Origin of the sequence: Acinetobacter sp. 8I-beige, from assembly GCF_902505955.1 — a bacterium.
In the GTDB taxonomy this organism is placed as follows: domain Bacteria; phylum Pseudomonadota; class Gammaproteobacteria; order Pseudomonadales; family Moraxellaceae; genus Acinetobacter; species Acinetobacter johnsonii.
Genome location: NZ_LR732791.1, coordinates 1 through 57671 on the forward strand (window position 1 = coordinate 1; position 57671 = coordinate 57671).

The window sequence follows — 57671 nt, forward strand, 5'->3', positions numbered from 1 at the left end:
TCCTAATACAAATAAATAAATGTATGAAATAATACAAAAACAAAAAAAATTAAATAAAATACAAGTACAATGCCACTTAAAGCCAAAAACAATTTAAAAAATATTATACTAATTGAGTATTCTGAAGAAATACTCAAATATATAGCAAAGACAATATTGATCAAAAAAACAATAATTATATTGTGAGCTATAATCTTTCTTTTGCTGGATGTAATCGATATCTTTCCAAGCATTAACTTAGAAAAACCCCAAACATAGGTTAATACCATTACAAACACAACAAATACAATCAAATAGGTTAAACCATCAGGTATTACTTGAGCATATGAAAAGTATTTAATAAACGGCAACCCAAGATTCGCTAATTGTAAAATTTGAGCCATACCACCTACAAGAGTCGGTAGTAACAACACAAGTGTAGGATGGCTTTTAAAAAAATCTAAATATTTCGAAAATGGAAGTTTTCTCTGCTTTAAATTTACATGTCGATATTTTAATTTGTTCATTATTCTTTAAAAATAATTATTTTCACATGCTTACATGGATTTTGATAATAAAAAACCACTTAGGATTAATACACCTAAGTGGTTGATATATATGGTGGGCCCACACAGACTTGAACTGTGGACCAACGGATTATGAGTCCGTTCACATTTAATCAAAATATCAACAAGATATTATAAAATAAAATATATATTATCATACACTTATTAATTTTACAAAGTTTACTATTCACTCTTTTTGTTGATTAATATATATTGATTTTTAGTACTATTTGCTTACCAGATGCTTACTAGAATGAAATTCACAAAACCAGCTATAGACAAAATTAATTGTACAGATAAGACTAAACCAACTTTTTTTTGGGATGAAAGAACACCTGGATTCGGCGTCAAAGTTACACCTAAAAATAATAAAAGCTACATTTTCCAGGGCCGTATTGGACTCCAAAATCGCCGTATCAAAATTGGCGATGTCGATACATGGAAATTAGATGACGCTCGTAAGTATGCACAAGAATTGGCTATTATGTGTCACAAAGGGATTGACCCATTGATCGAGCGTAAGAAAGCTTTAGCTAATAATAAAGAACTGCTAAAACAAGAAAAACGCAAGACGATTAAATTTAAAGATGTATGGTTTGAATATTTGAAAGCAAGACAACCTAATTGGCGACCAAGAAGTTATCAGGACCACATCGAATTATCTAGAGGCGGTTACGATCCTGAAAAAAATAGTGTTTATACCAGTCAACCCATTTTTCAACTGTTTGAGTACAAACTTTCTGAATTAACTGCAGATGTATTTTGCGATTGGCTTGATCACAATGACTTCCGTCCAACAACATCAGCTAAAGCATACAGACTTACACGAGCTTTCCTGAATTGGTGTGAGGAACACGAGGATTATGAAAACTTAGTGCCTCCAAAATCATATAACTCAAAAAAAGTTAAAGATAAAGTCCCTTCCCCCAAAGCCAAAAATGATTGTTTGATGAAACAGCATCTAAAACCCTGGTTTGAAGAGGTAAATAAGTTAACTAGTAGAAAAATAGCGATTTTTTTGATAGGTAGTTTAATCACTGGTTGCAGAAAGAATGAGCTGCTTTCATTAAAATGGACAGATGTCGATTTTCGTTGGAAAACAGCAAAAGTCAGAGATAAAATTGAAGATGAAGGTCGCCTAATCCCTCTGACTGCATATGTTGAAAGCTTATTATTAGAACTAAAGAAAAATTCTGATTCTAAATTCATATTTAGCAGTAAGGACGCTGCATGTGGACATATTGTTAATCCCTACGATAGCTTAGAGAAAATATGTAAAAAACTAAATATTGGACTTACTCCCCATGGATTGAGAAGGTCATATAAAACATTAGCTATATGGGCAAAAATCAATGAAGGATCTTTAGCACAGATATCAGGTCATAAACCAAGTGCATTAGTTGAAAGACACTATATCGTACGACCTATGGATATGCTACGAGAAACACTGCAAGAATATGAGGATTGGATTTTGCAACAAGTGCGAAATGGCATTAATTGAAATACCCCCATTTGAGAGCTTGACAATAATTTTGTGTAATTGCTTTTCATAAATTAAAGGTGATTGCTTAGGCGGTCACCGAATTCAATAATAAATCGGCTCATCTCATGGCTAAACGCCAGTTTAGAATCGGCACATTCCACAATGATATTCCATCTTAAACTTTACAATTAACATCATCAAATAATTTACAATTAATCCTCTGTTTATTTTTTAATTTTATCCCAGTTTTTAAAGCTATAAGTACTGTTGCATAATTGTTTTAACCCTTGCCCATTGCCACTAACTTGTACACCATGGAAACGAGCACCCTTTTCCGCAGAAGATTTTACAATCAGTTCAATATGAGAAGAAGCTGTCCATTCACCATCACTCACAATCATTACATCAGCTTTTTTCCATTGTTCTTGTTCTAATCGTTTAACAGCATACTCAACGGTTTCAATATCATTCCCACCACCAAAAGAATAGCCCAAAAACTCTAGTAATTTTGGAATACCATCTTGTGTAAATTTCAAATCATGCTCAATTCTTTGTCCTTGCCCACCAAATGCATATAAGTAACATGCTCTCTTTTCTGCATGTGCGGTTTTTGCAGCTTGTAATGTTAATGCTTTCGCAATAATTTCTGGTGTGCCACTCATCGAACCAGAAGTGTCAATCACAATAAGCATCGGTCCACGATCAAAACGAGGACGTGGTTTTTGCACTTCATTTTGTTCTGTAATGTCTGCCCATGTTTTTTCAATTTCTAACCCTTGTACTTTGTAACTTAGTAAAGTCTGCTCATATCGTTTAGCCTGCCAAAGAAACTTCAGTCTTGCATGTCCTAAAAATAAGGCTTCTTGAGGTAACATACGGCTAATTTCACCACTACGTTCAATGCCTGACATTTCTTCTGGAATATAATCAACGATTTTTTCTTGAACTTCCTCTACAACACGAGAAATGCTTTCGAAGAAACTTTCAAGCTCTTCATCATTATTTATACTTTCTTGCAAACGCCCTAAGGCATCTACAATTTTTTTAAACTCATCAATACACTTTAACAGTTCTTGTAATCGTTCAATATGACGCCAATTTTGATGTTTAAGAATACCTTTAGTGATATCCACATCACGCCCAAGCATTTGACTTAAATCACCAAATACACTGTTTAGCTGTTTCCATGCATCTAATCTCTCATGCCATGAGTTATGAATAACCAATTCACCTGAATATTTAAAGTCGAAATCTTGTTCTACTTCAAAAGACTCAAATGGTTGATTGCTTTGTTTCGCATTCGCAATTTTATCCTGCAGCCATTTTTGCATTTTTCCTTGATATTCAGATTGAATCACTTGCCATTGCAATATGACATGTTTTAAGAACTCAATCGTCAGCTCATGCTGATCTTTTAAAAAAGGTGCAATTCCTGACTGCACAATTTGCTGCTGTACGACATCAGAAATATGCTTTGGCAGCCACTCAGGTTTTGGAGGAATTTCACCCAAGATAAAATACTTATACCATCGCTGCATGGTATCACTGCGCTGTTCAAGCGTTCCCACAGTTGAACAAATGACTTCTTCTAAAAGATCGGAAGGACAATCATCCAAAAAGGCATATTGATCTTCTAAATAATCAGCAGCGACTGTATTTTCCATATATTAACCCTGATAATCCTGATAAGTCGCTTTTAAAACCAGCATACGATTTTCAATGTCCTGCACCTGAGCAAGACTGCCTTTTAATGTATCTAAAGCAGGATCAACAAATTCATGATCAATCCATAAATGGCCCTCGCCTTGGCTTTCAAGTTCTTTGAGGTTTTTAGTCAGTTGCAATTTAACTAGACTGATACGCTCAAGGTGTTTTTCGACTTGTTCAATCTTCTGTTTGAACCACTCTGTATTTTTCTGGTCTAGATTTTTATGAAATGAATCATGGCTCTTTTGATTAGTTTTATTCAAATATTGCATAGCAATATAAGTATCAAAATTCTCAGGATACTGACTATTTTTTGTGATGTATGCATGAACGATTGAATCAAAAATCTTTTCATCACTAGGTTTTAAGTCTTTATTAATTGCCTTGATAAAATCCTGAATTTCTTGTAAAACATTCTCACCTATCTGCGCAAACTGAAGATGATAGGTAAAATTATTGGTTTCAGTTTTATAATGATTTTCTAATTTTCTAGCTATTTCTTGTGTCTTATCTGAGTATTTAGAAAATACATCCTGATGCATAGTTTTACCAAAATTAGTATACCAGCCCATGTAAGATCCCCTTTATCTACAATTAACTTTCTTTGTTATTAAACCATTAGGATTGGTATAATTGCTCAAACAAAAATTCCAATTACATCATTAGCTTCTACTATCTGAGCTTCCAATTTACTTTTCTTAACTAAAGTTCCATCAAATGGCGCTTTGATTAACCGAGTATGAAAACCTGTAGTTTGTAATCCTATTCGTACTTCACATATAGGTTTGTCTTTTGAACAAAACTCATTTTCTTTCACCAACCAACGATTTATCACACCTTTTACTATACTTTCAGGAACACAGATATCTGTAGATTGACTCTGATAAGTTGGTGTTTTATTAATAGGAATATCTGAAATTTCCTTTTCCAATACATCAACGACTGTGAGTAAATTTTGTAGGTTTACCACCGATTTGCCACAATATTGCTCATACATTCCTGCAACCAATTCAATCTGCTCAGGCTTTTCCCAAATACAATGTTGAACCAACCAACAATCCCAAATCGTGACCTGACTTTGACCGTTGGTAAATGCTGAAACTTGTAGCATTCCAACAATTTTACGCCAACGACGATCAGATACCTGAATCTGATTTTCTGCACACCATCTACGTAGTTCCATTAAAAATTGTAATGCTTCAGCAGATAATTCAACTTTTTTGGCGTGTTGTTGAATGTATTTGATTTCGTCATAAGACAACTGCTCAACAGACAGCTCATCATCAATAGATTGCATCGTCAACAACAGTTTAAAACCTGATTTACTTACAGGTTCAACATACTGCCTAAATAAGAAACGGTCATATAATGCACTCAAGTTGCTATCTTCAGGCAGTTCATTGCTTGCTCCAATGACTGAAATCAATGGTACCTTTTCTCTGATCACACCATTATCGAATTCACGTTCATTCAATAGAGTTAAAAGTGCATTTAAAATCGCACTGTTGGCTTTGAAAATTTCATCCAAAAATGCAATTGATGCTTGAGGCAAATAGCCTTTGGTTAGACGGGTATATTGATCCTGCTCCAAAGCCTGAATCGATAACGGTCCAAAGAGCTCCTCAGGCACTGAGAATTTAGTCAGGAGCCGTTCAAAATATGGTGTATCCTGAAAAACCAAGTGAAGACGACGTGAAACTAAGCTCTTCCCTGTACCAGGTGGGCCGATTAGCAAAATATGTTCACCTGCTAGAGTTGCAAGCAGTGTCAACTTAATCGTTTGTTCTCGTTCAACCAAACCTTGGGTAAGCTGGCTTTGAATCCGCTGAATTTTTTTAAATAATTCTGATGTATTCATTCAATATACTATCCATCATGGAATTAAAAGGAAGAACAAGCAATGTTCTTCCTGAGTCAAATTAGGCAATTTTTTTTGTTAAGGCTTCATCAGATATAAGAGCTTTTAAGGCTTCATATTCTTGTATAGATTTCTGCTTCTCGGCAAAGTCTCTCTTAATCTGTGAGAGCTCATTTTCTAAGCCCTGTGTTAATTTTTGCGCCAACAGATTCTGTGTATCAGTTAAATTGAATTCAATTTGTTTTGCTGATGCTTTAAATTGATCGTTTAGTAATTTAAAAACTTCCTGCAAAGATTGGTTCAACGCTTGCTTCAACTTCTGCATATCATTGCTAGATTTGATTTGACCACTGAAGTTTTGGCTGATTTTACGGCTTGGATCACCAATTTCTAAATTAAGCTCTGGCAGATTCAACTGACGAATGACTGCATCCAATACATTTTTAAACTGAGTACCATCAAAATCTGCTTGCGCAGTATTTAATTCATTCACTAAAGCACGGCGTAAATTCAGTTTTAATTGATTTGGACGAATTAAATCATTGAAATGATATTGGATATCAACCTTGCAGTTTCTAGCATATTGTGCAATTTGCTCTACAGCGTCCGATGTGGATAAGTATTCATAATTCGTTGTATACGTACGATATCGCATTTCAGAACTTCCCCAGCTAAATGGGTTATACCATTTTGATGTGCTGACCTCATAAGCTTCTTCATGTGTTTCTGAACCTGTATGCGTGGTCAACTGAGTATATTGTTGTATTGATTTTTGCAAATCGCGAGAAATGTCATTGATTGCTTTTTGAATTGCAGTTAATTCTGTACCAATATGCTGTTCGAGTTTAGAAGAAATACCATGAATACGTTGTTCAAGCTGCTTTTCTAATTCCGTGAGCTTAGAGATATCCTGTGTGTTTAAACCAGTTATACGGCTTTCAACTGCTTCTTTTAAATAGCTTATCGCCTCATCAAGCTTTTCTTGTGCTTTAGGCAATAAACTTTGTTTTTTAGACGCCAAAATTTGATTTTTTTCTACTCTAGCAATCTGATATTTATCTCGCAGGGCATCAAAGTTGGCAATGCATTGCCAATCTTGCTGTGTAAATTGGTATTCATCCCAATCATTTTCAGCCATTTCTTTTAATTCAGTATGCACATGCTGCATCGTTGCATCCCACTTAGAAACATCCCACGTAGCAAAACCATGCGCAAAAGTACTCGAAACAATTGGCTTCACTAAATTTTCTAGGAGATCAGCTAAATGTTCATGACCCAATTTTCTCTTTTTATCAGCTAAATCACCTAATTCTTTTACTGCACGTTTGTTTAAACGATTTTGCAAATTTGTCTCACATTCACTTAAGCTCTCTCTATTAAAGCCATCATCCAAAATTGCAGAATCATATTGCCCTGCAATCAAATACAAACGTTCTACACCACCTTGAGGTAATTGATCTGTTAATAAATGAATATCAGATTGATCTAGGAACTGACTTGCTCGTGATAAAAAGAATACAACATCACAACGTGCAATCTCTTCTTTAGTTTTTTGGGTACGACTGATCACAGGATCATTCATTCCAGGTGTATCAATAATATCAAAACCTTTCAACTCATCATTTGGCAAATATAATCGGGTCATTTTTACTAAAGCTGTATATTGACCATTATTACCTGTGTATTGATTTAAAGTATTAACAAGGTCATCAATAAAGCTACTTTCAATCCTTTTCGTTTGTTGTTCTAAGACTTCTTGTACATTGATTTGAGCCGTACTCACCATTTCTACTAACTCTTTAGCCACTTTAACAGCTTCAGATTCATCTTTTTCTTGTGCTAGTTTTTCTATTTCATCCCATTCTTCTTTTGAATAATATTCAATCTCTAAAGCAGGAATTTCACCATAACTAATGCGTGTAAGATTTGCAGTTTTAGGAGTGGCCGCTGTAGGCAAAACAGGCTTTCCATCAAATAACAAAGCATTCAAAAAACTGCTTTTACCAGCTTTCACTTGCCCCATTATTGCAATATTAAGGGTTTGCTGTTCTTGTTCAAAGCGTTCAATATCAGCTTTAAGGGCTTCTTTTAACCGTAAAATATTTGAAATTTCCTTATTATCAAATCGTCTTTCCCAAATTTGAAGACTTTGGCATAAATTAGAAAGCTGTTCAAAATGCTGTTGAATTGACATACCCTGCTCTTTTTAATATCAAGTGTTTATAAGCAGAGTGTAGCTGATTTTTACTGAACAATGACCTAGACAAAAGGTGACTAGGTCATAGATTGACGTACTAAGGATTGATTTTTATCTCTCCATCATTTTTAGGGGGGAGATTAACACCCTTGTTGCTTAAATTCAGGACTAAAGCGTTTAGCCATTTTAATATATCCAAAGTTAACATGATGTTAGCTATAGAGGGACTGTGTGTCCATTATTTTGTCTAGGATCAGACTTGAGTTGTGAGTTTTGTGTGGTAACTCAACTGATGGCTCGAGTTCTCTTATTTTTCAATTCAATTTCTTATCCGCGATTTGCGGTTATGTTGAAATCGATACGATTCTACAAACACCAGAATTATCTACAACAAAAATATCCTTTAGATACGCATCATCTTTTTTAATGATCCCATTTATATTAAAGTTTTTAGATAAAGCAATTTTCACTGATACTTCAGAGTCTTTTAATAAAATATTTTTTATTCTTTCAGTTAAATATTTGTTTTCCGCAACATTAATCCTTACGAGCAGCTCAGAATCTTGAGCCAAAATAAGTAAAACTTCCTCATCTAAATAATTACCTAGACGACCAAAAATATTCCCCAAAAAACCATGCCCTGATTCATTTGACTTTTCATTATTATTTAGCAAAGCTAATTTAACATCTGTAGATCTATCATGTGCAAGAAGTATTTTTATTTCTTTATCACTTGTAACGGTGGCCAAATTTATTCTTGCTTTAACATCCATATTTTTAATAGAAGTATTAATTTTTATAAAAAACTTATTTTCCAGCTCTTTGAATAATTTAATACTATTTCTTAAAGACATTAAATCCGTCTCAGCAACTAGTCGTACTTCTTTCGCATCTTCCTGAATCTCAGTTAATTCAACTAAAGTTAAAATTCGATTTAAACGATTAAGTTTTATTAAAGAGATACTCTGTTTTTCCTCTATAAATTCTGCATACTCTCCAAACAGCCTTTGAAAATTTTGAACAAGACTAAAACTTTTTTTGTGCTCATTCCACTTCTCCAAATAATTCACTATAGGCTGCGATGGAAAGTCAATCTTCTTTCGTGCAGATACAGGAATCACATCCAGTACATTAATTCCTCGTTCAAATGTAATCTGCTTCACTAACTCTACAATCTTAATAATATCTTCAGGAGTCTTAGTATCTGCTCGACTAATTACAATCAGCTTAGGAATATCCACATTTAAAGTTGCCAAAAACTTTAAATCATCTTCAGAGATCGTACCTTGCATCGCAGATACCACCCAAATAATATAATTAGACAAATTGAGTTGTGAACGTGCCACAGATTCATCTGTTCGTTCACTCCATTGTTCACTATCAGGTTTGCTATATCCTGGAGTATCAAGTAAAGCGATATTTTTCCAAGTAAAATGAGGATCACTGACAAAAGCTGAACGTAATAAACCCGAAATCTGACTACCATACTTAATTTTTTCTTCGTGGGTCAAGCTAGCAAATTCAGCCTTGGATAAAATTACACGATGATGAAATAAATTGATTGCCGTAATTTGCTCTTGATCACCATGTAATAAATAAGTTGGTAATGAAGTCGTCGGATCAATCTCAACTACTAACTGCTTTTTCCCCAAAATCGTATTAATTAAACTGGATTTTCCTGCACTAAATGCGCCACCAAACCCCACAACAACTTTTTGAGCTAAGTCTGGAAATTCACAGAATGCTCTAAAATGTTCTAATTCAAGATTAAGAGCTTTTAGAATATCAGTGACGTGACTTGAGCTACCTGAATGAGCCAACTCAGGTAAATCATGATTAATTATTTTGTCTAAAACATCTAGATCGACTGCAAGTTGTAAACGCTGTCCACCTTGTTCCACATTTGACTGACTGGCACGACACAAAAAATCATAACGCTGTGCGATATCAAAGTCTTCTTGGTATGACATTCTCTATATCCTAAAACTTATAAGGGATTAGCCTTTGCGAGATTGAGCTAAAACTTAAAACTGTGTCCAATATTTATTGACCACTACACTTGAGCAAGTAATTGATAAATTTAAAATAAGTAAAAAATTGTAATTTTCTAATATCATGATTACTGCTCAATATATGTTTTCAAGGCAGTGACTAGATTCACCATAGCTGCTTTTAAATTATCCTGAGGAACAAACAATACTTCTTTACCATTAATACTGAGCTTAGAGTCACTTTTATCAAAACGAATACTTCGAATATCACTTAAACGAATCACAAAGCGTTTCGACAGCATATCTTTACAATACAATTCGGAATAAGTCAGATATAAGCCATTTTCTGCATTTTTAAACAATGTCGTTGTATCAACGAGTACCAAAGGATCATCATTGTATTTACCGTACTCACCATCCCCTTCATAAGCATACGCTTTTACGGCTTTATCTATTTTTTTACGTATACTATAAACATCATCAATGACATAAATACCAACACTCGGCCGACTAATCTCATCCTGGGCATCTTCTAAAATCTGCTCCAAACTGCGACGCTGAGTTTTTTGCACTTGCTGTTTGAGCTGTTCCGCCTTACCTATTAAGTCTTGGGCTTTTAGCATCTCTCTTTCATGTTCATACTTAGCTTGCTGCAAACGTTTTTCTTCTTCTATTTTTAACGCTTCACGCTCAAGTTCAGCCTGATATGCAACAAGCTTATCTTGTCTATCTTGCTCAATTTTTGCTTGTACAGCTAAATATTTTTGCCATTGTGCTTCAAGATCGATATTTGCATAAATCGCCAATTGATAAATTTTTTCAAATAATTTTCTTTGAAATCGCTCTATTTCTATTTCTCCCTCCTTATTGGTGAGGTGTTTCTTCATAGCCTCAAAATACTGGTTAAAATTTTCGATAATACGTGACTCTTGATGCTCTGAGCTCCATTGAACTAGAAACTGATCCAATCGATCTCGGTCAAAGTTTCTAGGCTGTCGAGCTGAAAATGCTAATACATCGATAACATCAATCTGATGCTGAGCTAGTGTATATTGAGTTAGCTTTTTGATTTCATTTAGATCATTCGGTGACTTTTTGTCAGCCCTGCTAATCACCACTAATTTAGGAATATCGAAACGAATTATTTTTAAAAATTCAATATCACTTTGAGAAATCACCCCTTGATCCGCAGAAATCAACCAAATCAAACACTGTGCATCATTCAACTGAACTTTGGCGATATGTGCATCACACATACCTTGCTCTATATCCTCATGATTACTGTATCCAGGCGTATCTAGAAATGCTAAATGAGACCATTGCTGTTCAGGCTGATTTAAAAGGATTAAATCTATATTTTCAGTCAATTTATACAGTTCTTGTTCTGCATGATGCGTTAAGCTTTTAAATTGCTCCAAGCTCAAATCTTGCTGCTGTGCATTTTTAAGCACAGCCTTGATTTTTTGATGTTCACCGTGAATTAAATAAGTTGGAATAGACGTTGTAGGATCAATTTCTACACTTAAAATTTTTCGACCAAGTATTCCATTTAAAAAACTGGACTTCCCGGCGCTGAATGCACCGCCAATTCCAACTATCACTTTGTCTGCAAGTTCAGGCAACATGCAAAACTTATAAAAGTTCTCCATTTCATATGCAAATTCCAGACTGAATTGACTATTGTTCAGCAACGAATTCTTTTTTAGAAGCCCTAAATTATCATTAAAATATTGCTTCAGATCCTCATACATTTGACTAATTTCTGTATGCCTATTCATTGCTATTCCTTAAGATTTTAATTTTTGTTGCATATCGTGAATAACTTTTAAATCCGCTTCATAAGTCTCATGTAACTCTGCTCTTTCTTGAGAATTTTTCTTAAGCTGCTCTTCGAGCATAGAAATCGAATGCTGGGATTGATTCACTTTTTCATTGATTTGATCTTCAACGTGCTGATTAACTGTGTAGAGCTGTTCCTGGAAAATTGAACCTAAGTTTATTTGAACTTGTTCAAGCACCTGCGGAATAATTTTTCCTCGAACATGATCACGTGCAGCTTCCTTTTGTTCTGCTCTTTGCTGATCACGATTATAATCCGACATAAATGCTTTAAAAATAGATGTAACTACAGGCAAAATCATGGCTGCTAATGGAAAACGCTTTAATACAAACGATAAAATGCCTATGATCCCTGTCAAACCAAAGTCAAATACAGCACTATCTGTATTTTCTTGATCAAAATGAAAGTTCTGATTGACCATCAAACTGGGTAAATCTGTTTCTATTCGATGAATATATTTATCAACTAAAGGTTTGAAATATCGTTCCATTCCTTCAGTTAAAGCCATTCGTACACTGTAACTCAAATCACTTTCAATACTGCTTTGTGATATCAAGGCAGCTGCATATTGATCTGTTTCACCTAATAGACGGTTACGAATATGATCTATTACTTTATTTAAAACAGATGGAATCTGTTCTTTCATCTTCTGATGTTCGATAGCCAATTTTTGTTTAAAGTTTTCAGTTTCATCAAGGAGTTGTTGTTTCCTTCCTTTCAGTTCATCCGCAGTTAAATCTTCCTGATTCAGCAAAATAGTCACATGAGCCGCTATATCATCAATGACTCGAGTAACTTGAGGCACGACAGTGTCTTTAAATCGCTTTTCGCTCAAATGTTCTAATTTTTGAAATGCCTCAATTGCTTCACCAACATTCTTCTTCTTAGCAGATACAGATACAACATCTTGATAATTATTTTCTGGCAATAGCGAATGCACTTGCTCACTGATTTGCTGTTTAATCGCCTCTATTTCATCCGGTGTTTTTTTATCACTTTTAGTAATGACCACAACAACAGGTGCTTTATGAAGTGCTAATTCCTGCAGAAATTTTTTGATACTGTCCTTTAAGGTGCCTTCTTCACTACTTACCGTGATCACATAAGCTAAACTGCGGCCTAAATAATGATGGATCGCCTGCATATGTGCATCAGATTTTGAGTCCAAACCTGGCAAGTCTGCTAAACATAAATGCGGAAGCGATGCTAAAAATGGTTGATTAAGCTGTACTTCAATATGCCCATCTGGCATCAAGTCTGAAAACTCTTGCTGTTTTAATTCTTGCGCTGTCAAATTTTTAACAAACTGATTTGCTTTATAACCTTTTATACTTTCTTCTTCCGCAAAACTGATCTCAGTCGCCAAATTGCTTGCAGGATCTATTTCAACACACAGTAGTTTTTTCTCAACCAAAGCATTAACTAAAGAAGATTTACCCGCACTGAATGCACCAATAAGTGGCACTCGAACTTTAAAATTGTCAACGTGTGGTTTTAGCTTATATAATTGTTCAACAGATAGTCCATATTTTTGAGATAAAATTTCAATTTCTGGAATATTTGTCTGTATATCTTGCTGTATCTGAAACATCTTTTTTTAACTCTCTTAAAATTAATTTTTTAAAGCATTTGCCAATTCTGGCATTTCATATGATTCAAGTATGGCGCCTAATGTTTTTAAGCTCTTTTTGAATTCTCTATCTTCATTATGAAAAATATCTTGATAAACTCGTGTGACTTTACCGCTAATACCTAAAGCAAATTCCTGCATCATAGAAGGTTGTACTAAACCAACACCTCTTCTCCTGTCTTTAGTCAAAATATCCAGCAGACTTGATTCATCATCTGAGTAAACAGCATTAGATGTGATCAATCTTGCTTTCTGAAATAATGGTAATAGTTCTTGCTGTGTATGCTTAGGCAAAATATCACTTAACTGATCATCTACAAGTCTTAAAATTAAAGCCTGAGATAGACTTAATCCTTTTACTGACTGTTCCACTTTTTTCCATCGCCAGTTATAAGGCATACAATCCCGGCGACATTCCAATGGAAATAATGTTTCCAATAAATTTAAATCTCTTTGAATTGTTCTTTGAGTTGTCGTAATCCCCTTAGCATGTAAATGCTTTTCGATTTCTGTTGTACTGACATATTTACTATTTAATAAAAACTGAATAATCATCCATTGACGGGTGATAACCTTCGATGACTCGTGGCTCATTCTAATCTCAGATCTTAAATTTATATCTTAAGTATATATTTTTTATTTATATTTTTGAGTAAAATTTTAATCAAGTGCGACACAGTTTGACTAGGATATATTGAGAATTACGCGAATTGATTACGCTCGTACAAAGATAAATGCTATCAACACAACTTGAGTCAGTTTTGTCTCAATGCATCACAATACGTGTGAAGTCCTTTAGGGCATATTGACATTTATTGTTCAAAAAATAGCGGAAAACTAAAATTCATTCATCAAACCAAATTCACTTCTAGCTATGCCTCGTACAATCTTGACTGATCAACACTGGTTAAAGCGGCACTACGAAAACTTGGTTGTCTTAATCTAAATAAAGACTTGATCATTAAACAACGTTAAGTAGAGCATCGAAATAAGTGTGATTTCTGCCATATCTACCTTTTGATTCCACATATCATTAAGTATTGTGGTCAAACCAAATCAAGAAATTTCATCGATTTATAAAATTATGATTTTAATAAGACCACTTAGTTATATACGACAGGCTTTAGATACAGGTTTATTCATTTCCGGATATATTGCAAGTTTTGCAACAAAGCCTATCGATTTCAACATTTACGAGTTTTATATTAAAAGATCAGCAGCTATTAATTTTTCCCTATCATTAGAATACAATTCATCTATTTGCCTTTTTAATAGAGAAATTTGACTCATAAATTTATCTGTCTCTTTACTCTTTAATTGGATGCTTTCAATACTATCTCTTAACATATCTAATTTTTTATTATAAACATCCGAAATAATAGTTTCCGCATAATCTGATAAATTCTGATTAAAGCTATCTAGAATCATTTGTATTAACTGATATCTTGCAATTTCAATCTCTTTCGCTTGCTGATTATTCTTGGATTGCTCTGTATGGGCATCATAAAGTTCATAACCTGCTATAAGAACTTGTACAGCAATCGCACCTTTACCAGCCCATTTACCTAGTGTCTTTTCCCAACGACCTTTTAGTCCTGGTATTTTTAATTTCCTTCCCTGTAATAAAATCTGTTTCAAATTCTCTTCCTTAGAAAGCAATTCCATACCATTTTTCAGTAAACCTTTAATCAATTGATTATCTTGACCATTACTATTTGGAAATCCGTCTAGCTTTTTTTGCCATTTCTTTAAAGCATTAAGGTTGTTATGTTCTAATTCATTTTTAAGCATATCAACCATTTTATCCTGTAAAGACAAAAAAAGTTGATTGATTTCTGCTTCTGCAATCTCTTGTGTTTGTGAATGATCAAGTACTGCTATTACTTTAGGCTTGGAGGATTGAACCAACGAATCAATTTTATGCTTGGTATCTAAACTTAGACTTATTTTCTCTTGTTCAATATATCTTTTTTCATCAAGCAGAGCATTATATTCAGATGCACCATCTTGCTCATCTGATATATGCTGCTCTAGCGCACTAAAAATATGCTCAGATAAATATAATTCTAAAGATTTTAAATATTCTTGATGGCTAGTATTAAAGTCCAACCAATATTGAAAAGCCTCTTTAAATTCATTGAACCCAGAATTGTTTAATATCGTAGTTTTACCTTCAATAATACCTTTACATGCAGAACGCAAACGAATTGGAAATATATTAATTGATGCAATAGCTTCATTACTAATTCGATAACCTGAACCTATATTTACCAAATTTTCTTGAATTCGTGTCACGACTTGATCTCGTTTTTCATTATCATCTTTTTTAAATTGATGATTAAAAATAATAAAAATATTTTTTCCTACACTTAACATTTCGAACATACGTTCATATAAGTTTATTGCATCAACATCAGTTTCCCTAATTATAAAAACTACAGCGTGAATATTTTTAAGATATTCTTCAGTGACTTGCTGATGCTCTATAGGTGCATTAATTCCTGGGGTATCACAGAGGATTATGCCATTCCAAGCATATTCATGAACTTCATCTGTCGTGGGAACATCATCAACTTGAGCAACCTCTTTAGCCAATACTGTATTAATAAAAGTGCTTTTGCCAGCATTATATGCACCGAACAACATTACTTTTAAACTGGTTGCATTTTTCAGTTTATTAAATTGTTCAACCTTTGCCTCAAAATCTTTTTTTTGTTCTAGAGTTAGAATATCTGATGTTGAAATGAAAGACTCTATTTTTTCAACAACTAACGATAGTTGATCTGTGTTAAGCGACATTTTTTATTCCTACAGAAGTCTTTTCAATATTTTTTTTAAAAGTATCAAGTACATCTAAAATTTGATTCATATTTTGAGAATACAAGTTCAGTTCCTCACGTATATCATTAAAACTTTGTTTGATCATAGAAGGAACTTGGGATTTTAAATATTGATTCAAGCTTTGATCTAAAGCGACACTGTTAACCCCAACAACTTCTTTGATGGTTTCTGTCTCAACGAATATCTGCTCACCTAGCGCATCTGCACCGATTCCACCAACAATTGCACCGAACAGACCACCAACTACTGTACCTACTGGGCCAGCACCAACGGTGCCAGCAAGTGCGCCCGTAGCTAATCCACTCACTATCCCCCCCGCAATACCTGTTGCTTTGCTTAAAACCTTACCTTTAACTTGTTCAATTTCAAGTGTTTCATCTTCAAAATCTTTAAATGTTTCAGATAAAAGTTCATGAGAGAGCTGTTTTATATTTGCCATCAACTGTCCCAATGATTCAGACAAAACTTTATTTACCAATCGATTTAATTGATTATTGAGCTCTTTTACTAACTGTTGTTTATCTTTATTTTTTGAATGCTTCTGAATCAATTTATCCACGACCAATTGCATTTCACTTTGTACAGTTAAAATAGTATGTCTTTCCTGCTGGTCAAGTTTATCCGTTGTCTGCATTAAAGAGATCATGACTTGATTCAAACGTTCAATAAATATCTCATCTATACTACGTACAATTTTACCCTTCAGAAAGTTTTGAGCTTGCTGCTGATTTTTAATCAGCTTATAAGCACTTGCCTCATGAATAAGTTTAGTCATTTCATTAAGTAATTGCTTGAGACCAGCTTCTTCAAAATCTTGTTCTAACTGCTTACTCTCCTGATATGCAAATAAAGAAATAGACAATGGAGTTCTTAGCAGTGAACGAATTGTTTCTTGATTTTTCTCGATATAACATTTTAAACGGTTATACACATCTTTTTCTTGTTTAGCCCTATTAGCAGCCGATTTGTTAACAAAATATTCATCCCCCGAATCTTCATCTTCTTCCAAGTAATCACTTCCAGTGATCAAAGGCAATAAAGGTTTTTCTTTAGAAAGTTCCGCTTGTAAATCTCTGAGTTCATCTATTTGACCTGGTGATCCTGAAGGCGTTAACCATAATACGGCATCAGTGCAATCTATAAAATCTTGAGTTACTTGACCATTTTCAGGTGTCACCGAATGCAGCCCTGGAGAGTCCAACAGCAGAAAATTCTCCCCTAGTGTGACGCCTTGGATACTGGCCGTCGTTTCTATACACCCTTCTTTAAATTTATCTTTAATTGGCTCAATTTGACCATTTCGAACAGTAAATCTCTCAATTTGGTCCGAATCAAAGATTGAAGCAATAAAATTACAGAATGAACTTTTTCCTGCATTGACCTTTCCATAAACCAAAAAGATAATTCTATTCTGGTACTTTTTTGCAAGATACTGTGCTTCGATGACTTTGTTCAGCTCAATATCCCATTTTTGGAAAATACTTTTAAATTCACTTTGCAATGCCTGAAATTCTTTAGCCAAAGGACTCTTAACTTGAAAGTTATAGGATTTATCTAATCTTTCAAATAAATCACGCTGCAAGTGTTGCTTGTGTTTTTGGATGATCTCATCAGCTTGCTGCACATATTGAGCATGATCATGACTAAACTTTTCAAGCTCTTTAAAAAATAGTTCCTTAGCCATTATTCTGCTCTTTTAAACTTTTAAGATGTGCTTCAATTTGTTTAGTTTCAAAATCTAAATCACGAATCGTTTTCGCTAATTGTTTTGCAACATCTGTTTTAGCCCAATGTTCTTCCACTCGTGTTCTGACTAAACGTATATTTTCTTTGGAAACCAATAAACCCTGTATGCTTGATTTAGCATGAGTATCAAATACATACTGAACTGCTAGACGACTAAATTCAGTATTGAATAATTCATTTCGTTTGTTCAACTGCTGCTTCTTGAGCTCCTGTTGCTGTGTATAAGCTGCCTTTTGTCTCTTTTTTTCATTGTCTTCTTCAATTCTTTTTTTTGCTTGCTCATCTGCAGCATTCTTACTACTTGAAGAACTATCATTACTTAAAGCAACAGCTGCTGCAGCTGCTACTACCCCCAAACCAATTAATAACGGTAATGGCATACTCTATTCCCCAAATTAAAAATTTTGCTGAATTTTATTCATCATTTGTTTGACATCATTTTGAAAATTCGTATGCATCTTACGAAGTTCCTGCTGTTTTTCAGCCCTCTTCTGTTCAATATACTTTTTTTGATTTTCCAAATAATGGATGATTTCCTTTATTAAATTATCAAATTCATCACGTTGTAATGTTGAGTGCTCATAATTTTCGTGTAACATCTGCTGAAGCTGCCTCATATTACTTCTGTCTTGTTGCCCTGAATTATTATTCGATAATCCTTTAAAATAACGTGTGGTAGAGATACAGATATTTCGAATTTTTACGTCCTGCACTTGTTGCTCAATACGTGCATAAACTATTTCAAACTGTTCAGCTCGAAGTTGATCTTGCTGTGTTAAAACCAGAATAATCTGTGATGCTGATTTCAAAGTCAGCAGCTCGTTCAAATAATCTATTTCTGCTTGATCTAATTCTCCAATTCTTAAACTATGGACAAAAAGAATCAGATTTGCCTCTCTGGTGATTGCATCTACTGCATGACTATCATCTTCGCCTTCTATATCTGCATTTAGACCAGGTGTATCGATCCATTGGATACCTGCAGATTCATCAATAAAAATATCATTTTTAATGGTGGTTCGGCAGTCTGCAACCTTAAAATGATTCTCAATACCAATCAGTGCATTTAAGAGTGAACTTTTTCCATGATTATATTTGCCATACACTGCGATATTAAATAAGTCATTTTCTTTTGCTGACAAATATTCTAATCGTGCAATCTTTTTATCTATCTCAGGAAATTTCTGTTTTAAGGCAGTAAAATTGATCTTATTCATGTTTTAACTTCACCCTATATGACTCTGAATAATGATGTTGTTGCTGTAGTTGATTACAAACTTCTGCATTTTTTTCATAAAAATCAATTTTCTTAAAATCTTTCTGAAAATAGGTTTGATACATTTCATCTATACGACATACCAATGGCCTACTGTGATAAATACTACAACCTTGGCTTTGGACATAATATATACACTTACCATCGCCATGATGAAAATCATGCAAGACTGGAATCTTATCAAGAGCTAAACAACATAGCCCACATTGAGTACAGGGAAATTGCTTCATGAACGATCCCACTTTTATTAACAAGTCATTTTAAAACTGATTACTTATCTAGGTAAATAGATCTTATTTAAATATAAAAATTAATTTAATAGTTGAAGTTTTGTTATATTCATTAGACCTCATTCATAAATCATTTTTTACTTAGTTCCAAGTTGTAGATTCCAGCGATTAAATTGAATCTCAAACCGAGTCTTTTACCTCTATTGCGATAACGCTCAGCAAGGATTTTGAATGTTTTCAGGCTACCAAATACATGCTCAATTCCGATTATTCTTTTATTGATTTCCTGATTATAGATTTTTAGTTCATGATCCAATTTACAGTGTCTTTTAACCCGAATCCTGCTTAAGGAAGTGAGATCGTTCATCTTGAGACTTATCCATCAGTTTGAGCATAAAAAACCTATGATTTGATCTGATAACACTAAAAACTGATTCAAATTAATCATAAAATTATAGTTATTTTATGATTTTAAAGAAAAAACCTTATCCGCGATTCGGGTTCTTTTAGCTTTTAATGGCAGTAGGCTATTCGGATACAGCGCATAAATTCTCTGATAGCCTTTATCTGCGAGGATAAAAGCCCTAGAAGGAATCTGGTTTAAAATGCGTTTGAATAACTCGAAATCATGCACCGTACCGCGATCAGTACATAAACTCAGAATTGGCTGAGTTTTATAATGAATGATGACCTGTATTTTAAAGGTATGCGTCTTTTTCTTGCCGCTATAACTTTTCTTCTGTTTTTTAGGCCTTTGAATTGGAATTTCTGTGACATCCACGATCACCACATTTCAGTCTATCCCTTCGCCTTCGGGCAAATTCTTCGGTACCCACTATAATTTTCTGAGAGATCAATCAATATGGAACTAAAGATTACTACTGTAATCTTTAATATCCAATTCCACATATATATTGACCTTATCGCATCACACCCTGTTGCAGGCTAGACGACTGGCTGAAATTCTATAATACTGAACGAACCCGTCAAGGAAAGATGTGCTGTGGTCGTACACCACTAGAAACTTTAATTGATGGAAAACAGATTTGGGCTGAGAAGAATTTAGCTCAAATTTAACCTGACAGACACAATAAAAAATGGGTAACTGTCAGATCAGGTTTGAGCTAGTACACATTATTATATTGAAACAGCTACAACTAAATCACCCTCTCTCTTTTTGACATAAATGTTCGTTGGATTCTGCTCACCATTTTTAACAACTAAAAACTTCTGTAAATCAGCAAGTCCATTAACAACACTTGTGAAGTCCTTTTGAGCATTAAAATAGACATTTCTCTGAGATAACTTATGACTCTCATATAATCTCCAATAGCCGAGACCTTGATCGAGCTGAATATCAAAAATAGTTCCAGCTTCAAAAGTTATCGTTAAATTTCGCTTATGATAAAGAGTTTTACTATTATCATAGATCATTAAATCTATTTCTTTTTTGGATAGATCTAAATTATCAGTCAATAGTTTTTCAAAAATCCTCTCAAATTGGTTAGCATTGTGGTAGTCATGATGAAGGTACATTGGTAAATCTTTTGTTTCATCATCAGAAATAATAGTTTTGATCTTCACGCGACCTAAAGAACTTACTTGCTCTTCAAGACCTTTTAACCAACTGACAATTAGCATCATATTGCTAGCTGATTTGATATAACGATCTGAATACTCAATGCTTGTTATTATTTCGCTCTTGCAAAGTTTCCCGAAATCCTTACTACTTTCAACCACCAATTCCCAGAATTTACGACCAAAACCATATAAATCAACATTCAATTGATCAAGAAGATCTAGCCCTACAATCGAGCTTTGATGTGTTGCCTCTTGAATTGGTAATGTTATGACATTCTCAGTCAGCAATTTATAACTTTCACTTACTCCAACTATTGCTCTCGTACTCAACCATTCTTCATTTGGAATACGACTATTCATATCTGGGTTAACAACAGTGACAACTCTATCTATCAAATGTAGTTGTGCAACAATAGATTGTTGAATGTCATCACCTTCAACAAATTGTATATTGAAATGTTTTTCTAAAAATTTAAGTTCAGCCACATGTTGATCAGAATCCATAATGGCTTTTGGTATAGCAATCTCAATACTCAATGTTGCATCATCTGCCCATCTAGCAATATTTTTTCTAACACTAGCGGATAATATTTCCCAATTATCAGATGTTCCACCCCAATTCAAAATTAGCTTATTAGCGCCTAATGACACATGATGTTCAATACATTCTTTTAAACTATATGGCCAATATTGTGCTCCAGAGAAAAATGATAGCTCCGCTGTAGAAATAAAGTTTTTATAGTTTTCACCTAACCACTCTTTAGCATCGTGACGATTCAATAAACTGTAATGATGTCGTGACTGTGAATCTAAAAGACAATGAGCACATACAGACTCACAATGATTTGGACATTCTAATTCATCAACCATACTGGATAATAACGACTCAATGTGGCGAGGAGCTGAACTTGAAAATCCCGCTCCACCACTAATAACGTCATAAACCTGAATCGCTGTAATTTGATGATGCCCATCTAATAATATTGGACGCTTGCCATACCCCAATTCACTGGTTGATATGCCTAGCTTCTTAGATAATACTTTTCTTAATGCGACTGCTAAAGTAAATGCCACACTTTCATTTTCTTTTATATCTGCAAGATATTCGTTACGTTCAGGATGATGCAATACCAATTCAAAGATATCTGTAGTCATGTAACTACCTAAATTTAAATCTTTGATTAAGCGTTCACTACCTTCACAGAACTTTCTTTGCCCATTTTCTCGATCATGTTTAGATGGTTTTAATGGATAATGTTTCTGCTCAGGTGATAGATACGAAGGAAATTTGTCCTTGTCTTTTTGAGATTCAGCACGCCCACATTCAAGACATACAGCATACCCATGCCCATACAAACCCGAACTATAGTTAAATACATGCCCTGATGTATCAGCAACCATAAATCCTAAGGCAGTATTCGGCAAACTTAATCTTGCACCCTTACCTGCTATCCAAGGCGTTTGAACAGGGATAAAGGTTTGAGTTGTTACATCGTTACTTGGTTCTTCATAAAAATCATGAACAAATCCCGTTGGTTGTAGTACTTTACGTTGCTCATTTAATCGTATTTTTTCACCACAACTTGGGTTGTCACAATAAACATTATTAATATCGACTGCACTGTCCGTATTAAAGCCATTTTGACCACAGTGTACACAGCGCCAAGCCAAATCGAATTTTTGTGCTTCTTTTGCATCGGAACTATGAATATTATGCCAAGCTAAAGAAATCCCTTTGGATTTAAATACCCGTCCATCTAATACAATTTCAGAACCTGGTGCATACTCTCGAATCGCGACTGCTAAATTTCGACTTGGCATATCTCTTAATAATGAAACATTATCTTCTCTAGACTTTCTTTGCTTTTGATCATCTCTATCTTTCTTTTGACGTATAAAGTCAATAACATTAGTCGTTTCAAATGATGCAATATCCGTTGGGAAGCCATATCCTGGTAGGAAACATTTAGCAGCAAGTTCTCTTAATAAATATTCCTCACAGAGTCTACGCATTTCAATACTTAATCTATAAGCGTAAGCAGTCCCTTTCTCTGCTTCACTCAACTGAGTATCAAGGCGTTTGTACTCTTTTAACCAGTGATCACGCATCTCCGTAATTCTTTGGATAGTATTAGCTAAAATGCTTTCAATAGAATCAAAAGATAAATCCGTGCCTTTGATTAATTTTTCCAAGGCATGTGCATAAGTATAAATATTTGCTTTTATCCAAGTAATAAATCGATTACATACTGATATATCTTCCGCACCATTTTCTAAATAAAACCACTTTAAGTTTAATTTGGTTTTCTCTGCATCCGTATTTCCAATCTCATTTTTCAAAAAGAAAGATAGACACATGGAGTTCACATGCCTTTGAATCAATCTCTTGGAATTTAAAGCCACATAAGGTGCTGGAATACTGGTCTCAAAAGCCCACTTTGGATTATTAAATACTTGTTGATCGTGTGGATTTGACTTACAGATCGTGTAAGAAAGTGCTCTTGACTCTTTACTACGACCAGCACGCCCAGCACGTTGAAGATAATTTGCAGGATGAGGTGGCACGTTATTCATCACAACTGCTGAAATACCACCGATATCAACACCCATTTCCATGGTTGTTGAACAGTTCATTACATTGACTTCACCTGATTTAAATCGTTTTTCGTAATCTTGTAGTCGCTCACTTGCTTGCTGTGCAGAATGTTCTGCAACACGATAATACATTCCTCCTTCAACAATACGATCACAGAGGTCATTCCATAAATTTAAAGAGCGCAGCTCCTTAATTACCTCATCTTTAGCAATTAATTCACGTATATATTGAATATTGGCATGATGGTCTTTATTAGAACTAAAGGCTTGCAAATTTGGCATTCTCGTCTTCTGACAAATGAAAGCCTCTTTACTCTTTGGAATACCCGTCGGTAGATACGGTGTAATACCTTTGAATGTTGTATCCATTAACCTATGCGTAATAGGGCAAATAAATACTTGTTCATTCAAAGAGAATTTAAATTTTTGTGGTCTTACGAAAAATTGACCGTTATCAGCCTCTAGGATTCCTGTGTCTTGAGTTAAAACTTTCCAAGTACTTGTTAGCCATTCATCAACGATATCTATATCAATAGGGGTATTTAAATCTAGTTGTGCACCCAACGCTAATAACTTTACCAATCTATTATTCTTGCGCTTAGATGCTAAAGGCCACTGTTTGCTGATTTTATCTTCTATTAATTTTGATTCAGGTCCGAATAGTCGTTTTGTAACAATTTTTCGGCCCATCCAGTTTGAAATACTTTTATCTATATGAATGTAATAATAATCACGCACATAGAAATCTAGAACGACTTTTAAAAAGTCCTTCCAATCTTGTAAATTAAGACCCTTAGATTCCCAATATAAAGGTACCCTATCAACCTTCTCTAAACCAATATAACCAACTTTTACCAATCCTAATGTTTCAGTACTATTCCGATTACGAGGGCGTCTACTAAATTCACTCAATAACAACATCGAAATTAATTTATATGGCCCTTCAGTCTGATTTCCAAAAACTTCTGGAGAGTAATATTTCATTGCATTCAGTATTGAAAAGTTAAAGTCAGATAAAGCCGTTAGCTTTTCAATCATTTCTGCCCAAGAAATATTATTCTCAGTGGGATTCTCTAACTCAAATAATTGTTTTTCCAAATATATTAAATAGTTCTTCATCGCAGGTTTCCCTCTTGCAAGTTCTATATCTTGTAAGAGTTCATCCTTACTCACTCCAGTACTTAACTCTGGTAATGGTAATGATTTTAACGCTTCTACCACGCCCCCCCTTAATCTTGAACGCTGTGCTTCCTGTTGCATCTGTACAGACACTCTCGCTGTACCTTGGCGACTATCCGTAAATGTAATTAAGCGGCGTCCAAAGGAAGGGAGACTTTGGGGTGAAATATTGGTGACATCATTTTCTTCTAATTCTTTAATCGTAATATCTGGGCAAAACTCTAAAACTGTCGGCACTGCTTTAGTCACATAAAACGGAGCACCAAGAATGCTTCTATTTACAGGTAAATAACCCTCTTGTGTTACTGATCCACAGTTATGACATTCATTTGATGTAGCAAAGAGATTAAAGTCTTCTTCCCCTGGAAATTTTTCAACGCCCTTCTGATCAAGGCTAAGCATTTCCCCATGACCGTTTATAGTAAGTAATAATGAATTGTAATCCAGTAATTGATCAGATTTATCCGTAAGATCAGCTTCATCAAGTTCATCTTCATCTGTAAGCAGAGAAAATTCATCAATTTTCGCCTCTCCAACTTGTTTCAACTGACGCCCATGAATGGAATCAACTAATTGTCCCAGTAAATGTGGTGAATTGCATTCTTTGCAGAAGGTAAGTTCTAGTATTGGCGATTCACATTTACATTTTTGCTCAAATGTTGCATATACATTACCGTATGGCCATTTTTTTAATGCTGTTCCTACCTTTTGATCACAATTAGGATTGATACAGCTCCACAAACCATGTGTGATTCTTTGGAGGAAGTGTGCTCTTACCTTTAAGAAAGCCTCCTCTTTTTCTTGGGCTTTTGTATTTGTCAGTAGGTCAATCCAACTAATAATCTCGACTTGATCCACTGAAATAGCATATTCAGCATTTAATTTATCTTTGATTTCTAACGATGTTAAAGGCTTATAGCTTTCTGCACCTTGTTGAACAATAATTTCCCTAATTGCACGTGCAGTTTTATTCGATTCTAAAGCCTGAAAACGTTTAGCACTGACTTCTAAATCACCTTCAATTTCAGATAATTCTTTTAAAGTTAATTTATTCTGATTCGATTCAAGTTTTAATTGTGGGACTGCGCGTTGACCACCTATCACTTCAATTTGGCTTTCATCTATACCAGCCAATTGAGATAAATAAGTCTTCAGCTGTTGCTCAGCATTGCTATCCGCAATTGTTGCAGAGGTTGCGACAAATCGAACATCTTTCGCTTCAACACCAAAAACTTCTAAAACGCGTCGCAACTGTAAAGCTAGTTCAGCAGCCTGGGATCCGACATAACTATGGGCTTCATCTAAAACAATCCAACGTAAACTTTTCTTTGCACGAGACTTCTCAATAATTGGCGCATCAATTTGACGAACCATAATATATTCCAACATCGTCCCGTTGGTTACCAAGATTGGAGCAGGACTTTTTCTCATCAATTCTCGTGATAAGACTTGATAAGGACGCTCCTTTTGCAACGTTCTTTTTGAACTTTCTGACTCAGGTGTATTACCGTTATACAGGCAATATCGTAACTTTCCACCAAAGTGTTGAGTCCAAGCACTCAAACGTTCCTCTTGAGAATTAATCAGTGCATTAAGAGGATATAAGAATAGAGCATGTACGCCTTCCAACGGCGCATTGATATTTTCGCTTAACTCATATAAATCATTCAGAATTGGCACCATAAAACATTCTGTTTTACCTGAACCAGTACCAGATGTGACAACAACAGATTTTTTATCAGCTAATAAATTTTTCCAACTTTTTAATTGATGTTCAAAAGGCTTGAATTCTTTCCCAAAGCGATAGCGACCATTACTCTCCGCATCTAAAGCGTTTACAACTGACTTTGCTAATAATTTTCCACTCAATTCTGACATCGTCACTTGTGCTTGCTTCCAAGCAAAAGTGTGCTCAAAAACAGGCGGAGCTAAAAATGAAAATTTACCTCCCGGAAGCTGAGACATCTGTTCAGCAAGGTGTTCTCTCAACTCAGGATCACTGATACCCAACACGCTTAAAGTTGATTCTTTTGTACGCTGACATGCTTGTTCTAATAAATCTGAATAATAGCGTTGCATATTAATGAGCCTGTGAATTTAATATATAAGATACTGTTATTTCGAAAATTGAATTAAACCAAGATTGGTCAAAGTCACGTAATTGACGAATTTTATGATTAGTTAAACTATTTGATTTATCTTCAAGTACAAAATTGGTTAGCCCTACATTTTTCATTGCAAGATAAATTGGCAACAGAATTACAGATGAATGCTGTGGCAAACTTACAATAGGTTTTAATGGAAGATGGTTATTTTCTTTTTCGAACCATGCTGAGAGTTCTTGCTGGAACCATGTTGGCCACATTTCACCCTCAGGCTGATATCTCAATAAATTCTGAAGATAATGACCGTTAACTATGCCATTCAACTGATTTTGCGTTAATCCATTCAGAATCGGCTCATCAAAATAATAAGCTTCTAAACTTTGATTTAGGGTAGAAATTTCTTGAGATAGTTTTACATACCTCGCCTTCAGTGTTTTATTAACAACAGCCTCAGGAATACCCTGACTCACATAAAGGTTAATAGTTTTAGAGATCGCATTCTTCCAAGCTTCTATCGGGACTAACTCCCAGACCAAATCAAACTCTCGCTCGAAGCGTTGATAAATATTATGTTCGAAATCAAGCAACCATATAGCCAATGCCAAACATGATGGATTTCGCACTAAATCCTTCCACACTTGAAATGTTACCAATGGTAGATGGTTGTACTTCGAATATAAGTGGTAAAGATACAACCACCCAGAGTTCTGCAAATCACTTGCCATAAGTTGTAAGTAATCCGCAATACTATTCGGGTTAAATGTTGGATGATAATCACGTACAGCAGTATGTAGAGTATCTGCAGGTTCAAAAGTAAAATGATCAACTTTTATCTGTTGCGGTATAAATTTAGGTCTAAATTTAATCGATGTATGATCTTTGGGAATAATCAAGCATGGACCAACATTACTCAATCTCGGCAATTTATATTTGCCAGTATCAACACCTTCTGTTGTAATCGATTCGAGTGGTAAAACAGCTTGTTCAGGTTGGTTTAAAACCATGATGACTGGATCAACCCCTTGTGAGCCTGAAAGATTCAAACCACTTAAAAAATAATGCCCTTGTTCATCTACCTCAAACTCGGTTTGATAATGCTTAATTTCATAGTTTAATGGTTGTGTGCCACCAGTAACTTCAAGAATAATTCGTGCATCTAAATCTTTCGTTAATGCCAATAATTCTTCTATTTCAGCTCTATAATGGATAAGCGATTCTTGATGTGGTTTTCCACTCACCAAAAACTTCCATTTATAGTATGGCGCCTCTACATCTCTAATGAATGCGCTTTTAAGCCTGATTGTCATCCGAAAAATGGTTGATTTGTTCTCCGGTGCATACAAACATAGTCTTGAGCCGAGCAAATCATCCACAGTCAATATTTTTTGTTTAATCGGTTGGTGATTTCCATTGTAGAGCGTTGCGCCATGAGATGGAAATGGTAGAGACACATCTACTTGCTCTCCCAAATTCAGCATCAAATTGAGTTTGATGTTTTCAGGCGGGTGCTCATTACAACTTAGGCGATACTCATAGCCATATTGCCCCTGTATGTCATTATGCAGTTTTCGCGACTTAAAACTTACTGCTTGATGATCATCACGAATCTCTAAACAAATGATATTACTCTTTGTTAAAAGGCGAATATTAGCTTCATTTGGAGTTTCTCCTGCTAACAGTTCTACTTTTAAGTCTTCAGGAAAAATAACAGCCTTTCGGCGCAACACTACATATTGCGAGGCATTTTTAACAATTAAAGTTTTAACACCATATCCAGCTGAACCCACATGGTGAGCCAAAAGCTTTTGTTCTGCATAAATAGCTAAACTATCACTTTTTGATTGCAAACCAGGTTCTATATAACACGCCTTCGGTTTTCCTAAAAAAGCCAATACTGGTACCGTAGACCAAGGAAACTTTTTACCAATGAAATCTACAAGCTCCGATTTATCATGATATTTAGAGCATTGGATCTGATATTGTTCTTGATTATCTCCAATAATCTCAATATCACCTTTTACCTTATAAACATGCTGACCAAAAGCATTTGATAAATGCCCTGTTACACACTCTTGAGAAGTAAATTGACACGATGGCGGTAAGAGTAAAATGATTTCTGATTCGGCTGTCTTGAATGAAGCCTGCCCAATAAATGGACAAAGTTCTCCTCCATCCTGTGCAAATGCGACAGGAACACTGCCTATTTCTAAACAAGTTTGGGGTAATTCTTTTTGATAAAGAATTTGATCTTTATTTTGTAGCGCCAAAATCAATCCATGTTGATAATTTTTTCTGGTAATAATTCGCGTTTGTGCACCTATACGTATACTCACTGACTTACCAGCCTCAGGCCTCGCCATAAACGTTGCTGTACCTAGTTTAGCTACGGGCTCATGTGCTTCATACAACACAATTTCTACTCGAGGAGGAATCCCCTTAACATCCTCTAAAGTAATTTCTAGTGAGTTTGGCAGGAAAATTTCAGTTAATATTTGATTAGAATTACGGTTAAAAAAACTAACACAGGATAAAGTATCCTGTTTGGTTTTCATTTGCTTCAATTCAGTACTAGAGGCAAGTAGCAACTGATTTAAAAATTGTTCCGCTACACTACTTTCTAATGGTAGAGGAAATACTTCCCTCCACTTAGGGAAATTTACAGATAAATAAGCTGCAGGATTATCTGTATTGTCTAATTGATGTGTTACTACTAAATGAACAAGATGTTCTGCCATATCCGAAATAAGTACTCGCGTTTCATGTTCCTTGAATGCTTGCGGCAGATAACGAGTGTAAGCTTGAATTACTTGGTCATTTATTTCGGGGTTATAATGTTTATAGTGACTAAACTGCGCCACAATACGTTTAAATACAGTCTGATAATGATTACCTTGCTCCATTAAAAGATTTGAAGGGAATCCCCCCTCTTTAAATGCAGAGCCTAAATAGTTGGTATGATTTGAACCTTCAAATTTAAGGATCGGACGTTTCCAAAAACCTTCTAAGCCTTGCTGAACCACATAGCGAATATCATCCAAAGGTTGAAAGCCAAGCACATCATATACGGGCCCCCAACTCCAACCGCTTTTATACTCACGACGAAACCACTCAGAAACAAATAAAGTAAAAACTGCACACCATTCACGACCAGGTTTATGGCTTTTTTGATCTTGTTGACTAGATCTCAACGTACGCTTTAGATCCTGGTATTCTTCTAAGGTAATATGATAGGTATATAGGGGATGACTTGTTGGCTCAGTAAGTTTACGCGATGCAAAAATTCGCTTTAGAATATGTCTAGCACTCGATTGTTCCCCTAATATATATGAAGCTAACAATTCCATAATGCCCCCATTACTATATTCTGCTTTAAAATAAATAATATAATCGATTCAATCATCTATATAAACCTAATGGCATCATAAAGTGTCGCTGAGTACCACTAAGGTCTATTCACAACAACAGAATATAATGATCCTAGACAAAATAATGGACATGCAGTCCCTCTAAAGATAACGTAACGTTAACTTTGGAGATAAACTTGGTGTTGCTCTGCCCTTTGGCTAGAATTTGCTACACGTAGAACAAAGCTTTAAGAACTGTACTTTTCCCCACACTGTTTGGACCAAAAAGTAAGGTCACAGGTGCAAACTCAATGGTTTGAGTCTGCTTAAATGCACGAAAGTTTGTTAGCGAAATTTTAGTAATTTTCATATTTATCGTTGGTAACTCTGTTTTTAAAATGGCAATGCTTTCTCTTCATCAGTAATTTGATGATTTCAGTGTACAGTAAACTGTTCAAACCACTGCAACCATGCATCTGAGTGATATTCATCTAAAGAAGTTTTACTATATACCTGCAAATCTACTTTTGGCTCCAAGACGTTAAAACTTGAATAGAGTGAACTACTCATACATGAGTGGATTAAAGAAATATAATATTCACGATCTTCATCCGGTATTTGTACTAAAAACTCATCATACAACGGGCAGACCAATTGCATCGTTTTCTTCATATCTGTTTGGAAAATTTTCACCAACGCCGATTTAAAAATGCCTGCCGCTGTACTTTGGATTGGGAAATTAAAGAACCAATTATTCTCCCACTGATCTAGATAAGCATTATTTGATCTATTTTTTACACTTGCACGATGTAGCCCAAACATATTGTTTATAAAACCATGTTGCTGACCGAATTCAATACACTGCTGTCTTAATTGATCAATTGCAGGATAACGCTGGTAAATTTGCTGACGAACCTGAGCAATTTGATAGCTTGGCATAGACATCATTTTGCTTAAATTGTCATCTTGAATACCGTAAATTAAACCAAGAAAGAATAGTTTTGCCTGATCTCGGCTAATCTCTATTTCATCAGCCAGCTCTTGATAAATATCAGATTGGTTATAGTCCTGAATCAGTTGCTGATCCCCAGATAAACCGGCCAAAACTCCAAATTCAATTTGCCCATAATCAAAGGAATACAACGTATACCCTGCTTGATTTGCAAAAATAGATCGAAAGGCTTTAGGGAAAGACAATATAGCAGGATCTTTTGCTGTACAACGCCCTGTGACTGTTCCCAAAATTTGGTACTTAGGATGTACTCGGTCTTGCGTAGTATTGGCAAATGCTTTGACTAAGCTAGACGCACGATTGAGTTTGTCAAATTGGTGATATAAATGTGCAACAGGATCTTGCTGAACTTTCTTTAAGAGATGATCCAGACTTTCATCGTGCTTCGATTGCATCAAGACGTCATATTGATATTTTTCTTTTAAATACTGCTTAATTGCGCCAGTATCTGAAGCAAATACGCCTGTTTGCTTTTGAATATCGAAACTAATGCCATTGCGTGCCTTTTCGATTTTTTCGGCAAATGCGCTCAGTTTGGCAGAAGGTAGATGCAGTCCTGATTTTGAATAGTGATATAAAGCAATGGTAAACGGTAATTCAATCGTTTTATAAAGATGATGGAAATATGGACGTTTCAGTGCTTTATCTGCAATCGCTTTAAGCGTTTCAAAAGTATCTAAATCTACATTACCAAAGTCATCTTCTTTTACATCTGGTATTTCATAAGATGCTACAAACGGCTGATAGTTTTTATGTTCTAAACCCATAAATGCCATTTTGGCTAAGATTTTGACGTCAACAATCACATCATAGTTTTTTAATTTTTCATACTTCACGCGTTGATGTACTAACGCCTGATAGAGATCATAAACGTAAAGCGTTCGGACGCCATTTTTAAACTCTGATAGAAGCGCTTCAGTTTCAAATTTTTCATTTTTCGCTGGTAATTGCTTACGTTTTACAAAGTTTTCAAAGGCATATTTTTCAATAGACACTATTTTTTTACAGCCTCTACATGCGGCATGTGTTCTCTCTTTTGCAGAGACATGAATATATGCATCCTCTAAACCACAATGTGGACAGGTGCCCTTAAAACCATGCGTTGAGCAACATGAAGCACAGTTACTGCATAAGTAGAGTTTTTTATAGGACAGCAATTCATATGGGTTACACGCATTTTTTGACTCCCGGCTATCAATCACGCCCATACACGACAAACAATGTGTCAGTTTAACGATGTGGGTATATTCATGACACGCCGTATTCGAACAATGCCAATACGTTGCTGAGTATGCCATTTTCCCCATCGAATTTTTATGATGTTCAGACACCATAAAAGGACTCTGACATTTTTGGCAACTTAGGCGATCTAGAATTTCATTCCAACGGTTTAAGCCTGCTATGGTACGCAGGACTTGGTTATTTTCTTTGAAACGTCCGTGTAATTGTGTCGTGTCAAACTGAACTTCTTTTAAAATACGATAGAAAATACTTGCTTCAATACTATGTTCGGAGTCTTTTTCACAATGATTACAGTCATGACGACGGCATAACACCTTGCGATCTAAACTCGTTTCAACAATTCTTTCTTTATCTTTAAGTTCTTCACGTTCGAATGATTCGATTGGTTTTTTTTCACCATTTACTTCAATGTATTCATTATTTATTTTTTTAAACCAGATTTTACCTTCACAGAAGGATAAAGGCTTTAAACCATTTGCTTTGTAGCTTGTTGGCCTAGGCTGAAAGGACGAACGCTGAATTTTTTCAATTTCTGCCTTGTAGCCACATTTGGCAAAAATCGTATATTGAATTTTCTGTAAATGATTGTTTTGGCTATGTTGATTACAGAGTGATTCACTATACGCATTAATAATTTTATTCAATTCATACAATGGTAATGGACGTTGTAATAGTTTGTATTCTAATATTTTAAGCATACACACCACATGATGGAAATGGTGTGCGATCGCATAGTGATAATACTCTGCAAAATGTGTCGAATCCTGTTGTTCGATACACTGCATAATATGATTAATATAACGTTGCTCATCAGAGATCAACTGATAGACATAAGCAAAGTGTTCTTCTGCCAATCTGTTGGCTAGACTATTACGAATATTTAACGGTAACTGATTTAAAGCATTGAGCCACTGCGTTTTGTCTTCTGGTAATTCATCAATAAATTTTTGTGCAATGTCATCACTGTATAGTGTGTCAGGATGTGCCAAAACCATTTCACGCCATAACGGATGTTTTGGAATATAGGCATTTAAAAAGTTGTATTGGTCGGTCAGCTGAATGTTACTAATGTCATTTACATCTAACGTAAGCCCTGCAACTAATTTGACAGCAAAACTGAGTTGATGAATGCCTTTGTGATCTGCGTACTGTAATAACGCATCTAGTTCTGCAGGTTGATGAATACTTTGTTTAAGCAGTCGTATTAAGAGTTGTTCAGGTAATTCTTCTGCATTTAATAAATAGCCACTGATATAGCGATTGCTTAAAGCATGATGCTCTAGCAGTAAGGTATTACCTAAACTTCGAACTGCAAAGACATTTTGATAAACCGCATGTTCATATTGTTGTTTAAGTAATAATTGGCATACTTTATCGTACAGTTTTTTGTACAGGTCAGATTTTAAAGTAATAGCATATATGACATAGAAAAATTCTAAGAAACTCATTATCAGTGATGAGTTTTGTGTATCAAAAAGCTCCTCGACACCAATGTGTGTAACGATGTCCAAACGATCTTCGCAACGCGTTGAATCTGCATAGCTAAACAGAATTAAATCGCCAATTTGATGTGTTGTTTGTTCTTTGCCTGTATGTAAGTAATAACGTTCTGAGCCTTTAACCGAGCGAATGTTATACCCTTGATCTGAGCGTGTACGTGAGTGAATCCAACCGACATTGATACGATAATCAGTGACATTAAAAAATTGCTGTAATTGCTGGCTTAAGTTTTTTACGGCTGTTTGATTGGTATCTTTGGGATGTATGAATTGGATTAACATATTTAGAACCTATTCCTTAAATATACGGAATAATGAGTGGTCTGATTAATTAGACCACAAAGAATTTACAAGCTGTTTTGGGAATGGTAGACCGTCGTCATGCTCTATTTCGTCTAAGTCGAGCAAAGCCTCCAGATCAAATAGCTGTACAGCTTGAATGTAGCTTGAACATCTAAACTGCGGATATTGACCATTTTGATTGGTTTTTAGCTGTCCCTGAAGCATCAAGGACTGTCCAAGCTGTAATTGTTTACATTGTTCCGAAAAGCTGTGATCAAACACAATATAGTGTTGTTCGGTTTGTGTTTTTGAGTTGCCGTATTTGTCCGTCCACCCTTCTTGTCTTTGCACAATAATGTGGTATTCGGAGGTTTGACCCGATGTAATTGGCTGTATGTGCTGAATCGTGCCTAGAATAAAGACACGATTCACTGATCGATTAAAAACTTGATGTACCGACATTTAATTATAACTTTCCATTAAATGCTTTTTGCTGCAAGGCATTAAATAAATCATCAAATTGAGATTCGGAATTTAGCAATACTTCCTTTTGTTTATGAATATTTGTATAAATTTTCATATATTCATTCTGAATCTCAATAGGTGGATACGGAAACTCCAGATTATCTAGGATGCCTGTATTCATATGTGTAAATGCACCATCTGCTCCCGTTTTTAAACGTGGTAGCCGAGTTTTACAAAAAGTCATTAATGACACAAAATAATCCGGTAAAAGTAGATTTCCGAATCTGAGGCGAATTAAATTTGTACTAATAATAGATTTTTCAAATCTAGAACGGGCAACACCCATTTTCCCCACTGTACCTGCTCGTGAAATTAAAATATCACCGTCGATTACAGCATAGGCTTCTAACTTTGAATATTTTTCGTCAGAAATCCATAGTGATGGTTGATCTTGAAATTCTCCTTTTAGAGAAAGGACATCCATACTCCAAACAGGGATACCTGAATCAGTATATTCCTCACGCTTCAATGCACTACCAAATGGTCCACATTTAGTACCATTTTTGGGATCAATATAAAATTCACTTAGCTTTTTAATAGGAAACTTTTTAGAGTTTTCTAAAGGATCTCCAAACATATCAATAAACGTAGCTTGCAACAGCTCATCTAACTTTTCAATGGCTTGCTGACGTTTTTGGCGAATGGCATCGGCTTTATCAAGAATTGAAGCAATTCGGCGTTGTTCTTCTAATGATGGAAGAGGAATTTCAACATCAGCTAGAGTTGATTTGGAAACTTCTTTAAAGGTAGCACCAACACCCAAGTTTTGAAGAAATTCTTTATTCGCTTTCAGCCAATAATATAAATAATCCGAGCAGAGTAAGTCAGATTTAGGAATAAAGCTTTTGAAGCCTTGATTGGTACAAAGTTCTATTTCAGCTATCGCAACATGGCCAATTGGGGCACGAGAGCTTAATAAGACACTACCAATTGGTAACATTTTAGTAGAACAACTTTTATAGCCTTCCTTAGTAATCTTTTTTTCTGATTCATTTACATATTTTGTTTGTAAATTACTTAAATCTCGAGGAGTAATCCAAACAATATTACCATCCCATAACTCAGGATTATTAGTGCTTGGAGTTGAGCCTGAATATATTTCAGTACATTCACTTAATTTATATACTTTCATCAAAGTAGGTCCTCAAGCTCATTCATCCCTTGAAGAATCTCATTTTCCAACTGCTTTAATTCAGCCAAAATCACTTTCGGGTCAGCATACTCAACCGTTTCATAGACCACTTCTTTATAACGATTAATCGAAAAATCAAATTTATTTGCAATAATATCTTGAGCATCGACTACGAAAGCTTTTTTCGATTTATCGCCAAATTGCGCTGTAATTTCTTCTGCTGCGGCATTATTCAACACAAGCTGACGGTAAGCTTTCCACTGCGCAACCACATCAGGTAAGTCGTTTGCACCCTCACCTTTTAATGGCGTACGCTTATCATCTAAAGAAAAACCATCCGCCTGAACGTCATAAAACCACACACGTTCAGTTGAGCCACCTTTAGTGAACAGCAAAATTGCAGTACTTACACCTGCATACGGCTTAAACACACCACTTGGTAAGCTAATGATGCCTTCAAGCTGATTGTTTTCAATTAAGTTTTTACGCAGTTGTTGGTGCGCTGTTGAAGAACCAAATAAAACACCATCTGGTACAATTACTGCCGCACGACCACCAAGTTTTAAAGTACGTAAAATATGCACCACAAATAACAATTCAGTTTTCTTGGTTTTCACCATTTTGAGTAAAGGCGGATTAATATTGGATTCATCCAAACTGCCTTTAAATGGTGGGTTTGCCAAAATCACATCAAAGAAGTTTTCTTCTTGTTGTGGATAATTAGCTTTAATCGATTTATTTAAACTGTCTTGGTACAAAATATTGGCATTGGTCACGCCATGTAACGCCATGTTCATACTCGAAACACGAAGCATGGTGCTGTCAAAATCGAAGCCCCAGAACATATCGTGGTTAATATGATCCATATATGGCGTCAGCAAATCACCAAGATAGTTTTTATTGTCGTCTTCATCGACAACAACACCAAACTCACTCGAATGCTGACGGTTTAAATACTCACGGGTACGTGCTAAAAAGCCTGCTGTACCACAAGCAGGGTCACAGACGTTTTCTGTCGGTTGAACATCCACAATCTCAATCATGGCATCAATGATATGGCGTGGTGTACGGAATTGACCATTAATGCCTGCGGTGGTCAGTTTACTCAGTAGATATTCATAGATATCCCCTTTCACATCACTTTGAATCAGTGGCAATGCATCAACCATATTCACTGCAGATACCAAGACTGATTCATTTTTAATTTCTAAATCAGCATCCTGCATATAGTCACCGATACTGCTAACACCGAGCGCATTTTGCTCAGATGCTTTGGAACCTAACTCTGCAAAAAACGGAAAAACTTTAGTTTTTAAATGCTGATGTAACTCTGAACCGCTGAGGTTTTTAAAGTTTTTCCAACGGAGCATTTGACCTTCGGGCGTTGGTGGAAACAAACGCCCTGTGACGGTGATGCCCTTAGCTGCTTTGTTGTCGGCAACGTCTTCGTGCATGTCCAACATACGCGCAAACATGAGGTAACTGATTTGCTCAATCACGGTTAATGGATTGGTAATGCCTCCTGTCCAAAATTTTTCCCAAAGTTTATCGATATCGTTGCGAATAGATCCAGTCAGCATAATAATTCCAATAACAGCAGAGTTTTCATCAGTTTACTTGAGCAAGGCAGTTTAATTAAGCAATGAGTTGCTCAGGTGGTTGTTTTTTAACGAAAGGCTTCATCACATGGATTAAATCTGTCACATCATCTGGTGTAAACAGACCATCCAAGCTATTTGGATGAATGCCTGTAAATGGGGCTTCATAAAGTTTATCAATCATGATGCCACCATTTTTAGAAATCTGATCTTGCAATAAATTTAAGAATTGCACTTGTTGCGCTGTCAGTTGCGGATGCTTGTGCAAAAATTCTTTAAAGTGCTTTTCAACAGCAAGCGGATCTAATCCAACAATATCTTGAATCGTGAGATGCAATTCAGCAGCCGTACGCCCATAAAATTTGTTGAGCACATCTATTTCAATATTTGGATGCGATGACAAAATAGTCGAGGTCAGCATCTGTAACTCACCTTCTTCAACCGGTTGTTGCTGGCGAATTTTTTGTAATACCGTATTGCTCTCGATCATTTGATCTAAAATTTCTTTGAGCTTTTTACGGTAAAGCATTGCTTCGTTATTGCTAAGCTTCACCTCTTTTTCAATGGTTTGAACATCTCCATCTTCAGTGCTGGTGGTTGGCGTTTCCCATGCACCACCTACGGTATTTCCAGCTTGTTTAAACTGCATTAATAGACGTAACTCAATACGTAGTTGCTCAAGTTTAGCTACAGTAATCTCAGACCAATATACCTGTGTTTGCACATCTTTAATCAAATCCGCTTTTTGACGGACTGCTTGAATATTGACGGCAAGTGATGATACTTCCGTAAGGACTTGTGACTTATAGGTTTCATAAGCACTTGATTTAAGAATTAAAGCAGCTTGAGTGAGTGCTATCAGTTTATCGAATGCTATAGCTTCTTTTTCTTTCAGTACGCGTGCATCCATTAAAGGTGCAATTTTATCCAATAAAACATGCTGTGTCGCAGCACTAAAATCTTTCACCAACTGGGTTTGTTGCAATTGATGCACCATGCGCAAATGCTTCTTTACCGTAACACTGTCATTTGGTAAATCATTAATATCCGCGATGATTAAATTGGTCGAAATTTCAAAACCGTCAATATTACTGCAGGTGAAAGCTGCTTTGGCAAAATCTAAACGTGCAAGGAACGTTGATTGCAGTAATGAAATCGATTTTACATCCTCAAGCTCTTCGTATTCTTCTTCGAAATATTTAAAATTGCCGTAATGATCGAAAATATAAAACTCCTTTTTGTCTTTACCCTGACCAAATAAGTTTTCACACAGTCGTGTACCACGACCAATCATTTGCCAGAATTTCACCCATGACATGACTGGTTTCGCAAATACTAAATTGACCACTTGTGGTACATCAATCCCGGTATCGAGCATGTCGACTGAAATTGCAATACGAAAATCATTATTCGCATCTTTGAATTCCGTGATGAGACCATCTACTTTAGGAATTTTATTATGAATTACCTTACACACGCGTGCACCATGTTGTGGATACAACTTACAGAAGAGTTGCTCTAAATGCTCTGCATGATCCTGACGCTGCGCAAAGATAATGGTTTTACCAATCAAACTGCCATTGGCATCTTTGATGCCATTTTCCATCAAGTTTTCTAGAATAAACGTGTCGGTTGATTCACTAAAAATCTTTTTACCAATCTGACTACCTTTAATCGTGGTTTGTTGAGCAACCTCCACCCCAAGATCTTCTTCAAGCTGTGTTTTTTGATCTTCAGATAATTGATTATAATGAATCCCTTCACGCAAAAATTCTGTTGTGACATCTTTGACTTTGAAGGGCACTAAGTACGCAGGATCATTTTCAATCGCTTTATCTAATCCAAACTCAAAAGTCGGTTGTGTATTGGTACAGTCAAACATTTGGAAGGTATTTCGACTGATAAATTTTACTGGTGTTGCAGTCAAACCCACTTGCAAGGCATCAAAGTAATCAAACAAATCTTTATAACGATTATAGATACTGCGATGACTTTCATCGGCAATGATCAAATCAAAGAATCCCACATCAAACTGTGCGAAACGGTTCATCATGCCTGGATATGTTGCAATATAGATGCGTGAATCCGTTGGAACTTTATTGGTTTCACCAATCACACAACGTGGTTCACTCCCCAAGAAGTCCTTAAAAGCATCATCTGCTTGCTTACGTAACTCTCGACGGTCACATAAAAATAAAACACGCTGTGCCCAGTGCTCCCGAATCAGCAATTCAGCTAAAGCAATCGCGACACGCGTTTTACCCGTACCTGTTGCTTGGATAATTAAAGCCTTACGACCTTGATCCTGAAATTTACGGCTTAAAGTCTTAATCGCTTCAATTTGATAGGGACGCTCAACAATTGATAAATCTGGGTTATTGCGCTCGAGTTCTTTATTCGCATATTGATGTTTGAAACGTAAGCTTGTCAAACTTTCACGACTATAAAACCCATAGATTTGTCGGTAACTGTTATAACGCGCATCGTCCCAAATATAAGTTTCATAGCCATTACTATAAAAAATCACTGGACGCTTATAGCCCATCCCCACTAAAGCATCTGCATAATGGCGTGCTTGCTCGCGACCCTGATGCACACTTACACTAGTTTTCTTTGCTTCCAGAACGGCAATCGGCTGGCCTTCTAAGTCAAAAAATACATAGTCAACATAGCCTTTTGTTCTATCTTTCATCTCTACAGGAAATTCAAGCTGAACCTGTACGGTATCTGTAATGTCCCACCCAGCAGTTAAAACCATATTATCGATGATAAATTTCCGGGTTTTTTCTTCATTCCACTCTAAACTCTGAGCAACATCCGTACTTCTTGCACGCTTCTGTTGAGCGAGTTCAGTCGTGATTGCTTCTGCTTTTAGGTTCTTTAACCTCTCTTGATCTAGCTCTTCCCTTAATTTTTGATTCTCTTCATATTGTAAATTAAGCTCTTTTTCAGTCGCAGAGATCTTTTCGATATTTTTAAATTCTGGTAAAGATTCAAGGGGTACTTTCTCATAGTTCACCATCAGATACTGCCCAATTCTAAAGGCTGTACCTAAACAGGCAAAAGCATTTTTTTGGTTGCCCAATGCACCATGCGCTGTCAAATTACCTTGTTGTCTTAAGTAATCCAATTTATACAGGAGCGATGGTGTAATACTATTTTGAAAGTCAGATGCAAATAACAAATCTGCAAAATTCGCTTTAGCAATTCGGGGTAATGATTCAAACTCATAAATTGACTTGATCACTTCTTCTGCAAAAGATCGCAAACGTGTCGTCGCACTTCCCGGATCTGTGTAAATTACAGCTTCCGCAAGTGCACCTAAGTCTGCTAAAAGTGGAAATTTTTCTCTTAAAAACTCAAAATTCTGAGATTGCATTACAGCCCTCATTTTTAATTTATTTATAAAATCATTATGTTAAAAATAACATGAATCTACGGATATATAGATAGGTAAACCACTTTCTACCAAGTCAAAACTTGATTTTACGTGCATATACTTCTAACACCATTACACTTTGAAAGTTAATTTCCATCTTCCACCGTCTCTCCAGTCTCCAGGGGCCTGTAAATAAAACTCTTTATTCTGATTGGCATCACTGACCAGTTTGTAGTTCACCTCACATTCCGGATTTGTACATTCAGCAATAAAAGTTTGATTTGATGATCGTGGTTCAAAATTTGCCTTAGATAAGCAAATCGGGCAATTCGTAATATTGAGGTAATCATCATGTTGCTTTCGAATCACTTGATAAATATTCGCCGTATTTGCTGATATACATACGGATTCTAAAGTACTTAACTGCTGTGAACTGAGCATATTGATCAATTGTATTTGATCATCTTGATGCACAGTATAAGCGTGTAAACTAAGTTCATTTCTTACAGACTGAGGAACTCTACCAAGTTTCAAATCTTTTGAGTATGATTGTAAAATCGGTTTATAGATCCATTTCAACAGAATAACGATCAATTTTTCTATGGCTTCAAAATTAAACGGATTCGCCCATACAAAACGTTCATATGCTTTTTGAATTTCTAAATTTCCACCCAATGAAAAAATAACAAGATTTGAATGCTTCTCTACTTCTTCAAATATCTCATCACTACTTTCATTAGCTATTGGAACAATATTCAAGACATCATATCGTGAACTGATTTTCCAGATTTTCAGCTCTTCATCCAATTTCAAAGCAAAGTGGAAATTTCCTCTTTGTAATGAATAGTCAGAACTTTGATCTAGAGTTTTTGAAATCTCAAAACCTAAGTTAGAGAATGCTTTAAAAATAATGAGTAAGCTGTATTCTTCAGTATAATCATGCTGAAAATTCCAATAGCTTTCTGTCTTTTCCTTTACACTTGGTATTTTATTTTTTTGCTCATACAAAGTTGACCATAAACGATTTAGATGACGATAATGTTGGTCATAATTCAATATATTTGTTTTATGTAGTTGATCAGCCACTTTGCGATGTGGTGGTGGAATCTGCACATATAAACCAGATGATTGTAGCTTCTTAATCGTAGACAATAACTGCTCATTGTAGAAAATCGTTTCTTCTAATTGAGAGAGAATATTCTCTGTTTCATCAGCAGTGAGATTATCTGCCCAAAGTTCACATAGCTCATGACTCAATTTATAATATGTGTCTGAAGAATCCCCTAAATTTAAAGCTGCTTGTAAATTAGCTTGCTGTTGTAATAAATCATTTAAACGTGATGCAACATAGAATCTTAATTTATCCAATAACTGTGCAAAGACCTTATTTTCATAAATGAGCAGTTCATCATCGCTGACTTTAGAGAGTACTTTCTTCGGCCGAATACCAACTAAGCTTCGTTGCTGCCATGTTTCTGAATGCCCTGCCAAATAACGATGCGCATTGTTTGATATTTTTTTAGCTCGACTCACATCAACGAGTTCTTCGTCATAGCGCATATCCATACGAGGGTTATAAGCAATATGATATAGATGCCCCTTTTCGATCACATCTTGAAGTAATTTTTCTACAGGTTTCAATTGAGTTTCTGAATCAAAAACAGTATTCGGAACTAATGGGTTAGGTAACTCCTGAAAAGATTCATCAAGAGAGCATGCTTTAACTAATTCACCAATATATTTGATCGATTCAGTAATGGTCAGCGTTAGTTCAGGCACATAAGTATGTAGACTTTTACTTGAGTTCAGTCGAATTGAGCCACCATCAGCAAATAAAAAACTGAATTTTGGCAGTGTTATAGACTGAAGTTCCCAATCCATCGCAAGAACATATCGTTCAGGAACTATTGCATCAACGTGCAATAGTTCCTCCGCATCTACAGTCTGTTGAGTAAGTCGATCTATTAGTTTCATAGATTACCTTTTAAGCGCTCAACATCTTGATTCAATAACGCTAAGCTCATTACAGGTTTTTCATCTTTTAAACCAAGATCCAGCCAAGCGTCTTGTAAACATGAAATAATGAGTTCGATTTTATCTACTCGAGTATCGTATCGACCCGTCACTTTCCCCTGACGGAAAACCTTAGTCGCAAATAGATGATCAAGCGCTTCCGACACTGAGCCTCCCATCTCAATATATACAGGAATAAAGCTGTATGCTTGACGTTCTAAACGATTTCCCCAGCTGACATTCACCGCTTTTAAAGCATCTTCAAGCAGACTATTTTGCAATTGAGTGAAGATATTTTTCACCACGGCTTTATGCTTGTGTTGAGCTTGTTCAAAGCTTTGAATTAATGACGTAAATGAATACTGTTCAGTGTTTGCATAAGTGATATCAACCTCTTCTTCACTACGTTTAACTTCCATGACATGGGCACGATCGTAAGTTTTATCAGCAAACTCTTTTGTAGTTTCATCGTGATTGGCTGTACCAATAAACCATACATTTTGTGGAATTTTAATGGCACGTTTATTTATAAACAGCTCTGGAGCTTTTTCATTAGCACTATCTAACAAATTAATTTCTGCACGATCTGGAGTTTCCATCAATGATAGGAAATCTGCAAAATATTGTTCAGGCTGTGATAAATTCATTTCATCTAACAAAATGATTTGCAAAGTATCTTTAAATTTTGGCTGTTGGGCACGGTACAATGCTTGTAAAGCCTCTTTGGTATAAAAACGTTTTTCAAACGCATTAAAGTGACCTAATAAATCCTCACGATCACGCCATCCTGCTTGTACTCGAACAATTTCACAGTATAGTTTTTCCTGCTCCTCACCCATCGCATTATTAATAGCTTTAGCAAATGCACGTGCTAAGCTTGTTTTACCTGTTCCTGAGATACCTTGTAGTAAATGAAGTTTACTCATCGCTAAACCAGCAATAAATAAACGAATATCTTTTAGGCTGTAATAAAACTTTTGTTTAGCAATATTTGACTGCATGATTGATACAAATCGTTGAAGCTCTGGTACAACTTGCAGTCCTCTCGCTTCACTTCTAAAGATCTGATCCATTTCGCTAAGGCTTTTAAAGGGTAATTCACCTTGCTGCTTCTCTACTAAATCATCAATTTGGGTCTGTAATTGAGTAATGCTCGTGTCAAGTACTCGTTTATGCTGTTCTAAAACACGTTTTTCTTGTTGTAAATGATGTTTCGCCATGACACTCAGACGTGAATTATTCAATTCATTTTCTAATTCATTATTTTTTTGACGAAGATCAAAAACTTGTGATTCCAAATCATCACACAACTCTTCTAGTCGTTCGTTTTCTTCTTCTAAGCCTTCTTCTGTTCGCTCACTTAACTTGATTCTTAAGTCTCGATTTTTTTCACGTAAATGAGCCAATTCTTCTTGAATTTCAAGTACACCTAAACCTTCAAGTTGTCTTTCTAAATCGGCATATTGCTGTAATTTTTCGGTTAAGGCATCAATTTCATCTAGGGCCTTATTATGGCTCTGTTCTAAACTTTCATTTGATGACTTTAATTTAGTCAGCTGCACACTAAATTCACGTTGGATGCTATTTCTCATCGCTTCAATCGTTGCATCAAATTGGGCTTTGTCATCTTGCAGATTATTCTGTAATTGTTCTATTTCAACTGTTTTAACAACAATATCATGCTTAGCTTGTGCTAACTCTTGTTGCTGTTGTTGTTTTTCTTTGCTCCAATCATCTCGGAGTACTTGAATTTCATCTTGCTGTTGAAGAAATATCGTTTTTCTTTCGTTTATAAAACCAGCAATTGCTTCTGCTTTATTTACACGAAGGCTTTCCTCACGCTCGAGCAGAACTTTCTCTTTTTCTGCTAGTCGCTTTGCATTTTCCGATAGTTTTTCTAAAGCTTCAGTCTGTAGTTTTCCTAGTTCCTCTCGCTTCTCTTCTAAAGCTTTTTGTTTTTCAATCGCAAAACCTAACTCAGCGTTTGCTTTAAGTTCTGCTAACTCAGCTAACTGTTCTTGTAATTTCAATTGTTCAGATTTTAGAACTGATCTTTCTAAAGCAACTTTTTTATTTTCTTCAATAAATTCATTTCTTTTAATCTCGATATCTTGCTCTAGAAATTTAAGTTCCTGTTCTTGCTTTTGTAAACGATTTTCCTGAGTCATTAATCGTTCATCTTCATCTGCAAGAAGTTTTACTTTCTCTTCATAATCTATTTTAGTTAAGCGTGTGTCTTCTAATGCCGATTCTAATTTTTGCAGGGCATCTTGCATTTCGTGACGTAAAACCTCATCACGTACCAAAAGCTCCTCTTTTTCTTTATCAACAATTACACCAGTAACTTGCTGAAATAATGGTGAAATAGATACTTTTTCTTTTGTATCCACTTGAGCAGAAGGTATACCTGTATTTTGATAACGATTTGCTTTTTTTAATGCTTTTGCCATTTAAATATTACGCCTCAATTGCTGTATAAAATGAAATCCAATCTAAAGTAAATTCAGATAGGTTTAATGCTGTTGTTATATCGACTTCTTCACCTGAATCATGATTACCTTCATTTCGTCGTTCACAAATTTCGATGAGTTTTGTTAAATCAGTTTGATAAAGATCACGACGTATTAAAGGATGTTGCTGATGCTCTGATACACATAATAGATTTGAAAAAATAAGTGGTTTTAGAGACACTCTCACTTCTTGATACTTACCTGCTGAATATCCATTCGCACTATATACTTGTGCAGAATTCACTTTTTTCAGCTTGTCCAAAGTATCTTCGGGAAAAAAATTTCCTACTTGTAATATTAAAATGGTTTTCAACTGATCATAATTTAACTTTAGAGGTGTTGTATTCGCGTGTTTATGCTTCCGTACACAGAGCATATGTTTAAAACATGCCTCTAATGCTTTTTGGCACTGACTTAACAAATCATCAATATCATAATAGTGCCCCGTCTCTTCCAATTTTTTCTTTCGTGTTAAAAGTCTTTGTAAATGTTGTGTAAGATTTTCAATACGTTCTGAAAATGGAAAATCTACAGAAAGCTCAAAAGAAATTTCTTCCAACAAGCGAGTTTCAAACTCATCTATCGTTTCTTCACTATGGATATCTTGTTTTAAATATCTTTTAACCTTTTTCGAGAAGCCCTGATGTTTCGTTGCAAGTTCAAAATGCAAATTTTGTATCCATTCATCATATGGTGATACATGACATGGGTCTTGTAACTGACAAACATGCGATGAATCTAAACTTTCCTCTAAATGCGATAAAATAAAGAACGCTTCTGGTTTTTGAGAATAAAACTCATAGTTTTTTAAATTTTGTCCATCTAAATATTTTCCCCTATGCTCATGATCACGCACTAAAGTTCCACGCATTGCCATATTATGATTTTTGATGGTTTGCGTAATTTTATAGGGTGTAGGTACTAGAGGTTCTTTATGTTCTCTTGGCTCCGCTAAAAAAACACTGATCGATTTGCCTGAATCTCGACTTCCTTGGATGTAAATATTTGAGTCGATCTCTTGTACATCTAACAATGCAAGCTCATTGGGAATTAAGCGATGCCACAATTCCCCCGTAATTGCATCCTGTACTAAATAGTAGGCTTGTAAATCTTCAGTACGCTCAATTTCATCATCTAATGTCTGCACTCCCTTAGGAGTCAGCGTAATTTTTTGATCTTTTACGTCAAGCTGAATCAAGCCACCAGTTTCTAATTCTGTATCTATAATAAGATTAACAAGCTCTACATCTACACCAATCCAATGTGCTAGCTCTTGACGATCCTGCCGACCAATATGCAAAAATTCTAAAAGGGTCTTTTGAAAGACATTAATATCAGTTGTTTTTCCAGCAACAGGTGCCCAAATTCGCCAAATCCAGATTGGCAAAAAAACCATATTTTTTTCGGCATTACCTTTTGGAAAAGCATCATAATAAGATAGAAATTGGTTAGAAAACTTTGCCATGTTGACCTCCACATAGTTTTAAAAATGCAGGTAATGCAGGCACTGCTTCCTGAGTTGCTGGATGTACAACTAATTCGTGATCCCCTGTAACAATCAACAAAGAGCGTTGACGGCTGAGCGCAACGTTTAATCGGTTGTCTACCCGCAAAAATCCATATGCTCGCGTCAATGCTTCATCCTTATTAATGTCGTCTAATTCCTCGACACTGAAGTCTTTCGGCAAAGTACGCACCAAAGAAATAAATACCACATCAAACTCTTTACCTTGGAAGGCATCAACCGTTCCTATACGTAAACGTTCATCTCCGATATTCTTACCGCTTGAAATTATTCGATAGTTTTCAGCAATTTTATTTCCAACCGTTAATCCGACTTGAAGATCTTCCATTGCTTTAAAAATAGATTGAATTTGCCCACTATAAAAACTAATTACACCGACACTTAATTCAGGTTTTTCATCCAAAATTCTTTTTGCTTCTTGAGCGATCCATTCTGCTTCACTTGAACGATGCCAACTGGTGCCTAGGCGTTGTTGTTTCTGATCCTGAATGCACTTAAAACCACAAACTGAATCTTCATAGCCACTAATTGCATGAATGAAATCCGTTTCTGGTCGGCCTGACTTAATCGCTGGTAATTTATGATTTTCGTAAAAATTTTGACTAATAAAATCACCTAAAATAGGATGCATACGGAATTGGGTGTCTAGCATAATCACCCGCTGAGGCTGTTGTTTTTCCTCTTCCAAACGTTGCATATTTTCAACTAAGCGTTGAAACAAGCTCTGCTCTAGCATTTCACTCTGTACTGTTTTCCAATCTTCTTTCTGTGTCAGTACTTTTTCGATTTTGTCATCTAACATGTGTGGCAATTGACGATGATCACCTACCAATATTAAACGACGTTTAGCCATTGCCATTGGAATCATAAGATCTAGAGGAGTCGCTCTTGCCGCCTCATCGACAATCACATTTTCAAAAACAATGTTCTTATCAATAGCTTTTAAATCTTGCATTGCATTACCAGCTGCTTGCTGACAAGTTGCTGCAAGTACAGCCGTATAGTGAGCAATAGTTTCTTTAATATCACCTGTAGAAGTCATTAAGCGATAACGATATTTATCCAAAATCATCAAATGTGCCAATGTTTTTAATTTTTTGGCCTTATCATTGATGTCTTTGAGTATGTGATCTAGTTTTAGACAGTTGCTCTCATCTAATAAACGCTGCAAATGTGTTGGTCTAAAATCAGGTAAATATCGGTCAATGAGTTTATTTTTTAATTCTATTAATGGGCTAAAATCAATTTCCTCATCCATATTTAAATGTATAAATTGTTCTAAAACCTTTTGTTCTTCAGCTAACAAAATCGTTTGTGTCGCATCTTGCTGTTGTAATAGCTGTAGTGATGCCAGTACTAAACGACAGCGTTGAACACCATCATCTACAAAACTAGCGTTTTTTGTACGCAATGAATAAATGAGCGGATAAAGCTCCATCATTTTTGTTGCAATAGACAATGATTGTTTTGGTTGTTTAAACTTTTCCCACCATTGCTTTAAATCATGGGATAGATAAATTTTATATTTATCAGCAAGTTGATCTAGAATATTTTGTATTTCAAAGATACTTTTTTGTTTTTGCTCTATAGAACCAAAACGCAATTTAAGTAAATGCTCTTCTAAATTACGGTATAAACTTATAAAGTCATTGTTCTGAATTAACTGATTAAGCTCTTTCTGAATTGGTGTAGCCCATTTTTCAATTGTATTAACACCAGTAGGCTCATCATCATCATTTCTGATTTTCCCACCCACTCGTAAACCTGCAATCCCCATCACATTACTACGGTCTACTACATTATCAACGGCATCATGCTGATAACTTGTGAGTAAAATACTACGTTGAATCGATTCATGAGATAACTCACTAATACGTTGCTGTAATGCAGTGATGACTTGGGTTTTACCAGTACCAGGTGGACCAATGATAATTGTCAAGTCGGAGCTATTTAACCCCTGCTCTATGGCTTCTTGTTGTTTAATCGTCGGACGTCCACCTTTGAAAAGTGCTTTGGTTTTAGAGCTTTTCCATTTCTCTTTTCGTAATGATCTAGTAGGCGCTTCAACTTCTATGCCTTGTAAGAGAGCGTGTAAGCTAGGCATAGGATTACGACGACTGATAATTAAATTCAGCGCTTCTTGCTGTCGCTTACGTTGAATATTTACCGCAAATATAGATAAGCATAAAAATCCTTGCTTGGTATCCTGATCTAACGGTGGGCGTCGATCTCTTTTTTCTGCAAATTTTAATAAAATGCGTTTGTTTTGTGGTTCAATCTGAATGATTTCTGCGCGCCAAGATTTTTTTTCAATGTTTAAGCCTGTCTCTTTGACATCCAATTGATTATCTAACCAATCAGCAATATTCAAACTTAATTGTACTTGCTCATCTTTTTTTCGATCTAAACTATCCCATTTTTTTTCAAAATCTAATAATTTTTCTCTATCTTCAACATAAATATACCAATAACCCGTTTTATGGGCTGATTCATAAGCACAATATTTCAAGTAATTAATTCGATTTGCACGATGTACAGCATCTTCCCATTGTGCATTACTATATTGCTTCCATACTTCAATATAGTCACCATGTTGAGCTGTATGTTCTTTTAATGCAATTTCATGAGCAAAATTGTCCATTTTTTTTGCAATTGAACGATCTTTGAATCGTAATTTACCTTGTAATAAAACTAAACGGTAATTGCCTCTAGGTCGTTTTTTACTAATTTTATCTACTTGCCAGTAACCCTTGATTTCATTAATTTCTAATTGATGATTCTGGCCAATCAATAGAATTTGACGTTCACTCTGATTGCTATAAAAAACCGAGAATGCCATAAATTTGGAATCATCAAGACCAACCAAAAACTCTTCTGTTAACCAATCTATTGCAAGTGGAATATCAGTCTGAGCAATTTTTCCATCATCTGCTAGTACATGTGTAATCGCTTCATCAACGGCAATATCTAGATCCAAAAAAGTATCTGCATCTGGTATGAAACCTGATAAAAATAGCGTTGTATTTTGTTTCTGGGTCAAAAACCACAAACCATTTTGTTTAATTAATTCTTTTGCTGATGAGGCTGTAATAGAATTGGTTGAGATCAATTCTATAGGGTAGATATTGTTTTCAAACTCTAAATAGCATTGTTCATCTTCTAAAAATAAGTAAATTTGATGATTTTCAGAAATGTCTATTTTTTCCAGACACTCAGCTTGAATCACTTGTAGCTGAGCAAGTTTAAACTCATGTAATTTCATAGCACTACCAAGTAAAACGCCAAAAGAAAGAATGCATTTTTTCACTATTCATCTGCAAAGAAGCATGTGTAATCAAAAGGTCCTTATCACCTTTTTGGTGGTTTTTTAAAATCTGAGGTTTATGTAAAGTATATGATTTTGAACCATCTACATTTTGGAGGATGGCATGCTCACCTTCTTCAGGTGTAATCTTTAATCCATCATCAGTTAAGGCAATCCTAAACCAAGGCTGACTCTGTTCATTATGAAAAGAACTATGCGATGCATGATAAATAGCTTTCTCTTGCCCTAAACTTAAAAATACTTGCTCAGAACTTACAAACCAAGGCTGTTCAGCCATCAATGGATCTTGGTCATAGCCCCAATATCTTAAGCGTAGATATTCGGTTTTATCTTGGACAGTATTACAAAATGGGCAATTTAATCGCTGATTGACAATAAAACTACTTCGACAGCCTTTTTCTTGACAAAGCAAAACCAAGGACAGTGTTCTGTTTAACTCATAATGCCATTCTGCCATGGTCGGACGGTCATATATGTTTTCTATTAAACGGCTCGATCCAAAACAACGTTGAAATAGATTAAATAAGCGTTTATTTAACATTTCAAAAACAGGAAAGCCTTTCACCGCAATTTCATTTGAGTCATCTTCAACATCAAATACCCAAGGGAACTCTCCTTGAGCGGCTTTTTCTTCGGCAATATCAGGATCTTCATCCTCAACAGCAATTCCATGATTGAACGGGTGCGTATGTGTTAATAATTGAAGTGCAATGACTGCAAAAGACCAGGCATCTGTTTGTATATTGGTGCCTGTTTCATTGCGAATCAGCTCAGGAGCAGCATAACCTTTGGTATAGAAATGATGTTGATTAGATTGTTCAGCATAATGAATATTATCGGCATCGATTAACCAAACTTGATGATGTTCAATTGATGTAGATACAAAAATATTATGTGGAGATAAATCACCAAATGCCAAACCTTTGCCATGCAACCTAGCTAAGGTTTCAGCAAGTTCTTTTAAAATCAGTAACCGGCGTGCGAAACTACCTGTATCTCTATACTTAATAAGATCAAGCTGCCCTTCTAAGGTGTACATGCGTTCTATTTGTGCGGAAAGTGGTTCTAAGCCATCCATAAGCTCCATCACGTAACCAGCACGATTCTTTAACGTTAATAAACTTAATGGCAAAGCAATTTTTAAATCTCGAAGTGGTAAACGCATAACATTTTGAAATTGCTTACGTACTTCTTTTAATTGAACTTCTGGCAGTACATTTGTAATTTTTACAACTAAGTTAACTTGGTCTGTTTTTAAAACTGTACCTTGGCCACCTTCTCCAATCTTTCCTAGAAGTTCATAAGTACCTCCGTGGAGGTCTTTTACGATTCTTTTTTGCTTTTCATTCGTCATCTTTATTTTTTCCAAAAAACTATGCCAATACTTTTATCATCACTGTGTTGGGGGGTAGGCCAATGGTGCAACTCGTGTTGTATATACTTTTTTATTCGCCTTACACTTTGCAATGTAGCTTTTTGAATCAACGTCGATGTAAATAGCTGTTCATTAAATAGATCATCACTTATCCCATCTGTAAGTAACACGATGCCGTGGTTTTGATGTGTTAAATTAATTTCTTTATAAGCCCAATCATCCCATTTTTTGGAATACCCCAAGGCATTGGTCTGATTACTAAATAAATCATCGGACTTCACACCTACATGACCAAAATTGTCTGATTGATAATAAATAGCACCATCTCCCAATTGAAACAGTCGCACTTTTCCCTGACGATTTCCCCACGCGAATAAACAAGTTGTCGCAGCATCAGTCGGTAAAATATTTTTTTCTTTAAGCAGCTTTAGCCAGTACATGTAGATTTTCTTCGCCACTTCTTTTTCAGCTAAAGAAAAATCACAATACTTCAAAACTTCATATACCGACTGACAGGCTAAGGATGAACCAATATGAGATAAAGGCTTAGATCCCATACCATCGCACACTGCAATGCACCAGTTATTCTTCCAAAACCGGTGCATGACAGCATCTTGATTCAATTTTTTTTCACGCAGATTGCGTGGACCAATCATTGAAACGGAACATAGTGATAAATACACAATTAAAAATCACTCAGATCCAATTCATCATCTGGTAATTTCGAAAAATCAACTGTAGGAAGTTGATTAGGCGTGTTACTCTGAGAGCGGCTACTAACACTCATACTGACAACTCTAAAGAAACGGTGTATCTCTTTTGCATTATGTGCTTCAAATACTTCAGTCGCTTCTAAATCATTCATAAATGCCTTTAACATGTTTTTATCAGCACCTGCGCCTATGGCCATTGCCATACGCGATGCCTTTTGTGCTCTGTCAGAATTTTTCAACTTATTAAAAGAAGATTCCCAATTGTCTGTTGGAATACCATCAGAAATCAGAACAATCGTTGGCTTATAAGCACGACTAGGAATAATTTCTTTATTTTCAATCATCTCTAAGGCCAACTCAAAGGCACCACCCATTGGTGTTCCACCTGAAGCAACCAAATCATCTGTTTGATTAATTTGCCATGCAGGCGTTAAAGGCACATGCACCTCAGCTTTTGAACCTCCAAAAGTAATGATAGAAACCTGAATTTCAGCATTTAAACGACTTTCTTGAGATAACGTACTGAGGAAATCTTTTAAGGCAGCATTGAGTGCGCCAATATTATTATCCTGTGTCATGCTTCCACTTACATCAGCCAAAATAATGACTGGTAAAGGTCGTGCTGTTGCTACAGCAAATTGTTGCATTACCATTTTAATTTCCCCCTCTCAATTATTTAAAATTAGCTTCACACAAAGCTATTTATTTTTTAATATTATGATATTTATCACAAAAAAAACATATATTTACATATATTTTTTAGTCTAATCTAGATATAAAACAGATTTTGAACTTAAAAATTTAAGTTATTAATCACAGATCAGCCTAAAAGTAAGATTAAACCTAGAACTCAACACTTTTTTCCGTTTGGGTACAGCATGTTCCCAAAAATGTTGCATTTCACCAGACATAATCAACAAGCTACCGTGTTGCAATGGCACTGTAAATTTCAGGTGATGATTATCTTTATGGCGAATCTGAAAATCACGGGTTGCTCCAAAATTCACAGATGCAATTGTCGGATTTTTACCAAGCTCTGGCTCATCATCTGTATGCCAATTTAAATAGTCTTCACCAGTTCTATACCAATTCATTAACACACTATTGAATTGTGTACCTGCGACCTTTTCAATTTGCTCTTTTATATACAGTAAACCTTTATTCCATGGATTCGGCTGTGACAGAATACCTGAATATTTATAAGCCTTACCGTCATCACCATACCAACTGGTTAATCTAGGTAATGGAATTTTTTTCCCATATAAATGAATATAATCCTGTTTCCACAAAATATGTTTGAATTGGATTTTTTTTAAATTTTCAGTTTGGATTGCACTCCAATCTACTTGCTTCAGATCATAAGTGTCATTTTCCAAAAAATACTCTACTGAACGATCACTAATTTTTTGAGGGAAAAACTGAGGTGCGTAGAATAACGCACCATTCGGGATCTGAATAATAAATCCTTGACGTGACTCATCCCATTGACTTGAACACCCATCAACTTCAGGTAACGCAAATGAAAGCGTCTTTATCTGGTTTCCAATTACTGTATCAAATAAATCATTCATTTTAGTGAATCTCAATTTTCAAACAAAAGTAAACGTGATTCATATTTTTCTCATCACTAAAACGTTCAAATTGTGCATGAGTGACATTGAATATTTCATTTTCTTCAGGTTCTAATCCCATTAAAGCATCAAAGATGCTCTCTAATCGAGAAGTTCCACCATAGCAATTACGATCATTACTTACTGCAATAAAATAATGTGTCCCACCCTTAGCTAAAATTTTATTGAATAACTCAAATTGATCAAAACCTTCAATATCCAAAATATTTGAGAAAATATGAATATTCATTTTATCGGTATTAATGCTTAAATGATTTTCCTCAATATCATCTAATTCTTTTGTAAAGGTTTGGATATTTAGATGAGGTAGCTTACATTCAATTATGCTCTTTGCACGTGTTAATGCAATTTCCGAGGGTTCAATCAGTGTGATTTGAGAGATATCTTCCTGTAAACCTGATGTATTTTCAATCAAAAGTAAAGTCGCTAATCCCTGCCCACAGCCATAGTCATATAAGTGCATATCTTGACCATTATTATCACTTAACATTTCAACAATATTTGGTACGACATGACTCCATTGGCGCTGAACCATCAAACCATACGAATACAGATATTGATTTAGTAATGTTGGACAATCAATAATTGCACGACCACGATTTAGGCTTGCTTGAGCATTCATATCTCGACCAGCAATCTGACGTAGTGATGTGAAAGTAAGGCTTTCTGTTGTCATAATCTTTTGTTGTATAGCATTAATAACTACATCATTCATCTTAGTACCCTTTTAAATATCTAATTTATGGGCACATGTTAAATAAATTGATTCGTTAACTTTAAATTTTGGAAGCTTATGTCAGGAACACACAATTCAAATATGTAAATAGAATAAAGTAATGCATATTTAGACCTTAAGAGCTTATCGACAAACGTAAGCTTACGGTATGCCCTTCCAATGCATATTAAATCACTCTATCTTTAAAATTATTAACTACAACAATTTGGTCTTTATCTATCGGTAAAGAGAAAGGTGTACTTCTCCCATTCTGCTTTGGCATAAGACGAGCTGCCAATTCATTACCTAGCTGTTTTTCTAAATGTTTTTTAAGTTTTGACTTGGTACTATCAAAAAAATCCTTGGTTATTTCAATATTCGTATCACTTTCCTTCAACTCATCATAATGAATTAAATATTCTTCAGTAAGTTCACGAATATACTCTTGTTCAGCAAAGCTCATTTCTCCTTTATGAGACCCAGTAGGAGCTTTTAAACCTGCTTTGCCTTGAATTTTATAATCAGCAAACCACATTAGAAGTGCCATTTCACGTGGTGGTAAATCTGCTTTGATAGAATTGTTGACCTGAATATATCGTTGAGTAACATTAATTTCTAAAGATAGTGACTGATTCACCTGGTTTAGTTGCTCTATCACATCAGAAAATTGATAATTATTCATTCTTAATGGGTGAGTAGTTGGCAAAGTATTTCTTAAGCGCACGAAAGGAATATTTGCTAAAAAGACTTTCGCATGTTGTGCATTCAAGTGTTCTTGGGAATTATATTTCCCAACAAAATGTTCATAAGGCGTTGGATAATAAAAATTTGTTGCAAACTCAAAATCTTCTGAAACTAGAATATGGGACATACTATCTTGTGCACGACCATATAGAGATAAGGCATATCCCGCATAAAACCCCATGGTTTTACGCCCACCTGCAATAGAAACATGTACTGTAGAACTCTCATCATCTGTGAACAACTTAATTAGTCGACAAGTTTCATTTGCTGCAAGTTCATTATCATCTAGAGATTTGAGATCTTCTAGCTCTTCACCATTACAAGTGATGACATGGACAGTGGAATCATCGAATTTGATATTGGATAAATAAAAATCTTTCAAAAATTGTTCAAAAACACCATCATTAAAGAGTCGTGATCGAATCTGTATTTTTCCTTTAGAAGTAGTCAAGACATGTATTTCATTGGGCACCCACTTATCAGAGCTTTCAGGATCGACAGCCAAGGCATATAAGGTTTCCGTTATGATCTGAGGAGTCATTCCTGTCACTAAAAATAATATATTTTTTTGCATCCAATTTTACCTATATGCTAATTTGAATGAACTTTTGATTGATAGATCATAATGATGATCTATCTTAATTCTAAAATTTTTCGGGAAAATCATATAGTCCAATACAACACCTTAATTAAATATTTATAATTTTTAGAAAAAATAAAAATTTCACAATCTGTGATATAAATCACACTCATTGGAATTAAAAAATTATGGTGTTTAAAATTAGTAAAAAGCATTATATCTAATTTATAAAATTTTTAACTTTATTTATTGAAAGTACAAGCACCGTTATTATTCATTTCGTTATTTCATTGATCCAACACAGATTTTTATTTTTTCAAATTCAAAAAAAATCAATAAATTACAAACACAAATCCAATCAAAAAGATATAAATCTGAATTAAGAATAAAATTTAACATTGTTAGCCTTTTGTAAAAAACAAAATATATATTTCCATTTATTATCAACACCTAAACCTTTAAAACAAACACAATTTTACTCAAAAATTAAAATGTAACACCTCTGATGTTTTTTAAAACACAAATTATGATATTAATAATAAATCTACTGATTAATTAATGTAGATTAATTCTAATCTTATGAGGTTCAGTAAAATGACTAATCAAAATCAACAGCAGAAAAATCAGCAACAGCAGCAGCCAAATCAACCGCAAAAAAAGCCAGATCAGCAACAACAGCAACAGCAACCAGACCAACCGCAAAAAAATCCGAATCAGCAAAAATAACCGAACCAAAACCAGCAAAATGACCAACACTTTCAACAGAAATAATATTTTTTCATGTTGAATAATATTATTAAATTCTAAAACTCATTCATTAATTAAATCCAACTAAGAATTTTTTTTTGAATTCTTAGTTGGATAGAATTGGAGTTCATTATGACTATCAATGACCATCAAGACGAAAACCCAATCAAGCATGATTGGCGTACAGATTATTCAAACCGCCCATATTACGGCGATATCCAACGAGAACTTCCTGATCTAGATTATGACCGTGATCTTCGTTCAGCCTATGAATTAGGTCAGCATGCCCGAAATGAGCGTGGTACTGATGCACGATTTGAGGATTCAGAAAGTGATCTAAAAGTAAAATGGGTAGAATTAAAGGCTGAATCACGCTTAAAGTGGGAACAAGCCAAACATGCTATTAAAGATGCATGGGACAAAATGTAAGCCAGTATAATGATAATGAGCCTTTTAGGCTCATTATCAGCACATCTAAATAATAATTAAATAGGTGTAAAATGGACTTTATAAAAATACTATTAGCTGATACTACATTTACTTTTGCAGCAGAAATTGTACTTCGTAGTGTCTTGATGTACTTCCTGATTATCTTAGTTTTAAGATTTTCTGGTAAACGTGGTGTTAGGCAACTTTCCATCTTTGAAATCGCAATTATTCTTAGTTTAGGATCTGCTGCTGGCGATGCTATGTTCTATGAAGAAGTTCCCATCATACATGCTGTCATCGTTTTTGCAGTAATTATGGCTTTATATCGCTTAACAACTTATTTAATGATGAAATCCGATGCTATTGAGACCGTATTGGAAGGTCGACCAATATACATCGTCAAAAATGGTTTACTGATTGTTGAGGATATTAAGCAAGAAAAGTATTCATATGATGAGTTCTTTGCTGAAATGCGCCAAAAGAAAATAGAGCATCTTGGACAAGTTAAAATGGCACTGCTTGAGACTGATGGCTGCCTAAGCGTGAT

At 35.2% G+C, this 57671-nt stretch carries 37 protein-coding genes and 2 pseudogenes (1 of these 39 running past the window's edge); 5 read left to right on the forward strand and 34 right to left on the reverse strand.

From position 1 onward, the window contains the following. Nucleotides 1-2 precede the first annotated feature (2 nt). Nucleotides 3-506: a hypothetical protein gene (locus tag GVX98_RS10025; RefSeq protein WP_159127983.1), complete on the reverse strand. Its 504-nt coding sequence runs from the start codon at nucleotides 504-506 to the stop codon at nucleotides 3-5. A gap of 292 nt (nucleotides 507-798) precedes the next feature. Between GVX98_RS10025 and GVX98_RS10030 the strand changes: the two genes are divergently transcribed. After that, nucleotides 799-2046 carry an integrase family protein gene (locus GVX98_RS10030; protein WP_159127984.1) on the forward strand — a complete coding sequence of 416 codons (1248 nt, stop codon included), beginning with the start codon at nucleotides 799-801 and terminating at the stop codon, nucleotides 2044-2046. A gap of 206 nt (nucleotides 2047-2252) precedes the next feature. Here the strand turns inward: GVX98_RS10030 and GVX98_RS10035 are convergent, their stop codons facing one another. From GVX98_RS10035 to GVX98_RS10100, 15 genes and pseudogenes are all read right to left on the reverse strand, one after another. Continuing rightward, a complete protein-coding gene (locus GVX98_RS10035; protein WP_159127985.1) occupies nucleotides 2253-3692 on the reverse strand; it encodes a VWA domain-containing protein in 1440 nt (479 codons plus the stop codon). 3 nt (nucleotides 3693-3695) lie between these two features. Next, complete coding sequence (locus GVX98_RS10040; RefSeq protein ID WP_159127986.1) at nucleotides 3696-4307, reverse strand: hypothetical protein; 612 nt, start codon at nucleotides 4305-4307, stop codon at nucleotides 3696-3698. A 65-nt stretch (nucleotides 4308-4372) separates the two neighbouring features. Continuing rightward, on the reverse strand, nucleotides 4373-5593 hold the full coding sequence (locus GVX98_RS10045) for an AAA family ATPase (RefSeq protein ID WP_159127987.1): 1221 nt from the start codon (nucleotides 5591-5593) through the stop codon (nucleotides 4373-4375). Nucleotides 5594-5654: 61 nt separating this feature from the next. After that, the gene (locus GVX98_RS10050) at nucleotides 5655-7787 is read right to left on the reverse strand and encodes a dynamin family protein (RefSeq protein ID WP_159127988.1); all 2133 of its coding nucleotides are present in this window, start codon (nucleotides 7785-7787) and stop codon (nucleotides 5655-5657) included. 347 nt (nucleotides 7788-8134) lie between these two features. Further along, nucleotides 8135-9760 carry a dynamin family protein gene (locus GVX98_RS10055; RefSeq protein ID WP_159127989.1) on the reverse strand — a complete coding sequence of 542 codons (1626 nt, stop codon included), beginning with the start codon at nucleotides 9758-9760 and terminating at the stop codon, nucleotides 8135-8137. Between the two features lie 149 nt (nucleotides 9761-9909). Beyond that, complete coding sequence (locus GVX98_RS10060) at nucleotides 9910-11559, reverse strand: dynamin family protein (protein ID WP_159127990.1); 1650 nt, start codon at nucleotides 11557-11559, stop codon at nucleotides 9910-9912. A 9-nt stretch (nucleotides 11560-11568) separates the two neighbouring features. Further along, complete coding sequence (locus GVX98_RS10065; RefSeq protein ID WP_159127991.1) at nucleotides 11569-13212, reverse strand: dynamin family protein; 1644 nt, start codon at nucleotides 13210-13212, stop codon at nucleotides 11569-11571. 21 nt (nucleotides 13213-13233) lie between these two features. Further along, complete coding sequence (locus GVX98_RS10070; RefSeq protein WP_159127992.1) at nucleotides 13234-13845, reverse strand: hypothetical protein; 612 nt, start codon at nucleotides 13843-13845, stop codon at nucleotides 13234-13236. Between the two features lie 606 nt (nucleotides 13846-14451). Continuing rightward, the gene (locus tag GVX98_RS10075; protein WP_159127993.1) at nucleotides 14452-16050 is read right to left on the reverse strand and encodes a GTPase; all 1599 of its coding nucleotides are present in this window, start codon (nucleotides 16048-16050) and stop codon (nucleotides 14452-14454) included. After that, nucleotides 16040-17776, reverse strand: coding sequence for a GTPase (locus GVX98_RS10080; RefSeq protein ID WP_159127994.1), 1737 nt, complete (start codon nucleotides 17774-17776; stop codon nucleotides 16040-16042). Before GVX98_RS10080 ends, GVX98_RS10075 begins: the two co-directional genes overlap by 11 nt. Beyond that, nucleotides 17769-18218 (reverse strand): hypothetical protein, encoded by a 450-nt coding sequence (locus GVX98_RS10085; protein WP_159127995.1) that lies wholly within the window; start codon nucleotides 18216-18218, stop codon nucleotides 17769-17771. Before GVX98_RS10085 ends, GVX98_RS10080 begins: the two co-directional genes overlap by 8 nt. 15 nt (nucleotides 18219-18233) lie before the next feature. Next, nucleotides 18234-19055 carry a GTPase gene (locus GVX98_RS10090; protein WP_159127996.1) on the reverse strand — a complete coding sequence of 274 codons (822 nt, stop codon included), beginning with the start codon at nucleotides 19053-19055 and terminating at the stop codon, nucleotides 18234-18236. Continuing rightward, nucleotides 19048-19344 (reverse strand): YkgJ family cysteine cluster protein, encoded by a 297-nt coding sequence (locus tag GVX98_RS10095; RefSeq protein ID WP_159127997.1) that lies wholly within the window; start codon nucleotides 19342-19344, stop codon nucleotides 19048-19050. The genes GVX98_RS10090 and GVX98_RS10095 overlap by 8 nt, the downstream gene beginning before the upstream one ends. A gap of 130 nt (nucleotides 19345-19474) precedes the next feature. Continuing rightward, nucleotides 19475-19645 (reverse strand): annotated as a pseudogene (locus GVX98_RS16940) (IS5/IS1182 family transposase); the annotation flags it as partial. Nucleotides 19646-19807: 162 nt separating this feature from the next. Next, a complete protein-coding gene (locus GVX98_RS10100; RefSeq protein ID WP_159127998.1) occupies nucleotides 19808-20125 on the reverse strand; it encodes a transposase in 318 nt (105 codons plus the stop codon). A 164-nt stretch (nucleotides 20126-20289) separates the two neighbouring features. On the opposite strand from GVX98_RS10100, the pseudogene GVX98_RS10105 reads away from it, so the two are divergent. Further along, a pseudogene (locus tag GVX98_RS10105) lies at nucleotides 20290-20421 on the forward strand (IS481 family transposase); the annotation flags it as partial. Nucleotides 20422-20481: 60 nt separating this feature from the next. Here GVX98_RS10105 and GVX98_RS10110 read toward each other — a convergent pair. The 18 genes from GVX98_RS10110 to csm6 form a co-directional block, all read right to left on the reverse strand. Next, nucleotides 20482-26778 (reverse strand): DEAD/DEAH box helicase, encoded by a 6297-nt coding sequence (locus tag GVX98_RS10110; RefSeq protein WP_159127999.1) that lies wholly within the window; start codon nucleotides 26776-26778, stop codon nucleotides 20482-20484. Between the two features lies 1 nt (nucleotide 26779). After that, a complete protein-coding gene (locus GVX98_RS10115) occupies nucleotides 26780-30148 on the reverse strand; it encodes an STY4851/ECs_5259 family protein (protein ID WP_159128000.1) in 3369 nt (1122 codons plus the stop codon). Between the two features lie 229 nt (nucleotides 30149-30377). Then, nucleotides 30378-30518 (reverse strand): AAA family ATPase, encoded by a 141-nt coding sequence (locus tag GVX98_RS10120; protein ID WP_159128001.1) that lies wholly within the window; start codon nucleotides 30516-30518, stop codon nucleotides 30378-30380. A 65-nt stretch (nucleotides 30519-30583) separates the two neighbouring features. Further along, nucleotides 30584-34183 (reverse strand): DNA polymerase, encoded by a 3600-nt coding sequence (locus GVX98_RS10125; protein ID WP_159128002.1) that lies wholly within the window; start codon nucleotides 34181-34183, stop codon nucleotides 30584-30586. 45 nt (nucleotides 34184-34228) lie between these two features. Further along, a complete protein-coding gene (locus GVX98_RS10130; RefSeq protein WP_159128003.1) occupies nucleotides 34229-34645 on the reverse strand; it encodes a hypothetical protein in 417 nt (138 codons plus the stop codon). A gap of 4 nt (nucleotides 34646-34649) precedes the next feature. After that, on the reverse strand, nucleotides 34650-35840 hold the full coding sequence (locus GVX98_RS10135; protein WP_159128004.1) for a restriction endonuclease subunit S: 1191 nt from the start codon (nucleotides 35838-35840) through the stop codon (nucleotides 34650-34652). Further along, a complete protein-coding gene (locus GVX98_RS10140) occupies nucleotides 35840-37420 on the reverse strand; it encodes a class I SAM-dependent DNA methyltransferase (protein ID WP_159128005.1) in 1581 nt (526 codons plus the stop codon). Before GVX98_RS10140 ends, GVX98_RS10135 begins: the two co-directional genes overlap by 1 nt. Before the next feature lie 55 nt (nucleotides 37421-37475). After that, on the reverse strand, nucleotides 37476-40817 hold the full coding sequence (locus GVX98_RS10145) for a DEAD/DEAH box helicase family protein (RefSeq protein WP_159128006.1): 3342 nt from the start codon (nucleotides 40815-40817) through the stop codon (nucleotides 37476-37478). Between the two features lie 132 nt (nucleotides 40818-40949). Continuing rightward, on the reverse strand, nucleotides 40950-42791 hold the full coding sequence (locus GVX98_RS10150) for a hypothetical protein (protein ID WP_159128007.1): 1842 nt from the start codon (nucleotides 42789-42791) through the stop codon (nucleotides 40950-40952). Beyond that, entirely contained in the window at nucleotides 42788-45280 is a 2493-nt protein-coding gene (locus tag GVX98_RS10155; RefSeq protein ID WP_159128008.1) for an AAA family ATPase, read from the reverse strand. The genes GVX98_RS10150 and GVX98_RS10155 overlap by 4 nt, the downstream gene beginning before the upstream one ends. Before the next feature lie 7 nt (nucleotides 45281-45287). Then, nucleotides 45288-46805, reverse strand: coding sequence for a hypothetical protein (locus GVX98_RS10160; protein WP_159128009.1), 1518 nt, complete (start codon nucleotides 46803-46805; stop codon nucleotides 45288-45290). Continuing rightward, a complete protein-coding gene (locus GVX98_RS10165) occupies nucleotides 46789-50172 on the reverse strand; it encodes a DEAD/DEAH box helicase (RefSeq protein WP_228716291.1) in 3384 nt (1127 codons plus the stop codon). The genes GVX98_RS10160 and GVX98_RS10165 overlap by 17 nt, the downstream gene beginning before the upstream one ends. After that, on the reverse strand, nucleotides 50132-51544 hold the full coding sequence (locus GVX98_RS10170) for a protein kinase (protein WP_159128010.1): 1413 nt from the start codon (nucleotides 51542-51544) through the stop codon (nucleotides 50132-50134). The genes GVX98_RS10165 and GVX98_RS10170 overlap by 41 nt, the downstream gene beginning before the upstream one ends. A gap of 2 nt (nucleotides 51545-51546) precedes the next feature. Beyond that, complete coding sequence (locus tag GVX98_RS10175; protein ID WP_159128011.1) at nucleotides 51547-52221, reverse strand: PP2C family serine/threonine-protein phosphatase; 675 nt, start codon at nucleotides 52219-52221, stop codon at nucleotides 51547-51549. A gap of 29 nt (nucleotides 52222-52250) precedes the next feature. Further along, nucleotides 52251-52931, reverse strand: coding sequence for a VWA domain-containing protein (locus GVX98_RS10180; RefSeq protein WP_004822999.1), 681 nt, complete (start codon nucleotides 52929-52931; stop codon nucleotides 52251-52253). A 156-nt stretch (nucleotides 52932-53087) separates the two neighbouring features. Then, nucleotides 53088-53849 (reverse strand): alpha-ketoglutarate-dependent dioxygenase AlkB, encoded by a 762-nt coding sequence (locus GVX98_RS10185; RefSeq protein ID WP_159128012.1) that lies wholly within the window; start codon nucleotides 53847-53849, stop codon nucleotides 53088-53090. A gap of 1 nt (nucleotide 53850) precedes the next feature. Further along, the gene (locus tag GVX98_RS10190) at nucleotides 53851-54624 is read right to left on the reverse strand and encodes a methyltransferase domain-containing protein (RefSeq protein ID WP_139421616.1); all 774 of its coding nucleotides are present in this window, start codon (nucleotides 54622-54624) and stop codon (nucleotides 53851-53853) included. 187 nt (nucleotides 54625-54811) lie between these two features. Continuing rightward, nucleotides 54812-55942, reverse strand: a complete 1131-nt coding sequence (gene csm6, locus GVX98_RS10195; protein ID WP_159128013.1) for a CRISPR-associated ring nuclease Csm6 — start codon at nucleotides 55940-55942, stop codon at nucleotides 54812-54814. A 600-nt stretch (nucleotides 55943-56542) separates the two neighbouring features. On the opposite strand from csm6, the gene GVX98_RS16990 reads away from it, so the two are divergent. From GVX98_RS16990 to GVX98_RS10205, 3 genes are all read left to right on the forward strand, one after another. Next, on the forward strand, nucleotides 56543-56674 hold the full coding sequence (locus tag GVX98_RS16990; protein WP_004981672.1) for a hypothetical protein: 132 nt from the start codon (nucleotides 56543-56545) through the stop codon (nucleotides 56672-56674). Between the two features lie 153 nt (nucleotides 56675-56827). Beyond that, nucleotides 56828-57124 (forward strand): hypothetical protein, encoded by a 297-nt coding sequence (locus GVX98_RS10200; RefSeq protein ID WP_159128014.1) that lies wholly within the window; start codon nucleotides 56828-56830, stop codon nucleotides 57122-57124. Nucleotides 57125-57195: 71 nt separating this feature from the next. Continuing rightward, nucleotides 57196-57671 carry the 5' portion of a DUF421 domain-containing protein gene (locus tag GVX98_RS10205; protein ID WP_004981678.1) on the forward strand. It continues 208 nt past the right edge of the window, so the window shows 476 of its 684 coding nt (coding positions 1-476); its start codon is at nucleotides 57196-57198; its stop codon lies beyond the right edge, outside the window.

Excerpts from the sequence above, each read along its gene's own strand:
- GVX98_RS10025 (WP_159127983.1), bottom strand. The coding sequence starts at position 506 with ATGAACAAATTAAAATATCGACATGTAAATTTAAAGCAGAGAAAACTT.
- GVX98_RS10030 (WP_159127984.1), top strand. The coding sequence starts at position 799 with ATGAAATTCACAAAACCAGCTATAGACAAAATTAATTGTACAGATAAG.
- GVX98_RS10035 (WP_159127985.1), bottom strand. The coding sequence starts at position 3,692 with ATGGAAAATACAGTCGCTGCTGATTATTTAGAAGATCAATATGCCTTT.
- GVX98_RS10040 (WP_159127986.1), bottom strand. The coding sequence starts at position 4,307 with ATGGGCTGGTATACTAATTTTGGTAAAACTATGCATCAGGATGTATTT.
- GVX98_RS10045 (WP_159127987.1), bottom strand. The coding sequence starts at position 5,593 with ATGAATACATCAGAATTATTTAAAAAAATTCAGCGGATTCAAAGCCAG.
- GVX98_RS10050 (WP_159127988.1), bottom strand. The coding sequence starts at position 7,787 with ATGTCAATTCAACAGCATTTTGAACAGCTTTCTAATTTATGCCAAAGT.
- GVX98_RS10055 (WP_159127989.1), bottom strand. The coding sequence starts at position 9,760 with ATGTCATACCAAGAAGACTTTGATATCGCACAGCGTTATGATTTTTTG.
- GVX98_RS10060 (WP_159127990.1), bottom strand. The coding sequence starts at position 11,559 with ATGAATAGGCATACAGAAATTAGTCAAATGTATGAGGATCTGAAGCAA.
- GVX98_RS10065 (WP_159127991.1), bottom strand. The coding sequence starts at position 13,212 with ATGTTTCAGATACAGCAAGATATACAGACAAATATTCCAGAAATTGAA.
- GVX98_RS10070 (WP_159127992.1), bottom strand. The coding sequence starts at position 13,845 with ATGAGCCACGAGTCATCGAAGGTTATCACCCGTCAATGGATGATTATT.
- GVX98_RS10075 (WP_159127993.1), bottom strand. The coding sequence starts at position 16,050 with ATGTCGCTTAACACAGATCAACTATCGTTAGTTGTTGAAAAAATAGAG.
- GVX98_RS10080 (WP_159127994.1), bottom strand. The coding sequence starts at position 17,776 with ATGGCTAAGGAACTATTTTTTAAAGAGCTTGAAAAGTTTAGTCATGAT.
- GVX98_RS10085 (WP_159127995.1), bottom strand. The coding sequence starts at position 18,218 with ATGCCATTACCGTTATTAATTGGTTTGGGGGTAGTAGCAGCTGCAGCA.
- GVX98_RS10090 (WP_159127996.1), bottom strand. The coding sequence starts at position 19,055 with ATGAATAAGATCAATTTTACTGCCTTAAAACAGAAATTTCCTGAGATA.
- GVX98_RS10095 (WP_159127997.1), bottom strand. The coding sequence starts at position 19,344 with ATGAAGCAATTTCCCTGTACTCAATGTGGGCTATGTTGTTTAGCTCTT.
- GVX98_RS10110 (WP_159127999.1), bottom strand. The coding sequence starts at position 26,778 with ATGCAACGCTATTATTCAGATTTATTAGAACAAGCATGTCAGCGTACA.
- GVX98_RS10115 (WP_159128000.1), bottom strand. The coding sequence starts at position 30,148 with ATGGAATTGTTAGCTTCATATATATTAGGGGAACAATCGAGTGCTAGA.
- GVX98_RS10120 (WP_159128001.1), bottom strand. The coding sequence starts at position 30,518 with ATGAAAATTACTAAAATTTCGCTAACAAACTTTCGTGCATTTAAGCAG.
- GVX98_RS10125 (WP_159128002.1), bottom strand. The coding sequence starts at position 34,183 with ATGTTAATCCAATTCATACATCCCAAAGATACCAATCAAACAGCCGTA.
- GVX98_RS10130 (WP_159128003.1), bottom strand. The coding sequence starts at position 34,645 with ATGTCGGTACATCAAGTTTTTAATCGATCAGTGAATCGTGTCTTTATT.
- GVX98_RS10135 (WP_159128004.1), bottom strand. The coding sequence starts at position 35,840 with ATGAAAGTATATAAATTAAGTGAATGTACTGAAATATATTCAGGCTCA.
- GVX98_RS10140 (WP_159128005.1), bottom strand. The coding sequence starts at position 37,420 with ATGCTGACTGGATCTATTCGCAACGATATCGATAAACTTTGGGAAAAA.
- GVX98_RS10145 (WP_159128006.1), bottom strand. The coding sequence starts at position 40,817 with ATGCAATCTCAGAATTTTGAGTTTTTAAGAGAAAAATTTCCACTTTTA.
- GVX98_RS10150 (WP_159128007.1), bottom strand. The coding sequence starts at position 42,791 with ATGAAACTAATAGATCGACTTACTCAACAGACTGTAGATGCGGAGGAA.
- GVX98_RS10155 (WP_159128008.1), bottom strand. The coding sequence starts at position 45,280 with ATGGCAAAAGCATTAAAAAAAGCAAATCGTTATCAAAATACAGGTATA.
- GVX98_RS10160 (WP_159128009.1), bottom strand. The coding sequence starts at position 46,805 with ATGGCAAAGTTTTCTAACCAATTTCTATCTTATTATGATGCTTTTCCA.
- GVX98_RS10170 (WP_159128010.1), bottom strand. The coding sequence starts at position 51,544 with ATGACGAATGAAAAGCAAAAAAGAATCGTAAAAGACCTCCACGGAGGT.
- GVX98_RS10175 (WP_159128011.1), bottom strand. The coding sequence starts at position 52,221 with ATGATTGGTCCACGCAATCTGCGTGAAAAAAAATTGAATCAAGATGCT.
- GVX98_RS10180 (WP_004822999.1), bottom strand. The coding sequence starts at position 52,931 with ATGGTAATGCAACAATTTGCTGTAGCAACAGCACGACCTTTACCAGTC.
- GVX98_RS10185 (WP_159128012.1), bottom strand. The coding sequence starts at position 53,849 with ATGAATGATTTATTTGATACAGTAATTGGAAACCAGATAAAGACGCTT.
- GVX98_RS10190 (WP_139421616.1), bottom strand. The coding sequence starts at position 54,624 with ATGAATGATGTAGTTATTAATGCTATACAACAAAAGATTATGACAACA.
- csm6 (WP_159128013.1), bottom strand. The coding sequence starts at position 55,942 with ATGCAAAAAAATATATTATTTTTAGTGACAGGAATGACTCCTCAGATC.
- GVX98_RS16990 (WP_004981672.1), top strand. The coding sequence starts at position 56,543 with ATGACTAATCAAAATCAACAGCAGAAAAATCAGCAACAGCAGCAGCCA.
- GVX98_RS10200 (WP_159128014.1), top strand. The coding sequence starts at position 56,828 with ATGACTATCAATGACCATCAAGACGAAAACCCAATCAAGCATGATTGG.